Raw genomic sequence first — 57,671 nt, 5'->3', positions numbered from 1 at the left:
AAGATGATGGATGAAACGCGACTTACAAGGAAGACGATTGTAGCCATCCTGAAAAGCATTAAACCGTCTACCTTCCTGTTATTCCGGAAGAATCCCGAGGAATTTATTATCCGGGCGTCCAGGCTTATTAACGAACAGAAGGCGACCACGATCATTGAATCCATTACTTACGATGTGATCAATGATACGTTCCATACAGATGTGTTTACGAAGAATAACTTGAAAGGACAACTGGGCCAAAACGCCATTTCCGTTGAAAAGCATATTTATGATTACGTCGTAACGGATTCCAAGATTGAGCGTGCATTTGCGAAAGATCTAGATACGAGCAAAGAAGTACAGGTTTATGCGAAGCTGCCACGCGGATTTTACATCCCTACTCCGGTAGGCGACTACAATCCGGACTGGGCGATTGTATTCAAAGAAGGCGACGTGAAGCACATTTACTTTATTGCCGAGACGAAAGGCTCATTGGATTCGATGGAGCTGCGTGAAGTCGAGAAGGCGAAGATTGAGTGTGCACGGAGGCATTTTGCTAAGCTGAATTCGGACCAGTTCAAGTATGATGTGGTTAACAGCTATGAGAAGCTATTGGAAATTGTAAAGGGGTAATAATTTAGCATTGAGCCGGGGTTCAATCGTTGCTGAACACCGGCTTTTCTTTTGGGTTATCAATCTAAGATGGCAGGAATTTAAGGGATAATGTGGAATGTGTAATATAACAAATGGCCGGAGGGGGGGCTTATATGTACTTCCAAAATACATTTGCTCATATTGAGGGAAATCCTAATCTACGAGAGCCACAAGTGCAGGGATACTTGAGAGTGAAGGAATATTTTGAATCACCAGATCACAAGCCGGCGTTAGTTACCCTACCAACAGGAGTTGGTAAAACGGGTTTAATGGCCATCCTGCCATACGGCATAGCACAAAAAAGGGTGCTAATCGTTACTCCAAATCGGACAATCCGCAATACTGTTACTGATAGTCTTGACCCAAGATATGAACATAATTTTTGGTGGAATCGTAAGGTCATTAATGTTCCATCGAATTTACCTGAAGTTATTGAATACGAAGGTGATCCTCGAACGCTGGAACAAGCAAAAATTGTGATTACCAATATTCATCGACTTCAGTCCCACAATGCAAGTTCATTGTTGCAGAAGGTGCCGCGGGATTTCTTCGATATGATTATTATCGACGAGGCACATCATTCTCCAGCAGCATCATGGGTAGAGATGGAAGAGTACTTCAATTCGGCAAAAATCGTTAAAATAACTGGCACTCCTTTTAGATCGGATAAGAAGGAAATCTATGCTGAGGACGTTTACTCATATCCGCTAAGTCGAGCGATGATAAAAGGTTATGTGAAGCAGCTTGTTAAAAAAGAGTACATTCCAGATCAATTGACTTTCAAAGTACAAGGTTACGAAGAAGAAGTTACATTGGAAGAAGTATTAAAATTAAAAGACAGTGACTGGGTGGAGAGAACGGTAGCGTATTCGACTCAGTGCAGCGAAGCGGTTGTAAGAAGAAGCCTTCAAATTATGATGGAGAAGAGGGAGGCGACAGGAGTACCTCACAAGATTATCGCTGTAGCTTGTTCCATTGAACATGCTAGGGAGATTAAGCAGCTATACGAAGCTGTTGGATGTCCCGCATCCATTGTACACAGTGACATGGAACCTTCAGAGCAGGACCAGGAAAGAATTGATTTTCACAATGATCGCACACAAGTGATTGTAAACGTAGGTATGCTTGGTGAAGGATATGACCACCCGTATATCTCGGTTGCTGCGATATTCCGCCCGTTTAAGAGCTTATCAGCGTATGCACAATTTGCAGGAAGAGCACTACGCTCAATTCCGGATGCGAAGGAACCCGCGATAGATAACGTTGCTCATCTCGTATATCACAATGCACTTGGTCTAGATGAGCTTTGGGAATACTACAGTAAAGAACAACAAAAAGCAGAGATCATTGACCGGTTGGAAAAAATATTTGAGGAAAATGAAGGTGGAGGGTCTGAAAGTGACGGTCATTCAGAACCTGACGTTGGGGAAGCTAGGCAGTCGGGAACCTTCAGAGAAGAACTTAAGACATTTATAGGCGATGAAACCATATTGGAAGCATATGAAGAGGCTATTCGTCAGAGCAGAAATAAAACGGAAGAAGCATTAGACGCGTTAAGGTCAAAGGGCATTCCGATTACTGACGAAATGATCAAGCTTATTGAAGGGTCTACGTTTGAAGATATTGCGAAGTCAAAGAGACCTGACCTTGAATTAAAAGAGCGGCGACAAGAGTTAAAAACATACATTGAAAACGGGATTGCGGAAATATTAACTGCAAAGGGTCTAAATCCTAAAGGGAAAGCAGAAGAGATTGCTATCAAGTTGGGATACTATCGCGATACGAATCTGGCTTTAGACGGCCTATGCGTCAAAATAATTAATGACCAGTTGCTAAAAGCAATTGGGTATCCAAGAAAACAATGGTCTATCGCCGACTTCAAGCAAGCAAGGCCACTGGCAGAAAAATATGTGGCGTATTTAGCGGAAAGACTTTAGAATGAGTTTATTAACCGAAAGGAGGGTAACAATTGCTTAATGTGCAGGAATTAAAAGTGAAGTTAGCACATGTTCTTGCCAATAAGGGGGTTCCTCCTTTTGTGTTGGCGAACAATATTAGCGAAGCAAATTATGATGAGATTTCCCTGTACAAACGAGATCAAATGATCATCGTTGATATGTACTGCAAAGATGAAGAAACAGGTGAACCGCTGCAATTCAGGTATATGTATAACAAAGATGAGGTATTGTTAAAATCAGAAATGATAATAGCAGGACGTTCAAGTGTAATGTGGGACAGAGAAGCAGAGATAGCTAGTTTGACCAAACAAATTCAGCAAGTTGAAGCTGTGGTTAAATTATAAGCATGAGGGGCCTGGGAGAGGATCTAGGCCCTTTTGCTTGCAATCAGTAGATGTGCTGCCATTCATTGTAATAGGAGTGGTGACATAATTCTAAAAAACCAATGGAGATAGGGGGTTATACTATGATAGCAAAGGTTATTTACTTTGACGAAGGTTCTGCGACAGATTTTCTTCATATTATTGATGGTGGCAAGGTCGATCAGAAGGCGGAAAAAATTACGGAAGTAACGACAGAACTGGCTGCTAAAGCGGCGGCAAGTTTAGCAGCAAAATTTAAGTGGCTCCCATTTTTAGGGGCTAATGTTGATATGGAGACAAATGTAGGAGCAAATAGATCTGGAAACACAATAATAAATAAAGCTATTACGAACACGATATTAACGGACTATATAGATCTAGTACAAGCTCAAACAGAGGGAAGTGAGGTGATTAAAACCTTTAAGAACTACAAGTTAAAACCCTATCCTGAATCCTTTGCTTATTATAAAATGATGACCCCCTATTTGATAATGGCGGAGGGAAATTTCGAAGCCGAGGGTATGGCATTTAATGTGTCGAGAATGGATGAAGCACTTGAAAGTGGAAGGGGATATTATGAATTAATCGCAGAAGGTTCTACTGAAAAGAGTATACTTCGATTCAACATACAGGCATTTAGAAATAATTATGGAATTGCAGATTTAGTGAAAATGAGATTAACTTATCATGCTATTGAAGTAGGAGTTTTTCCAGAAGATAAGTTATCTATGAAGGAGGAATTTTCTAATTCATCTGTGACGTTAACTGGGGCGGATATATTAAATGATGAAGAAGGAGTGACAGAGGAATCGGCTTATCTTAAAGTATATGACGTCATATTGGCGGGTGTCGAGGTTTGAAGAACATAAATGTTTACTATGGCCCAAAGGTGAGTTTTGAGCAGATTTTACCAAAAAGAATACCGATTACAACACTTACTCAATTAGTGGTTAAACATGATGCCAAAAGAAAAGAGTATGTGCATATCCATAAAATTGAAGGACAGGATCAAGGTGAGCTTGTTGAAGAAGATCAAGAAGAAATAAAATGTTTGGTTGCATATTCTGAAGAATATGCTGGAATTAGTGAGCATGCAATTCAATCTTTTGTAACTTTTATTTCTCAATACAAGATAGGAAAGTTGTATTTACAAAATCCCCCACTTAACATTGTGCAGCAGTTTGAAAAAATAAATGCAAAGATAATCACACAACGACATCAATATGAATGTATCAATCCTGCCGTCCTAAAAAAGATAAGTAGTACGTATTCGTCAGTCATTATTGGTCAGGAAAGAGTAAAAGAACTACTTTTGGGAGCACTCTATCCTTTGACGAAGCCTGAAAATAAGAAGCCTATTGTTCTCCTGTTTTATGGACCGACAGGTGTCGGTAAGACTGAAACAGCAAAATACTTAAGTGAGCTGTTAGGAGAGACTCTGTTTCGCAAACAATTTTCAATGTTTCATAGTTCGGACTTTTCTTCTTATTTATTTGGTGGCAACCACGCTCAAAACTGCTTTGCAAAAGAATTGCTGGAGAGAGAATCGAATATTATCCTCTTAGATGAATTCGATAAGTCACATCCAGTATTTCATAGTGCATTCTACCAATTATTTGACGAAGGTGTATTTGAGGATAAAAACTACAATGTAGTTCTTGAAAAGGCAATAATAATATGCACTTCGAATTATAGATCTGAAGATGATATTAAGCGGAATTTAGGTGCTCCTCTGTATTCCAGATTTGATGCAGTTATACAATTTACTTCACTAAAGAACGAAGCAATTATAAAAATTATAAATAATCAGTTCAACGCACAGTATGAACGTCTGACAGAACATGAGAAGAAACTTATCGATGCGACCGATTTGAAAAGTAAAATCCTTTCTAAGGCAGCCAGTATGGACAATGTTAGACAGATACGTAAATTAATCAAAGAATCCATGTCTATTATTCTAGTAAAGCACTTAATAGAATGTCATAGTGATATCTAAAAGAACCGATGATTAGATGGAACAAGGTATCATCGGTTCATGGTTATTTAATATTGAATTTTTAGTTTACCATATCAAGTGATACGGTGAACCGTACCACAAGTGATGGTACACACGATCACCATTAGGAAAGAAATTGTTTTGGATAGTTCATTTATTGATAAACTAGGTAGGCAAGCTGAAATCATGGTATTGTTGCGGCTCAAACATAATGTCCAGTTGCTGACGGAATTGCCTGTCCAATCGTTGCTGAATATAATGACCTTATCATTGAAAAGGAAAAAGGATGCCTCCCAAGAAGTGGGCCTGCGGTAACAGGTCCACTTCTTGGGAGGCATCCCCAAAAAACACCATGATCATTGTATCAAATTATGAGCTGATTGAGAAGGTACCCGGCGTTTTTCGTTAGATGTGCAGAGGTGGTTCCCTCTCCTTGCTGTGGAGAAGAGATGAATGTTATTGGTAGCCGGAGGAGGAAGATCGTGAGTGAGGGTGGGGAAGACCGCCTGCTCATCCGACGGTTGCGTTGTTCGCACTGCCAGAAAATTCACCATGAGCTTCCAGATTGTATCGTGCCATACAAACGGTATGAATCATCATGTATCGAGCAAGTGATTTCAGAACCGGATACGCTATCTTCCGTAGCGTCTGACGACGCTACCCTGTTGCGTTGGAAGAACTGGTTTCATGAGCAGTGCTCATACTGTGTTTATGGCATGATTTAAATGTACTAAATGGCAGCTAATTTATGATCATATTAAAAAGAGCCACTTGCCAACATCTATTAAAAAACATACACTCCCCGTTGGGCATAACGTTCATGGGAGGTATATAGGAGATGTTAGCAATGGCTGAAGTCAATTATATCAGACATGAAACAAACACAAAAGGTCGCTCCTACTCTTCTGTTGCAAGACAGATGAATATGGATCGCAGGACAATCAAGAAGTATTCGGAGATGGAGGATTTCAATCAGGAGGTGAAGTCTGTACAGACAAGGAAAGCCAATGTAATGGATCCGGTTAAACCAATCGTTGATCAATGGCTACTTGAAGATATGGGGAAGAAAAAGAAGTTCAGAAGAACCGCAAAGCGAATCTATACTCTTCTCGTTTCGGAACATGGATTCCAAGGCTCTGACCGTACGATTCGTGCCTATGTGGCGAAAAGGAAAGCCGCCTTATTGGACGAGAGCAATGACACTGCCTTACCGTTAGAGGCGAAGACCGGCACAGCACAGGTAGATTTTGGGGAAGCTCCTTTTAAGCACAGGGGAAAAGAGATCATCTTGCCCTTCCTCGTCCTCTCATTCCCTTACAGCAATTCATTCCTGTTTCAAGTGTTCCCTTCCCAAAACCGGGAGTGTTTTCTACAAGAGTTGGAGGAAGCGCTCCTTGTCTTCCAAATATAGTTCGGCAATCAGGGTATCCTTTTCATAGTGGCAACGTTTCCGATCCCCCAGGCTCCAATTCAGGGTCTTCTCATTCAAGACCGACAGGTCGTCATAGTGGATTTCCGGCAACAGATAGTTGTTTCGTATGTATTTGACCATCGCTTCCACGTGCCCTTTCTCGTTTCCGCTTCCCGGATTGCAGAATTCATATTTGGAAGCCATAATGGGCAACAAAACGAGCGAATTCCTCTGTTACTTGCCGTTCCCCGTTTGGCAGCACTTTCTTCACCGCAGGTGACAGGTTATCGAAACGGTTGCCCGGTAAAGCGTACGAATGCGTTCGGTTCGAGCAGGTCAAAGCGGATAAATACGGAATCGTCCGTATTGACCAAAAGCAATATTCCACTTCGCCACGCTTTGCGGGACAAGCGGTCTTGGCGAAGATCTCATTTGATACGATCTCGCTTCTGAACGAGGAAAATGAAGTGATCGTACGCCACCCCAGATTATATGGGGAGACAAAGAAGTCGATGGACTGGCAACCTTATCTGACCTTGATGGCAAAGAGGCCAACCGCTTTGAAATACAGCTCATTCTACGATCAATTGCCGGAGGAATGGAAAGCCTTTTTCGGTGAATGTACAGTCGAGGAGAAACGGAATGCTCTCCAACTTTTATCCGTCATATTAAAGGAACAGGATTTCGACATATCTCTACAAGCCCTACGGATTGCATCCGAACATGGACATCCTACCACGGAATCCATCAAGCACGTCTATTATCAGCTTGTGAATGGACGAGGCATTCGAGAAACACTGTCGCTTCCGCCTTCAGTGCCATCAACTAGAAATTCAAGCAGAGGCCTCTCTCATTATGATCGGTTGATGATTATGCCAGGAGGTGAGCAGCGGTGAGAAGCCTCATTGAAGAGCATGCCAAGCGTTTGAAATTAAGTTGGATACGGGAGAATTGCCGGATATATCTGGCAAGCAGCTAGAATGGCACGGTATTCATATGAATGGAAACATTACAAAGGAAGAAATCTTGCTATTCGCATTTGATTGTTTTTAATCGTGATAGTTTTCGTCATAAGGATTCACTGATGAATCGATGATACCCTGGTTGGCAAGTGTGCATTTTTAATTGCCAAACGGTACATTTTCTACTTGCCAAATACACAAGGAGGGTACATTTAGACGTTTTTTACCATATAAAATTGACCGTCCGACCCGTTACGGAGAAGATTTTCACACGTAACATGTTAAACGGTCATATATTATTTGAGGAGAAATTTGGTCGTTAAAGCTGTTGCGCTGAAAATTAGAAGAAACCACAAAAAGCCATCTATAAAATGGCTTTTTGTGGTTTACTAACGGATTTTTTTCAAACCAAAGTGAAGGGACTAATATTAATTCATAAGGGTTCATAACTAGTGAAAATTATTGTTCGGATATTTCCCTAGATAAAAATACTTTCATTCCATCATGATGTAAGTTAGGCCAGGATTGAACGCACATTAGTAACAACATGCTTGTAGAAGCTAGATGTAGCATCGACATTACCTATAACTACGGCATTTCTTGCACTTAGGTCGAGTGATTTGGCTTGATCAGTTAGTACGACGCCGCTTAGCTCCGTGAACGGGACTCTAGGGTGGGTCGTATCAATCCCAGAGGGGACTGTGACTTCGAAAGGATAATTCTTTACTTGTGTGGTGACCGGAACTATCATAGCAAATGATGAATTCTCTGGATCAATAAGTCCGTCTGAAAGTACAATTGCGGCGCGCCAGCCGTTTTGTTCATGTCCTCGTGTAGGGTGCATATTCAGCCAAATGACGCTCCCACGTTCCACATTTCCTGTAATCGGCATTAGATAATTTCATCCCCCATAGGCTCTGCAAAAGTTTCTTCATGAGTAGCCATACCCGGTTTGCATCTAGAACGAAGTAATAGAAAATGTTTGCGGAGGGCTTCTTGATCATCAGCGACCGGATATGCTGGGCGCAAAAGGATCTCCTTGTTTTTAGAGACAGACATTTCAACCTCAACTCCCTCCGCGAATTTTACTAACTCGGAGACCTCTTGAGGAATACGGACGGCTAGACTATTACCCCACTTACGTACGGTTGCAGTTGTCATATAGATCAAGCCTTTCTTATGTTCTTGATTCAATATTAACACAACCCTTCGGAAACGTATATACAAAGTATATACAGAAAACAAAATTTTGATACTCCAATAACCGAAAAACAGTTAAAAAATTTAAGAAGTAATTTAACCGCATAATTAAATTATTGTTTTAGGTAAATAAGTACTGTATTGAAGATGTAATTGTTAAAGATGAAGATAGGGCAGGAAGTGTCATACAACGTTCTTTACGCAGAAGATTTTCACGAGTAACATGTTAAACGTCATTTTTTTTTAGAAAAAAATTGACCGTCCGACCCGTTACGGTGAAAAATACCATAAATGATGATGTGGACGGTCAACGTTATAAAAAACCAATAAAATGTAAAACAAGGACAGCTCTCGAGTGTTAATGCTAATCTATCCAGTCCAAAGGTTGATGGTACAAGATGTCCTCATTTAGACGGTGAACACGTCCAAATGCTGCGATTAAGCCAATAAAGATGAAAAATTTGATGAGCTGAATTGTCCAATTCTTCACGTTTTTTACCGCAAAATAGCGTTGATGAGATATATCGGCCAAATGGCATAGTGATCTGGACATTGATGACCGACTTTCCGAGGGAAATTTTTACAGTCACAGCAATCTCCCCCTTCCGTCCCCCATGAGGGGGAAAAGCAGGGAACTCGTCCCCTGCACCCCATCGCTTGCCGCGTGAGCAGGCCCAGCAAGGGATTGCTGGGCGGTGTAATAGCGTCGGGAAAAAGGGGACACCAGTCAAGGCTATATAAACGCTTCGCGGCCTTGACTGGTTCACCGCTCTGGTCACTTTAGCAATCAGTTTCTGGTCATCCAACCTCATCAACTTTTGGACATTATGTGGTAGCTAAAACACTCGAGGCTGCCCGTGTTTGGTCACCTTGTTGTTTCTTTTAACCATTGAAGTAATTTACCCTCACGATGCCAAATATGATAGTTAGCATTTACATACATGATGGCCTCGTTTGTATCGCCGTAACCATAATAATCTGGCGTCTGGCTAGGCAATTTCTTTCGACCTAAGAGAAAATCAATGACGTGAGGGTTTTGCTGAATTGCCTTATCAAGTAAGCGATTCAATTTTGAAGACAAACCAAAAATACCATATTCCACCAAAACACGACTGTAATTCATGTAGGCACTATCTTCATTATATTTTTCTAATAATCGCGATGCTTTTTCAAACTGGTTCAACTCAATGTAGATTGAAAGCAAAGGGTAGCGAACTCCTTGGTTATCGTTAGGATTAAGATCAAGCATTTCTACAAATTCTTTTTCAGCTTGTTCCATTTGTCCTGCCATCAAAAGGCAGTTGGCATAACCTTCCTTTGATCGCATATACGGTCGCGTATGGATTAATCCCCAAAAATGCCCTCGATCTTCATGAAAACATCTCAAGCCAAGATCGCGCTCTCCGGCTTCTTTTCCTTGTTTGTAAAGCCGTAATAATTCCTCCAGATCATCACTTGATTCAGCGAGGATGTTATAGGCGTCCGGACTATCTGGATACAATTGAAGAGCTTGTTTAGCCAGTTGAATTCGTTTTGGAACAGAAGGCTCTTCCCAAGCATCATACAGGATATGCTGTGCCATCTCTTTGGGATCGAGGGAGGAGTTTTTTGTCATACGAGTTTGGTTAGATAGATGCGAGTTTATAAACTCATTGAGTTGTTCCATTGATTCGAACTCTTTTCCCTTAACCAGGCTTGTCATCTCGTACAGAGCTCTTTCTGCAGAGAGACGAGCTGTATCGGTATGTGTCTGCTGGCCGCTGTTTTCTTGAAAAATGGTAGCAAACAACCATTCCTCACCGAAGATTTCCTGTGCACGTTTGGAGATCGTTCCTACTGAGACACCGTATTTTCCCGATAACTCAGATTGCGTCACGGGAAGATCCAGCAGTTTAGCAACACAGTATTCAATAGCAGCTTCCATGACACCAGTTTTCCTAACTATTGGTTGAGCCGCGTTTGCGTACAGATTCCAAATTCGAAGGGCAGCAGCAATAATCTTGGGTTCATATTGGGGATACATGGAATTGACAATGTTTCTAGCTACCAACTCATATAAATAATGATCCCAAACAAATTCCTGTTCGATAGATGAAAAAAGAAGGGCTTTGGCATCTTGTGGCGCTAATGGCGAGAAACCTCTGAGTTCGTCTTGGGATAAACAGCATTTTTTGTACTTTTTTCCACTCCCGCACGGGCAGGGAGCGTTTCTACCGATTTTCAAGATGGTCACTTCCCTCGTGCTACATATTAGTTGCTACTAGTATATCATAGATCTATGATGTTCCTTTGAGTCGCCATCTCCATGGAGAAAGAGCATGAAAAAAGATAAAGAAAGTGAATAGAAATACAAATGTGGCTGGACAGGAAATGAGGATGGCTATTCATGTCTAGAAAAAAGGTAAAGACTTCCACACCAAGACATAAACGATTAAACAGGTCGGGACGTCTGCAGGCCGCAAAGCATTGGCTTCACACATATAAGGGAAGTAATGTTGTCCAAGGGTATAGGAAGCACTTCGGCATAGATTTGCTTTGTGCGATAGAGGAGCTGCAGATTCTGGGTGTGCGGCTTCATGCTGATTACGTTAATCAAGTAAAACAGAGCGTCGAATGTCAAAGAAAGGCAAGAGAAAAACGGAAACAAGAACTTAGAAAAGAGGAACACCTCTCAATATATCCTGACATCGATGAAGCGATTCTTTTTATCGACAACTGCACGCGGTCAAACATCCACTTAGGAAAGAATTAGATGGAAGGGGGGAGCATTACAACGGAAAGGTCATTTATTTCTCATCTGATTAGGGAATAATAATATAGTTTTTTCTGTATGGATTTCATATATCCAGAGAAGGACGCAGGATACCTAGCGCTTTGGAATGAATTATAACAAGTAAAAGCTAGGTATATGTCTAGAGTCAACTCCTGAGATTGCTGTTAATGAGTCGTGCTCATTAAGTTATAAAATAAATCACAATAAGGGGTAACATGAGAAAGGAGGTCTACTATTGTATCAACCAAGATTCCAGTATACCCACACCATTGTAAAATCTTTGATGGCGATTGAAAAATACAAGATTACAGTTGAAATGCTCCCCCTCCCTAAAGATATTGAAAAAGAGTTGCGTAACGAAGCAAAACTAAAAATGACACATTACTCTACAAGAATAGAAGGGAACCCATTGGATTTGGAAGAGGTTTCTCAAGCTATTATCAAACACCGAGATAGGCAAGGTCTGAAAGCAGAACAAGAGGTCAGAAATTATTGGAACGCTCTTTCCTTTTTAAGCGCATCCAAAAGACTAAAGATCCAAATCAGCGAAAACTTTATCAAGAGGCTGCATTCAATCATTGAAGTAAGGGGTTCCGGGAGAAGGAATGAAGAAAGTGAATATAGAGGACCTATGAGACCTGGAGTATTATTTGCTGTTTATGACAGTATTACAGGTGAGCCTGAGTATATTCCACCAGAAGCAAACGATGTGCCTCAATTAATGAAAGATTTTGTAACTTGGATCAATAGTGACTACGCAAGAGAATTGCCGACACCAGTAAGAGCTGGTATTGCTGCCTATCAACTGTTAACCATACATCCATTTTATGATGGAAATGGAAGAACGGCTCGGGCTCTTGCAACCTATATTCTTAGCATCGATGGCTATGATCTGAAAGGGTTTAACTCGATGGAAGAGTATTATGTGTCAGACTTGCAGGGATATTATACGAAATTACAAATGGGTCTGCCGGTACTTTATTATAATGGCAGGAATAATCCTTCTGACTTGGCACCTTGGCTTGAGTACTTTGTCTTGACGATGGAGAGGGCTTTCCGTAAAGTAGCACGAATTGCTGAGAGTAAGTACAAACAGCAAATTGATCCGAGGGTAAAGAGGTTAGAGCCCCGAGAGCTTATCGTGATTAAACTTTTGCTCGGAAAAAGTGGAGATATCACTCCTAAAGAAATTGCAGAGGAATTTAAAGTTGTACCGAGAACAGTTACAGAATGGGCTAAAGAATGGATGGAAAAAGGTATTATCGAGCCAGCTAGTGGGACCGAACGGATACGAGCGTACAAGCTAGGTAGACAGTTCAGTGATCTCACTTTGAGCGATCTTGGTTACGCTGATACAGATCAGCAATAAAAAGCTTACAATAGCGAACAGATGACGAGCAAATAGAGAATGAATAGGGAATGAATAGCGAATAAATAAGGAGCCAATAACGAAGACATAGCGAATGAATAAAGTATTATAAATGGAAAAGTGGTTAGAGAATCCTTCGACCACTTTTTTTATGAAAAATTGACCGGCAGACCCGTTATGGTGAGCCATTTTTCATGTTTTTTGTAAATTGTTGGGTGTTGTATAGGGGTGTAAGATTCGTTAGTTATAGACCAGAAGAATAAATAAATTGGATGCACAAAAACCAACAAGGACAACCCCAATGGCTGTCCTTGTCTACATTTAACCCCGCTAAGCATACGATGTCATTTTCCAATAGGCACCTTTATCAGTGGAATTAATAGGAGGAAACACCTCGTCTCTCTCTAGTTTTATCTTCATTTCCTCCGCAGTAGGTCTCGGTGAATAAGTCCCATCGGTGTAACCATCCCACGCATAATAAGCATTTGCCGGAGATCTTTGTCCGGTTTTGTACCGATCGCCAATTGCCATAATAGTCACCTCCAAAAGTATAGAACGTATGTTCCTATATAATTATATCCTCTTAATCAATGTTTACAAGCCCCCTTAAAAAGCTATCCGGTAGGTTTGGGAGAGATGGTATGATAATAATGAGCAATGCAACGAAACAGACATCTACTTTTGTAACAAAAACGATTGCCAAAGAGAACATGCCAACTTTATAAGTCAGGGTCACTTCATGTGGAAAATCGGGGGAGGTAATTTTTTGTCTAATAATCGTTCCCTTATCAACTACAAAGCCATAAATGAAGCCAAATACCTGTCAGTAGAAAACGCATATCGCTATAGGCCAATTTTGCGCTATTTCTATGAGCAACAACAGCGGCTTCGTTACTGGCTAAGACCGGAAGAAATATTGCAAGCGGTAAAAGAACGTATGGAGCCCAGTGAGGCATCCGCGTACACCGAAGACCTGCTTCAGCTGGATTTGCAGCAGTTATACGATTGGGGAAACCTGCAGCGAAAACAATCAGGCAAGGTGAACAAAATAGAAGATTTCAAGAAAAAAAGGTATCGCTATCAAGCTAGCCCATACACCATCAAGTTTGAGCGGTTAATCGAAGATCTGGAGGAGATGGGTGATACATACGGTGGCTCGCTGGAGGCTACCCAGTTTGACAAACTGGTAGAAACATTGAGATTTTTGACACGGCTGGGTCGTGTCTCCTTTCCTAAGCCAGGAGAGCGTCCGCGTTTTGAGATGGAAGATTGGACGGACGAGAAACTGTATCACTGGTGGTCCGAATTGTATGAATTGTTTCGTAAGGTAACCAATAACGCCCGGGATTATATGGCAAACCTTGATAGCGTGCAGATAGAAGACGTGATGATGACGGAGCAGTTTCTCCTCTACAAAGATAAAGTGACCGACTACCTAAGACGCTTCATGATGGGATTGCAGCGTAGCTCTTACCAGATAGAAGGCTTGCTCGCACAGGTAAATCGCGACCTATTGGATGACATTCTCCAGCGGGTAGCAAGTTACGAGGTCTCAATTCCCCGTTTTGATACGGCAGCGCTTGTCAAGGAAGATCTAGTAAAGCGCTATTACGATCAGTGGGAAGGGATTTGGCAATGGTTTCTGGGAGACGGAAGCGGCCGGGGTAGTGACCTGGAAGACTTGCAGCGGGAGACAAACGAAGCGATACGCCGCATTGCCCGTTATGCGCAGCGAATGGGGGAACGGCAATCCAGCATGCGGAGTCGCAGGGCCGATTACCTCTATCTGGCAAAATGGTTTGCCTCAACGGAAAGTGTGAAAGAGGCTCATTGCTTATCGGCAGCGGTATTCGGCATCTCCCGTATGAGGCACATGTGGGTGGAATCACCGAAGACGACAGAAGACATTTACTCCACCATCTGGGATATGAAGCCAGCTGAATATGTGGTGAAACCGCGCATCCACGAGTATCGAGAGAGGACGAGACCAAGCAAAATCGACTCGAAAGATGAAGAGAAAAAAGCGATGCTGGCTGAGCATTTGAAGCTGAAGGCGGAGCGGCAGGCCCGATTGAATCAGATATTTGCAGGGAATCGGGTAAGTGTGCGGGAACTTCCGGTCATCGAGCCTTTTGTGCGGCAAACCTTGCTTGGATGGATCGGCAAAAGCATGGCGTCACCAGCAGGTGAAGGAAAGACAGACAATGGCAGACGCTTTAAAGTGGTCGATTCTGGTACAGGAGAACGGGTGCGTTTGCAGTGCACGGACGGCGTTCTGGAAATGCCCGATTATGTGCTTTACTTTATGGATGAAAGCAAGGTGAAGAGATGAGCGAGATTGAACGTATCCACAACAAGTATACGCCTCGTTTTGATGAATTGGCTCAGCAAGCCGCATGGGAATTGCTAGAGAGATTCTGGATTCCGCGTAGCGACATGGTCTGGTATCAGGCGGTTCGTGAACGAGAGCACGTACTTAGACCCTTTTTTAATGAAAAACTGGGTTTTCGTCTGCTGATCCATTACGAATTTGTCAAACTGGAGAAGTTCGTGAGCAGACAAATACAACCGTGGATGGGGTTGCCTGGGTTTGCGGAAGTCCGGGATTATGTGTTTTTTTCTCTGTTAATGGCGTTTCTGGAGGCAAAAAGCATCGACGATCAATTCCTGCTTTCTGATATATGCGAAGAAATAAAAGTCACCTATCCAGGGCCCGGTGCGGTGGATTGGACCAATTACGATCATCGCAAGTCACTGGTTCGTGTTCTGCAGCTTGCCCGTGAATGGGAGCTGCTGCTTGTTGTGGATGGCGACGATCAGGGGTTTGCTGCTTCTGATCAAACGGATGCCTTGTATGAACCCACCCCTTTGGTTAAATATTTTCTGCGAGCGTATCCGCGCGATTTGATGCAATTTGAGACGACAGAGGATCTATTGAAAATCGTTGACACTGAAAATGAAACATTGGCACGTAGACATCGCGTATACCGTCAATTATTGCTAACGCCCGGAATACGGGAGGAAGAGATGGCGGATGGGGATTGGACGTATCTTCGCAACCAGCGAAACGTAATAGCGCGGGATTTTGAAGAGACAGTGGGACTGGATTTGGAGATCTATGGACAAGATGCGATGCTGGTTCATCATGGGAGAAGCATGGGAAGCACACTTTATCCAGACACCAGAGCGATTAGCGATGTGGTTTTCTTTTTTGCCGGTACGGTTCGAGCAGCGATTGAAGCGGGTACTTTTCCCTTGCAGAATGACGGTCGGCTACTTTTGACACAAGTGGATTACGAATTGCTGCTGGAGCAATGCCATGCGGAACATGGACATGGATGGGGGAAAACGTTGCGCGAGATGCAAACCAAACCGTTGGCGCATCAGTTGCTGGAAGAGATGGAGGCAGGGGGAATGGCTTGTCGGGATGAAAATGAACAACTGATCGTTATCATGCCACGATTGGGGAGAATCACATCCCATTATCCAAATGATTACGTAAAGAAGCGAAAGGAAGGGGACGAGAAGCCAGATGGAATCGAATAGATGGCAGCTGTCCAGAGCGGGGTTGGTCAATTTCTGGTATTACGACGACGAGTGTTTTGAATTTGCCGATGGCAAGCTGTTGCTACGTGGGACCAATGGCTCCGGTAAGTCGGTAACGATGCAAAGCTTGCTGCCAGTTGTGCTAGATGGCAAAAAAAGCCCGGATCGACTCGACCCCTTTGGCTCCAAGGCAAGGCGGATGGAAGATTACCTGCTGGGTGAAAAGGAAGTAACCGGTCGTGATGAGAGAACCGGCTATCTGTATCTCGAATTTTGCAAACCGTACACCAATCAGTTTTTAACGATCGGGATCGGTTTGAGGGCCAAGCGCAACGCGCAGATGGACTTCTGGGGCTTTTCCATTCAAGACAACAGAAGAATCGGGCATGACCTGTTTTTGTACCGGCTGGTATACAATGCAGAAAAGCAGGAGCAAGAGCGCATTCCGCTGGGAAAAAGGGAGCTGGAGAAGGAGATCGGACCCGGGGGCAGGGTAGTTTTCTCACAAAGTGAATACGCGGAGATGGTGAACAAACTTCTTTTTGGGTTCCCGTCATTGGAGGCCTATGAAGATTTGATCAAGCTGCTGATTCATTTGCGGAGTCCGAAACTGTCCAAAGACTTTAAACCGACTGTAATCTACAATATCCTGGAAAATTCCCTGCCTGGCCTCTCTGACGAAGAGCTGCGGCCTTTGTCCGAGGCGATTGAATCCATGGACCGTACAAAACTGCAACTGGAACAATTGGAGCGGGACCAGAAGGCATTGTCACGAATTTCCAAGGAGTATACCGAATACAACAGGTTTATCTGGTACGATAAAGCGAAGGGCTTGACCGATGCCGTCAACGCGGCTCGAGCTGCACAAAAAAAAGTGGAGGAGTATCGGCGCCTGCTTGTCCAAAAGGAAGAGGAACGGGCTCGTCTACAGTCCCAATTGGACGCCTTCAGAATCGAGCAGCAAACCCTTGCGGAAGAGCATGAGCGATTGAAGGATCACGATATCGCCAAGGCGGAAGCAGAGCGGATCATAGTCGAGCAGCAGTTGCAACAGGAACAACGGCGATTTGAGGAAAAGCAGAAGGAAAGTGATGCCAAGCGGGGAAAGATAATTCAGTTGCGACGAACTATTGAAGAAATAGGCATGAATATCAAAGAGGCCGGGGATCAGATGACCGATCTGCTCGAAGATCTGGAGCTGGCGGTGGTGGAAAACGAATTTCCCGCGCATGATATGGCCCGTAGGGAGTTTGAAAAGGCGCAGCAAGGATATTCGATGGAACTGTGGCAAAAGGAGGCAAGAGAGTATCGAAACCGGCTGCAGACGACTCATCATCAGGCTGTAAAGACAGCAGAAGCGGAACGGATACGCATGGAAGCGGAGCGTACGCTGGGAGCCGCTCAAAAACAGGTGGATGCCTACCAACAGGAAAAAGAAAAGTGGGAGCTTATAGTAGAGGAAGAAAAAGAGAAATTGATCGGATTGTTGCATCAATGGCAGGGAGAGGTGAGTGAGCTTCGGCTTTCTCCCGAAACAGTAAGAGAAACGATTCGGCGGATAGCTCATTTTGAAGCGTCAGACCGCTATGAAACGGTTAGAGAACCGATCGTTCACGCCTATCAGCTATTGCGCCAGGATTTGCGCGATCTCTACGGAGATGTGCAAATGCTGCTCCAGACAAGGCAACGGGAACGTGAGCTAGCTGAGGCAGAATACCGCCTGTGGCAAACCAGAAAAGATCCGGAACCACCCCGCCACGAACAAGCCGCCAAAGCCAGAGAGTGGCTGAGTGAGCAGGGAATTCCCCATGTGCCGCTCTATGCAGCAGTGGAATTTCGCCAGGAAGTGCCGGAGATGGCACGTGCCGCGATAGAATCCGCTTTGACGGAAGCGGGACTGCTGGATGCATTGATTATCCCCAGATCTTATCTGGAGCACGTAGACGTATGGGCTGATTATGTAAAAGACAAGGTAATCGTGCCAGACCCTCAACTGTTTGCCCATACAATCAGCGAATGGCTGATGCCAACCCCTTTGGAAGGGACAGGAATTGGTCAGGAGGAGATTGAAGCGGTCCTTCAGACGATTTTGGCGGAAAGAACCGCAGGGCTGTCCTTACCTGCTTTTGTAACGGCAAGCGGAAGCTTTGGAATGGGCGTCTTGAGCGGACACGCACCCATCGTTGAGAAGTCAATGTATGTGGGGCAGGAAGCGAGACGCAGGCATCGTGAAGAGCAGTTGGCGACTTGGAAACAGCGTCTGGAGCAATTGGATCAGGAACTGGATAGTCTGCATCAAAAAATGAGCGATATAGAAAAACGTATCCAGACCCTTACCGAAGAGCTTCAGGGCTTTCCTTCCGAAAAAGATTTGCTGGACGCTTTGCAAACGGTGGAACAATGCAAACAGCGGTTGACCGTGTGGCAGGAGGAAGTAATACGACGCAACCAAAGTGTGCGGGAAGCGATCGAAACGCTATATAAGGAACGTGATCTGCTGAAACAAACAGCGGAGGGGCTGACGATCCCACTGGAAGTAGAAACGCTTCGCCACGCCCTTTTATCCATGCAGGATTACATGGACAATCTGCGCAAGCTGGAAAACATTTTTCGAGACAAGTGTAACTTGCTGCAACGACAAAGAGAGACCGAGGAGATGCTGGAAGAAGCGAACGATGAATGGGATCGGCTGCGTGGAGAAGAAAATGTCGCCCAGGGAGAAGTGGACAAGCAGAAACAACGGTTGCAGGCGATTGAACGCATGCTGGCTAGCCAGGGAGCGGAAGAGATCCGGGAAAGAATCCGCTATTGCACAGAAAGATTGCACAAACTGCCCGACGACTTGCAAGCTGCATCGCGTGCAATCGGGGAAGCAGATATCAGACGCAATCAATTTCAAGACATGTTGCACGAAGCGGAAAAAGTTGCGGAAGTACGTCATCAACTGCGGACCGCCTGGTGGAAGGTATTCTCTGATGAATATGCGCTTGGACTTTGGAGTTATATTGACGATGATAAGGAAAATATTGATCCAGTCGAAGGTGAATTGCACAGACTGGATGACGTAGCGTTTCGTGTGGTGAAAAAGCTGCAAGCGGTCATGGCAGGTCGTGAGCGAGAAACCTATAACAATCAATTGCAGAAGATCTTTGAAACGGAACGGCAAATCAACTTGCTAGAGTATCAGCCATCGCTCGATTACGTCTTGGAGTTCAAGGTGGAGGCGGCGTGGGAGGAACAAGCGGAAGCGCTTGCGCTGTCCCATCATTGGAACGAACTGAAAACAAGAGCAAGACGTCGCACGGTTCTGTTGGAGCATGAAGGGAAGCGATGCCATCCCTACATGTTGCTGGAAAAACTGAATCATGAGATTGAGTTGCATCGCCTGTATCTGACCGCAGAGGATCGGAAAATCTTTGAAGAGGTTATCTTGCAGAGTGTTGGACGGGTGATCAAACACCGTATCCACCGCGCGGAAAAATGGGTAGTAAGGATGAATGAACTGATGGCGCAGCGGGACAGTTCCAGCGGACTGACCTTCTCCCTGAAGTGGATACCTCGCACGGCGGAAGACGAGTCTCAGATCGGCACGGCTGAGCTGGTCGAGTATTTGCGAAAAGACCCCGCTCTAATGAGGGAGCAAGATATCGAGCGAATCACCAACCATTTCCGTTCCCGTATCGAACGGGCCAAGCGAGAGCTAGCCGACTCTGCAGAAGGCGGTGGAGAAACTTTGCACCAAATCATGCGGAGGATTCTGGACTATCGCCACTGGTTTACCTTTAAGCTGTTCCACAAGCGGGAAGGAGAAGCGAATAAAGAGCTGACAGATCGCATCTTTTTCACATTTAGCGGCGGTGAAAAAGCGATGGCCATGTATATCCCGCTTTTCTCGGCAGCCTATTCCCGCTACATGGAAGCTAACCCGCAGGCACCCAGAGTGATTTCTCTCGACGAAGCCTTTGCGGGAGTGGATGAAAACAACATTCGTGACATGTTCATGCTGGTTGAGCAACTGGGCTTTAATTACATCATGAACTCACAAGCGTTGTGGGGGGATTATGACACGGTCTCTCGCCTGTCTATCTGTGAACTGATACGGCCGAAAAATGCCGCCTTTGTATCTGTAGCACGATACTTGTGGGATGGTGGAACCTGGCATGTATTGAATGAAGAGTGGGAGAAGTTGGGCGATTCTGAGGCGGCTGTCAGCCTGGAAGAGGAGAGCATGGATGATGACCACAGATAATCACCGCAAACTTCTGCAGCAGGCGGTCGCCTATTTTCGGACGCAATCCCAAGGTTACGACCGACTTTTTCGGGAATGTAAGCGAAAATATAGAAGTATGGGGTACCTGGGTGGAAAGGTCACATTGCGAAGTATTACCCCGGCAGAAGCGGAGGCACTGGCAGGCTTGCTGAACCATCCGTATGATCCGGGCACAGATGGAATCATCCGTGTAACAGATATTGTACAAGGATTAACCAAAACCAAGTATTCCGAAGTACCGCTGATGGACATTTTGGAGGGGTATTTCGGCGAATCACTGATCAGTAAAAAAGAGCAACAACGTCAGAATCAGTTGGCATGGGATACATTCTGGGAGGAAGTGACGGTTGAAACGAGCGATTGCAGCCATCTAGTTGTGAACGAGTGGCTACAGGCGCTGTCGCATCTCGAAGGAGCAGGTGCGATGGCGGTTCGGCAATGGTGGAATACGTCTCCCCAAGATGTCAAGCAATGGTTGCTGATTGTAGTAAAGGCATTGAACTATCTTGATGGCTCGGAGCGGTCAGCGTATATCCGCCTCGCTGTTCTGTCTACTCATATTACAGGGAATCCACATGCTTTTGATATGGATGCTCCTTTGGGAAGATTGTTGCTCTATGCCCTTTGTTACATGAAAGGGAGAAACGCTCCAGCCAATTCAGAAGATGTCATGCAAATTCTTTACGAAAATCGTATATTGCGTGATGATTTATCGTCACAGGTTGTGGTAAGCGGGATCTATGGTACAAACACAGCAGGTAGCTGTGAAATCGGGAGCAAAAAAGAAGTGCTTGGCCTCCCGCTTCGCACCGTGGTTAGATATACGGATTTTGAACCGTTCTTACGGGAAGGACCCTTCAGGCGTGTTTGGATAGTGGAGAATCCTGCTGTCTTTTCATCAATATTGGATCGATGGGAAGATGAGTATGGCTTGGTGTCTTTACCTCCCTTGGTCTGTTCTGCCGGTCAGTTCTCTCTGGCGGTTCTTGCCTTGTGTGATCGTCTGGTATCAGCAGGTTGTGATCTTTATTACTCTGGAGATTTCGATCCAGAAGGGTTTCAGATGGCATTTCGGTTATGGCGTCGCTATGCAGCAGGGAGAATTATTTTTTGGCGATACACGCCGGAGGACTACATTTCCGGGATCCATGATATTCACATAGAAGAATCGAGGTGGAGCAGCCTTCAGAAGCTAGTGGATGAAGTGGATAACGAAGGACTTCCAGCCACATTCGTCCAGACCATGAAAACTGCGCTTCAACAGCGCAAACCTGTGTATCAGGAATCATTGGTGGATGAACTTTATAACGATATCAAATCAACGTTGAAGCCTATAAACGATTGAATAACTTGGAATTATACCAAGATGAATAATTTAGTAGATAAGGATTTTACGATGAAAAAGCTCAAGGTTTTGTAATGAAACGACCGGTGTCATACAGAGATTTTCTTTCCGCGCTCGGCAAGGATATGTGGGGGAGTTTAGGTGGACGAGTAGCTTCCGTGAGAAGAGCAACTCATGGAATGATTAGTTGTTCTCGGCATAGAGTTGTTAGCGTTAGCGACTAAATCCCTCCCCCGCAAAGCACTAAAAATTGTTTGAACATAAGCACAAAACTGCCTCCCTCTACCAAATCAAGCATGCTATATTTAGTTAAGGGGAGGAGACAGCCTATGATAGGATTCAACACCGTACTTCCACTTTCAACGGATACCACGGTTGAGCACTTTCTACATATTTGCCGGATCTGGCAACAACGCAGTCCACATACCACGTTAACGTTCGATGACCAGCCTATTCAGAATGGTCTGAAGTATGAGAGCGATCAAGAAGTAATGGAGTTCGTCCATGTGACGAGGAGCGGAGGCGTTCACTGCGGAGTGCGTCATATCCGGAAAGACGAAGACGGCGAATGGCGCACAGATGTGGTCGGGCATAAAAGAGCTGAGGATTTCAAGGTAGCCATCGTATCGTCGCGTTCGCATTTCAATATTACGACGTATTCCCAAATCCCGCTTACCCCGTACATTGTCAGCTTGCTCATACGGGAAACAGGCCCGATGTATGACGATGGCATCCGTATCGAAGCGGAGCCAAAAGAGGTAACGGAAGAAAATGCCGCGGAGCTTGCCTCCTTAATCAACTGCCAGAAGTATAATTTTATGCCGGTCATCTATGTGAGCAAGCAGTTTTTTGGCGGTACGTATCTGACGGATCCGCGAAGGCTGGCTCAGAAACTGGCCGGGCTGGCCCATGTCTATTTCGAGACCGATACGAAAGTTTCTACGATACTGCGGGCCTTGACCGACGGGAAAAACGCCTACAACGGCTCTATCGGCATCTATTGGCAAAATCACAATTACAAAAGATTTTTGTTAAATGACACGGATGAAAATATTAGTCTAAAAATCCAAAACTACGTCAAGACCATATTAAATACGCGGAAAACCGCTGACGAGTGCCGCTGGTCCTATGTTCAACACTTGAAATATCAACGGGCAATTGATCGGTACCGCGAAGGCGAAGCCGAAAACACCGTACTGATCGATTACGCGTTACAGGAAAACCAGGAACTACAGGAACAGGTCAAAAGCCTGGAGGCCGAAAACTATTATTTGCGGGAACGGCAGCAGATGTTTTTTTCCAATGAGTTGGACGAGCAGAGACCGTTGATCTTCAAAGGCGCCGAAGCAGAACTGTTCGCCAGCGAGCAGGCAGAACTCATCCTGGAGATCATCGAGGAGAAACTCAGAAGCGGAAGCTGTTCCGTACGCATCCGCAATATGCTGGAATCGATTTTGGAAGCCAACGAAAGAACCAATAACAAGGAAACGTTTTTGGCTCAGGTGAAAACCGTGCTGACGGAGCCAGGCGGCCTGTCGAGTCAGGGAAAACGGGAACTCGTTAAACTCGGGTTCGAATTGACCGAAGAAGGGAAACATTACAAGCTAAAAATTAAGGGTGACGATCGCTATCCGCATCCCATTGCCAAAACGCCAAGCGACGTCCGCTCCTCGGAAAACAACTTTTCCCAGTTCAAAAAACGGTTTTTTTGAAGCGTTGTCCGCGGTATTCGGCATCCCCCGAATGAGGCATATGTAGGTGGAAACACCGAAGAAGGGGAAAAAAATAAAAGTAGCCGGCCTTCCACTTCGTACTGTTGTTAGCTATACGATTTTGAACCGTTTATGCGGGAAGGGCCCTTCAGGCGTGTTTGGATAGTCAAAATAAAAAGATTGTCTGTGAAGGATGGGGGGCGCTGGCCCCCTTAAATTTTTAAGTCACACCGGCAAATAGACGCTATGCCAATATTGGGCAAGATGCCGTACCACATCGTTTTAAACTCGTAGGTCTTGAACTGCCTATCGTTCCGTCCGATTACGGTAAGCCCGTCGCAAACGACGTCACAGCAGCGAACGAATTCGATCGGGAATTCCAAATGATTCTCGGAAACGAAATGGGATTTTACAACGGCAAGTTTCATTTTCTATGGACGATCAATGGAGATGTGTATCCCCGGGTTCCGACTTTCGTCGTCAAAGAAGGAGATATCGTCAAAACGACGTTTGTGAATAAGAGTTTGGCCGAGCATCCGATGCACCTGCACGGACATCATATGACAGTTTTGAAGAGAAACGGCGAGAAGGTGAAAACGCCGTGGCTTACCGATACGTTAAACGTCATGCCGGGCGAGTCATATGAGGTCGCATTTATCGCGGATAACCCGGGCATGTGGATGGACCACTGCCATAATCTGGATCATGCGGCGACAGGCATGATTTTGCATCTCATGTACGATCACGTGCGTCCTTCTTATGAAGTAGGGACACGGTCTGGAAACTTGCCTGATTAGAAAATGGGAAGCAAAAGGAGGACGAAGGAGCTGCCGGGCATGCTCCTTTGAATTTTTCGCCAGTAAGAACAAAAAAGCATCCCTTCTCCTATTAATAGGGAAGAAGGAATGCTTGAGTCACAAAAGTCAAAAGAAAGGAATATCCCCTTTACAAATCAACCTCTGGGGTCGTCCGTGTAAGGTTTTATGATTGTAGGCTTTGACGAAGACGTATGATCATGGGTTCCGACTTGCGGTGCAACGAGCAAAGAGCAGACTAGGGACAAAGAAACCGTTGTGAGAAGAGCCAACTTTTTCTTCATTTGATTTCACTCCTTAAAATTTACTTTGTTTACATTATTATACACTTCTTTTATTCTTCCTAGAAGATCTAATTTAATATCTTTCCCTTGTTCGTGGTACAAAGTTAGAATTTCTTCGGAACATTCCATAATATCTTTTCGGGAATTGATTTTAGCGAAATAATGCATGCTTTGCAGATATGCTTCAACACCATCATCAAACGACCCTTGGTTTATATAGAAAGCCGCTTTTTGCCTGAAGTATCTTCCTAATTCGGAAAAATTATAGGGAGTGGTGAAATCATATACGAAATTATTTTCCTCGTGCTCAATAAGTTCTCGGATCGCATCAGTGGCATTTATTTTGAGAAGTGTCTCCATAAGGATGTTCACCCGATGCAATCGATTGATTTTCGTTGCTTCGCTCACACACTCTCTTAATAAGGGGATCGCTTCATCATACTGTTCTTTGTTAGAGAGTATGATTGCTTTGTAATACTTTAATCTCTCAATTACAAAGCGATACCCCAATTCTTCGTACATTCGAAGATGTTCTTCCAATCCAAGAATGTTATTCATCCTAAAATAAGAATTGCAGATTGCCCAAGCAACCCTCTCCTTTGTTTCATTGTTTGTGGTATCTTCGGCATGTCCCATCTTTCCAAACTCGATGCACTTCTCATATTTTTTCAAGTCATGTGCTTGGAAAGCCATCTGATAGTATAAGTTGACTCTTTCTTCCTGATCCAAGAAATCCGTGTAATGAAGTGCTTCTTCTCCAAGGCGAAAGGATTCCTCCAGCTTCTCCAAATCATGCATTTGAAGGAGGAATTTTTGCATCAACCCTCTCGCAAGGAAACGCTGCATTCCACGTTCCCTCGCATATTTGATGATGACATCATACAAGGGCAGCTGATAACTTTTGTCTGTCAGAGAAACGACGAAGTTATACAGTCGCTCTATCAAAACATGGCTCTCTTCATAAGAGGTCTGGAGGAACCGTAAAGCAACTTTCGTGACCAATGGAATGTTGGTCAACTGAATAGCCTCATGGATGAGCTCGAGTAGGACATCTGGCCGCTCATCAATTTCTATGTAGTGTTCGATGATTTCGGCAATGGGAATACCGAGGGTTTTCGCAATAGGCATAATCGTTTTTAACTCTGGACGTTTGGTCTCCCCGCTTTCGACCTTTGAAATAACCCCTTTGGATACCCCTGACACCTTTGCCAGTAGTGAAATACTCTGATTCGATTGTTCTCTATATTTCTTTATGACATCACCGATGGTTGTAAATTGAAGAGTACTAACACTTTCCCCCATGGTTTTCACCTTCCAATCAAGACCATCCCTTTATTTTCCTTTAGCTTGTTTATACAAATATTAACATTTCGCATGTTTTTTGTAAATTGTTGGAATGTTGTATAGGGATGTTGAATGGTCCATTCTGCTACAAGCAGATTGAGAGTCCAGCATAACCAGACGGCGATGGTGTATGCATTGCCATAGGAAACATTCATCACATGATGTGTAATGGCTACGATGATATAAATCGTCATATTGGCAAAGGAAAGAAAGAAGCTGCGAATCATCCATTGACGATCCAAGATGATCCTTTGCTTTTTGATAGACAAATAACCCAGAATCGTCGTTCCCAGCCATAAGGTATTTAAAATCAGAAACCCGATTGTACTTGGCCATCCCCCCGTCGCAAAGAAAGAGACGAAGACGCCGGGAATGAAATTGTAAAGGATCGACAAGACGTACACTCGGCCGTTCCAACGGTGAAACTTGATCGATTTGGCCCGCACTCTTTTCAACAAGCCGAACGGGCCGGTGAGAAGCGAGAGGATCGCCAACAAAATATGGATGCGAATCATGAACAGCCAGAGGGATGTATCTGTGAGCATTTTGCATAATTCCGATTTTAGTTACAGAAAGTCAAAATCTGAAGGCTCTTTGGTTATGAAATAGGTTCATTTCCAAAAATGGGCATACCTGCAGAATTTTCGTTTTTCCGTTTTTAAGCAGCTATTTGCTTTTGCTTGCAAGCGGCGGCAAGGGCGGATATAAGTAGTACGATAGCGTTCAAATACTGATGTGTCGTCACTTTCTGGATGCCCCAGACATGCAGGTCATTCGCTGTGAGATACGATTTTAATCTGGAGTTGCAACGTTCCACACTTGTCCGTTCGTTGTATAGCTCCTTCCAGCGCTTCGTATCCCGATGCGGGCTGCTAAATCGCCGTAGGTCATCCTTTATGTCAATTTTGACCACCATGCCATAGTTGGAAGACGAGCATGCAGCCATGCCTAGCGGGCATTCGACTTTGCCTGTTGCGTGCGGGCAACGAAACTTCAAATCATCTCCGTCGGCTCCCCAATAGGTCATCGCGAATCCCATCGAGCAGCAAGGCGTTCCGTTCGATGTGAACCCGGCAGGCGGTTCCTTCTCGCCGCGTGGGTTAAGCGGAATGATCGCTTGCGCTCTCACATTGCGGGCAGCTTCGTACACTTTCAGTTGATCATAGCCCGCATCAAGCATGAAAAATCGCGTATTGGCTTTGGAGGCGATTTTTCGAATCAAACCAGGTGCCTTTTCGCCGTCGTTTACATGCGCCGGCGTGATCTCCAGCGCTAACGGCAGCTCGCTTTTCGTATCGACAGCAAGATGGAGCTTATAGCCGAACCAGGTGATCTTGTTGCCAAAAGAATCGAACTTCGCGCCCCAATTTGCATTGCCGGTTTGCTCGCTTTTGCGTTTGGGCTGCTTCTTTTCGTAAGCATGGATGGCGGCGCTGTCGATCGCCACGTGACTGCCGTCGATGACTCCGTCTTCCTGGCAGCGTTTGACCAAATCCTCAAACAGTTGCTGAGCTAAGTTTTTCTTTGTAAGTTCGGCAAACACTCGGCTTAATGTGGAGACAGACGGTGCTTCACGATCAAGCGAAAGTCCGCATTGGTAGCGAAAACGAAGGTCGGTTTCCAAGCGATGATGCAGGGCGGTAAACGTATGAATGTGCTCAATTGGTGCCGCCAAAAGCGCCCGCAAAATACCTTCCCTGCAATGACCGTCAGCGCCTCGGGGTGAACGACTTCTTAGTTCCTTGGCGTAAGGACGAAGATCCAGCACACCAAAAAAGATCGGCAATCGCTCTTTGGATTGCATTTTTAGTAGTTCTTCGAAGGAAAACAGACTTTCTTGGAGAATATACAAGGTGACTTCCCCCCCTTGGGTTTTCTGGTTTGATCACTTGAAAACTTCTCCAAGTCGGGGTGAAGTCCCTTTTTTATGTTTGAAAATCCTTGCCTATCAAGGGCTTAGATTTATGCAAAATGCTCATCTGTAAGAAGTTGATCCTTTCTGGCAAGAAACTTTTCGAAAGCAGGATCCACCATAAAATTCTTTGAGAATGTATGAAAGACCCACAAGATCGAGATGATGCACATGATTATGCCGATTGTCTTTTTCATATAAAAACTCCCCACCCGTGTTTTCCTCAATCCAGGCCTATTTGCCGCTGGTTGCACAAGAAAAGCCTAACAGTTTCATGTCTCAAAGGGCGGGGCAAAAAAATCACAAAACAATCAACAAGCGGTCCCAATACAGATGATCGGGTTTGTCGCTAGTTGCAGCAGTGATAAACTAAACAGTAGCTTGGAATGGAACGACTCCTTTCTCGGAAGAGTCGTAGGAGTGATAGAGAGAAAGACGGAGGAGAGGGTGGAGGGCTTTCGTGAAGGAATTCCATACGATTTTGGTCGTGGATGATGACAAAAGCATTGTCGAGCTATTGCAGGATTTTCTGGAGAACGAGGGTTTCCGTGTAAAAACCGCATATGACACCACGCAGGCCCTGGCTGTGTTTCAACAGGAGCACATTCATGGCATCGTCCTGGACATCATGATGCCGGGACAAAACGGTTTTGAGTTCTGTCGGCAGATTCGGTCGGAAAGCAACGTTCCCCTCCTCTTCTTGAGTGCCCGCAGCGATGATGTGGACAAGATTCGGGGTAAACGATGAATCGACTGCGTTTTACATCTTTGCGACCCAAATTTTTATTGATTTGTTCCATCTTGCTTCTGATACCTTCGCTGGTGATAGGGATCGTCGCCTATCAAATATCCAAGCATCAGTTGGACCAAGCGGGACGGGAGCAGATGAAAACAAGCGTCCGGCTGGCGATCGGCATGATTTCATTGCTGGACCGGGAAGTCAAGGCAGGGCATATGACATTGGAGGAAGCCCAGGAGACCTTTCGCGAGGAGATATTCGGCCCCAAAGATGCGGACAACAAGCGGCCGATCAATCCCAAATACGTGGTGGGAGAGACGGGCTACCTGTACGCTGTCAATAAAGACGGCGTCTCCGTGATGAATCCCAAAAACGAAGGGAAATTGCTGCATGGGATCGTGACACCGGACGGAGTGGAGATGGGACAGACGATTGTCGGCCTGGGCACCAGCGGCGGCGGCTATTATACATACATCTGGAACAACCCTGTGTCCGGCCGCGACGAGACAAAGGTCTCCTATGTGGAAATGGATGAAAACTGGGGCTGGATTATCGGGTCCGGGGCTTATTTGGACGAGTTTAACCAGGGATCGGGTCTGGTTCTCCGCACCCTTCTGGTCACGCTGGTCCTCTCACTCATGGTCGGTGCGGTGGTCGTGTGGCTGTTTATCAACTCCATCGTCAAGCCGATTGCCGCCATCGCCAAGCAAGCGGAACGGGTGTCGCATGGAGATTTGACGATCGAAGCCTTGCCTGAGAAAAACAGCGACGAAATTGGGCTGCTTACCCGTGATTTCAATATCATGACGGGCAACTTGCGAGAATTGATCGGTCATGTATCCGCCAGCTCCGAGCATGTCGCCTCCATGTCCGAGCAGTTGTCTGCAGGTGCCCAGCAAACGTCCAAGGCCATCGAGCAAATCGCCGCCGCCTCCCAGGAAGTGGCGATCGGGGCCGAGAACCAGGCGAGAACGACGGGCAAAACCACGGAGGTGGTCGATGATATTTCGAAGGGCATGGATCATGTGGCCGTCTCCATCCAAGCGGTCGCGGACGCTGCCCTGGATGCCAACCTGGAAGCTGCGAGAGGGAACGACGTCGTGCAGCAGACTGTCGAGCAAATGAACGCGGCCATTGAGGCTGCCCGGGCGGGAGAGCATGGCAAGGGCTTCGCTGTCGTAGCGGATGAGGTGCGCAAACTGGCGGCGCAATCCGGCCAAGCGACGGAAAAGATCAGAAGCATCATCCAAGACATCCAGAAAGACACGCAACATGCCGTGCTGGCGATTCAAGAAGGGACCAGCGCAGTGGATACCGGCAGACAACAAGTGCACCAGACCGGGGAAAGCTTCCGGAGCATTGCCAAGATGATTGAGGGCGTCTCGTCGCAGTCCCAGGAAGTATCGGCGATCGTGGAAGAGGTAGGCTCCACTACGCAAAGCATGGTGGGCATGATTGCCTCGATCTCACAAGTATCCGAGCAAGCAGCGGAAAACTCGCAAAATATGGCCGCGGCCTCGGAAGAACAGCTGGCCTCGATGGAGGAGATTGCGACCTCGGCCGCCACATTGGCCAAAATGGCGGAAGAATTGCAAAACCTGATCGGAACGTTCAAGATAGAAGAGAGCGGGTTTGTCAAACAATAGAATGGCACGGGAGTTGATAGGCAAGATGTCGATTGAAACGGTAAAAGCCCATTTTCGCCAGTGGAATCGGGAGCACGATGTGATGGAGTTTGCGACGCCGAGCGCGACTGTTGAACAGGCGGCGGAGACCATCGGCGTGATTCCGGCCCGGATCGCCAAGACGCTCTCTTTTCGCGGAGAGGGGGAGAAGGCCATGCTGATCGTCGCGGCTGGCGACGCCAAGGTCGACAACAAGAAGTTCCGGCACACATTTGGCTTCAAAGCGCGCATGCTGACGCCGGATGAAGTGCTGGAACAGACGGGGCATGTGATCGGCGGGGTCTGCCCGTTTGGGTTGAAGACGGAGCTGGACGTGTTTCTCGACGACTCTCTGAAACGTTTCGAGACGGTCTATCCCGCATGCGGAAGCGTCAACTCCGCGATCGAATTGACGCTGGACGAGCTGGTTCGCTTTTCGTCCGCAAAAGAGTGGGTGGATGTGTGCAAAGGGTGGGACGGAGCTGAGCCGGATTCGCAGGAGACGGTGTTCTAAGATGACGGAATCCTGAAGTGGCTGAATGTGACGTCACCGGACGCACCTCTCCACTTTCCAGACAGAAAAAGGGACCTTGCCATTGCAAGGGTCCCTTTTTTGCTTAAAGCCCGCTGTTTCCTCGTCTCAAATCTCATCAGGACCGGGAATATCCGCGCAGATGCTCCGGCCAATCGCGATGGATGCCGTCGCAGCGGGAGAGGGGGCATTTAAAATATGGGTGGAACGCTGATTGGTCACGATGAAAAAGTCATCCACCAATTTGCCGTCCCTGGTCAGTGCTTGCGCGCGAACGCCGTTTTCCGATTGGACCAGATCCTCTTCCCGCACTTCGGGAATCAACCGTTGCAGGCTTTTCACAAATACTTTTTTGCTCAGCGAACGAATGATCTCTTTCATTCCCTCCCCGAGGTTCTGGGAGGCAATTTTCCAAAAGGCCGGATAGGTCATTACTTCGGCAAAATCTCGCAGAACAAAATCGGTTTTATGGTAGCCTTCCCTCTTCAAACTGAGCACCGCGTTGGGGCCGGCATGGACGTGGCCGTCAATCATGCGCGTAAAATGAACGCCCAAAAACGGGAAGTTGGGGTTCGGCACAGGATAGATCAAATGCTTCACCAGGTGGTGCTTTTCCGGCTTCAGCTCGTAGTATTCGCCGCGAAACGGGACGATCTTCATCCCGGTTTGCAAGCCTTGCGCAGCGGCAATCCGATCGCAGTGCAGCCCGGCGCAATTGATCAGATAACGGCTATGGAACGTATGGTGGGTGCAATCAATCTGAAGCCCCTCGTTGTTTTCCGCAATCGCTTCTACTTTGGTGCCGAGAAATACCTCGCCCCCGCGCTCCTGGATCTCTCTCGCAAGCACGTTGGCCACTTGTTTGTAATTGACGATCCCCGCCGCTTTGACATGGATGGCTCCGATGCCATAGGCATGCGGCTCGATCTCCTTCAGTTGATCCGGCCCGATCAGCGAAACGTCCAATCCATTTTCCAACCCCCGCTTGTACAAATTGTCGAGCAGCGGCAATTCTTCCTGTTCGGTAGCCACGATCACTTTTCCGCACATTTCATAGGAGATCTCATGTGTATCGCAAAAATCCCGCAGCAACTGGCCGCCTTCTCGGGACAGCTTTGCTTTCAGGCTGCCGGGTTTATAGTAAATGCCGGAATGAATAACGCCGCTGTTATGTCCAGTTTGGTGAAAAGCGAGCGTGTTTTCTTTTTCGAGGATGGCCAGTTTGGCGCCCGGGTATTTTTGCATCAGGGCATAGCCGGTGGAGAGTCCGACGATCCCGCCGCCGATGATCACGTAGTCGTACATGGTACCACCTTTCTTTCAAACGAGTATATCTTTCAAGACAAACGCAAAACTTGTAATACAATTATAAGACAAATGTATGACAAATCAATTGAAAATGTAAAATAATTTGAATGTAGACAAAGCGATTTACTTATTGTATTCTAGTAATCATCCTATTTACCTAATCGTCCGACGATTTGAAACAGTTAAATCAAGGTGGTGATGATTGATTCTTGTAGTACAAGTTGTTATTACAAGTTTTCGATCTTGTATGGCAACAATCCGGTTTGGTCCGGAATGGCAAGAGGCGTGTTTGTGTATCCTCGTCTTGTGGGGAAGGGTGTGAAGAGATGGACATTACTGTGTTATTCGATGGCTTTCCGGGGAGGTCCAGCCGCGGTTTTCTCGGGTGGTCGAGCTGCGTGCTGATTCGCCGCGAGGGAGAACGGCCGATCCTGTTTGACACGTTGGGCTTTAATGAGCGGTATACCCTGTTGGAGAGGTTGAATCAGGCAGGGGTGAGCCCCGACGAGATCGGAACGGTTCTCTTGAGCCACTTTCACTTTGATCACGCCGTCAATTATCCGCTTTTTCCAAACGCAACGTTTTACCTCCATGAAAAAGAAGTGGCGCACATCGCAGAAAACGGAAAAAAAGATCTGGCCGTCCCGGTTGAGATGTTTCCGGCCTTGCGCGACTGTGGCCGATTGGAGATTCTGTCCGGCACATCCGGCATCGTCGAAGGGTTGAACTGGCTGCACACTCCTGGGCATACACCCGGACTTTATTCCATTCTGGTCGATTATCAGGGGGAAAAGTGGGCCATCGTCTCCGATACGATCAAAAACAGGCAGGAACTGAGCACCGGAGAAGTGTCGATGACATGGGACGACGCGAAAAGCAAGGAGAGCATCGAAGCGATCAAAGAGTGGGCGGATATTGTCGTTCCCGGCCATGATCAATTGCTCCGGGTACATCGAAGCGGGAAAAACGCCGAGATTGTTCCTGTAAATGAAAGCGTTTTAAACGTAATCGTCCCCTGGTTGGACAAGACTTTTACGATAAAGGCATAGAAGAAGGTGAGACTAGCATGAATTATTTAAAAGGGGCCATCGACATTCACGTGCATTCCAGTCCCAGCATTTTTCCCCGCTCTGTCGATGACCTGGAGTTGGCCGAGCAAGCCAAACGGGCAGGCATGCGGGCGATTGTACTGAAGGCGCATGAGGAATCGACGGTTTCGCGGGCCAAGCTGGTCAGCAAGGTCGTCGAAGGGATTGAGGTGTACGGTTCACTGGTGCTGAACGAATATGTGGGCGGCCTCAATCCGTACGCGGTCGACATGGCCATCCAGCAGGGCGCCAAACTGATCTGGATGCCTACCGGCTCAGCCAAGCACCATATCGACCACTACGGGGGAAAGAGCGACTACAAGGAACAGAAGTCTACCATTCGCCTGCTCCCGCAGAAAGGCATCACTGTCCTGTCTGAGGATGGCCGCCTGCTGCCGGTTGTCTATGACATTCTGGATCTGGTCAAAGGGAGCGGCGCGGTGCTGGCGACAGGTCACTTGTCCCCGCTGGAAACAAAAGTTCTCGTGGAAGCAGCCGTCTCGCGCGGTGTGGAAAAGGTCCTGGTCGCCCATCCCGACCTCAAAATCAACAAGATGGACCTCTCCCTCCAGTGTGAATTGGTGAAGATGGGCGCCTACGTGGAAAAATCGATGCTGACCCTGATGCCGCAGTGGAAGTCGATCGAGCCTGATGAATTGGTCCGGGGCATTCGCCAGCTCGGGACGGAAAACTGTATTCTCCAGACCGATTTTGGACAAGCCAATCACCCGGTCCCCACGGAAGGGTACAACCAGTTCATCCAGATTCTCCTCGACCATGGCATCACAGAGACAGAGATTGAACAAATGGCTTGTTCGAACCCGGCAGAGCTGCTCGGGCTGCAGGCAAAATAGAGAGGGGAAGTGAAGGCGATGAGTAATCAACAAGTGGTGCCCTGGTACAAAGAGATTACCAAAAGGCAGTGGAAAGCACTGATTGCCGCCGGTTCGGGCTGGGCTTTGGATGCGATGGACGTCATGCTGTACTCGATGATCCTGGTGCACGTGATGAATGACCTGCAGATGGGCCAGACGACAGCCGGTTTCCTGGCGACGCTGACCTTGCTCAGCTCCGCGGTGGGGGGCATCTTGTTCGGAATGGTAGCCGACCGTTATGGCCGGACGAAGTCGTTGATGATTAGCATTTTTGTGTACTCATTATTTACGTTCTTATGCGGGTTTTCCCAAACCGTGACGCAGCTGGCTGTATTCCGTTTGCTGCTCGGTCTCGGGATGGGCGGCGAGTGGGTAGCGGGAGCCGCCTTGATCACGGAAACATGGGACGCGAAACACCGCGGGAAAGCCATGGGTCTGGTGCAGAGCGCCTGGGCGATCGGCTACGCGCTGGCAGCCATCGTGGCGGGCGTCATCTCGCCGCTGTGGGGTTGGCGCGGCGTGTTCTTCTTCGGCATCGTACCGGCTCTGGTCGCGATCTGGATTCGAAAAGGGACAGAAGAACCGGAAATTTGGGAAAAAATGAAGAAGGACGCTGCTGCCAAGGAAAAGGGCAAACCGAAGCTGATGGAGCTCTTCTCCAGCAAGGTATTCCGTTGGACGCTGCTGGGGGCCGTGCTTAGCGTATGTGCGCAGTTTGGTTATTGGGGATTGTTTACCTGGATTCCGACGTACCTCGGCTCGCCGATTGAAAAAGGCGGTGCGGGACTCGACATCATGAAGTCGACCACATGGATTGTCATCATGCAGTCGGGTGCTTGGCTCGGTTACGTTTCCTTCGGATTTTTGGCGGACAAAATCGGCCGAAGAAAAACCTTTATCCTGTTCTTTGCGCTGGCCGCCCTCCTGGTGCCGTTCTACGGCATGAGCGGAGATCCGACCTGGCTGTTGATTCTCGGGCCGTTTGTCGCTTTCTTTGGCTCCGGGTATTTCAGCGGATTCGGTGCGGTTTTGGCGGAATTGTTCCCGACCGAGATTCGCGCGACCGGGCAAGGCTTCTGCTATAACTTTGGGCGCGGGATTGCCGCGACTGCACCGACGGTGGTCGGATTTATGGCCTCCAGCATCGGATTGGGTGCCGCATTTGGTTTCCTCTCCATTTCATTTGCCTTGGCGGCCCTGCTGGTATTCTTCTTCCTGCCGGAAACGCTGGGCAAACAATTGAATTGAGATGTGAACAAAAGAGAGAAAAAAGTTCATGTGGGGGATCTTCCCAACATGAACTTTTTTTCCTCATGCTTCCCGGTCAGCCGACTCCACATTTTTTATTTGTAATACAATAATTATTGATTTGCCTATCGGAAAAGTGAGGGAACTCTAATGAAACCGAGGTTTTACGTTGACTCTTTTCCAAACATGTTTTACAATTTGTATTACAAATAAGAAAATAGAACGGAGATCGATCGCATGTCAAAGGAAAAACTCTCCCAAATCATATCGCGGCAATTGCTGCAGGACATCGAGTCCGGGAAATACCCCGCCGGTTCCAAGCTGCCGACAGAGATGGAGCTGGCGGCTCAGTTCGGGGTGAGCCGCATCCCGATCCGGGAAGCATTAAGCGTGCTGCGGGCAGCCGGTGTGATCACCTCCCGCCAAGGTGGCGGCAGCTTCGTGGAAGAGCGCGCCGACAATGGCATCCTGAACAAACTGACGATCGAAAACGAAGATGCGGAACTGATCAAGCACTTGTTTGAGATGCGCAAGGTGCTGGAGCCCGAAGCGGCCTACCTCGCTGCGCAGCGGCGAACGAATGAGCATCTGGAGCGCATGTGGAATGCGCTGCACTGGCTGGAGGAAGAGTTGGCCGATGCCAACAAAATAAGCCTGGAAGCGGACCTGGAGTTCCACCGGACGATGTTTTTGGCGACCCAAAATCCGGTGATGATCCAAGCGATGGAGAATTTGTCGTCTTTGTACGAGCGGGCCTTGAACATTACGCTGAAGCCGAATCTCGGCATGAAAGAAAAAAGAAAGGCCGTCTACAAAGAGCATCACGATATATTGCTGGCGATCGAGATGGAGGAGCCGGAGCTGGCGAAGATCCAATGCGCGATCCATCTCCGAAACGTCGAGAAAAAGCTGAGCTTGTTTATGTAGCTGGCAGACAAAAAGGTGACGATGATGAAAACCATGACGGAAGCACAGATCGCTGCCATACGGGCGATCGTCAAGACAGGCAGGGTACTGACAGAAGAATACGATCGGTTTAGCTACGCTTTTGACGCCTCGTTCGGGACCTACCTTCCGGATGTCGTGATTCAGACCAAAGATGTGGCGGAGCTGGCAGAGCTGGTCAAGCTGGCCAATCGCGAAAAGATCCCGGTGTATCCCCGGGGACAGGCAACGAGCCTGAGCGGAGGGCCGCTGCCCGTCCATGGCGGGATGGTCATCGATCTATCGGTCATGGACGATCTGCTGGAAATCGATGAAGAAGATTTGGTCGCCATCGTATCTCCCGGTGTGTTGACTGCCGCGATTCACAAGGCGGCAGAGGAGAAAGGCTTGATGTACCCGCCCGATCCCAGCAGCTCGCATGTCTCTACGATCGGCGGCAATCTGGCCGAGAACTCGGGCGGTCCGCGCGGTCTGAAGTACGGCGTGACCAAGGATTACGTCATCGGCTTGGAAGTGATTACGCCCCAGGGGGAAATTATCCGCACCGGGGGCCGGACAGTTAAAAATGTGACGGGCTACGATCTGACCAAATTGATCGTCGGTTCAGAGGGAACACTGGGCATCATTACCAAAGCGATTCTCCGATTGATTCCCAAGCCGCCCGCCTCCGAGACCGTCATGGCGATTTTCGACGATTTGGTCGATGCCGGAAGAGCGATTTCACGGATTTTGACATCGGGGATTCTCCCTTCCAAGATGGAGCTGATGGACCAGGCGTCTATGGTGGCGGTGGAAAATTATCAGCCGTCCGGTTTGCCCAAGGATGCCGAAGCGCTGATCCTGATCGAGCTGGATGGACACCCGATGGCCGTGCGAGATGAAGCCGAGCAGGTATCCCGGGTATGCCGGGAGATCGGGGCGCGGGAAGTGCGTGTGCCGCAGACCGCGAAGGAAAAAGAAGATATGTGGAAGGCGCGCAAATTGGTGTCCCCCGCCATCGTGCGGGTGAAGCCGACCAAAATTTCGGAGGATGCGACCGTGCCGCGGAGCAAAATACCGGAGATGTGCCGCCGCCTGCAGGCGATCAAAGAAAAGTACGGCATCCATCTCGTCGTATTCGGACACGTCGGGGACGGGAATCTGCACCCCAATATTATCGCCGACAAATCGGATCGCGAAGAAATGCAGCGGGTCGAAAAGGCGGTCGCGGAAATTTTCGAGGCGGCGGTCGAGCTGGGCGGCACCTTGTCCGGCGAACATGGCATCGGTCTGATGAAGGCGCCCTTTATGGAGATGGAGCTGGGAGCCGCCGGTCTCGACATGATGAAGCGGATCAAACAGGCGTGGGATCCCCATAACATTATGAATCCTGGCAAAATTTTTCCCGAACCGGGACAAAAGTTGGTGTTGAGCGAATGAACGAGCAGCTCGAACAGTTGCGTGCCGAACTGAATTACGACAAGACAAACAAGTGTGTGCAGTGCGGCTACTGTCTGCCTGCTTGTCCTACCTACCTGACGATGGGCAAAGAAACCCACTCCCCGCGCGGCCGCATCAATCTGGTCAAGATGGCGGGAGAGGGCAAAATCAAAGATCTCTCCGTGCTGGAGGAGCCGCTGGATTTATGTCTGGGTTGCCGCGCCTGCGAAACGGTATGTCCGACAGGCGTGGAGTACGGAGCGATCCTGGAGTCGGCGCGGGCGTCGATCACGCGGCGCAAAGCCTACTCCGTTCCGCAAAAGGCGCTGCGCAGCTTGCTTTTCAAAAAGGTGTTCCCCAGCCGCAAAGCGATGAAGCTGCTCGGAGACGCGATGTGGGTGTACGAGAAGACCGGCGTCCAAAAGCTGGCGCGAAAAAGCGGCCTGATGAAAAAGCTGCCGGCCCATCTGGGAGAGTTCGAAGCGATTGTCCCGCCAGCCGTCTCTCCCCGCGAGCGGGCCAGCCTCCCGCGAGTAACCAAGGCGAAGGGGCAGAGAAAGTACACCGTCGCTTTTTTCGTCGGCTGCGTGATGGACGCCATGTTCCGCAAGATAAACCAGCTCTCTGTCCAACTCTTGGCCGAAGTCGGCTGCGACGTCATCGTGATCGAGAATCAGATCTGCTGCGGCGCTCTTCATGCCCATGCCGGCGAGATGGATGAGAGCAAGCAGCTGGCGAAGCGGAATATCGAGGCATTCGCCGCAGTAGATGCTGATTTTATCGTGAACAACGCAGGTGGCTGCGGCGCCATGCTGGTGGAATACGACCATCTGCTGGCGGATGATGCCCAGTGGGCGGAGCGGGCTCGCGCTTTTGCGGCGAAAACCAGAGACATCTCGCAAGTGCTTGCCCTGTGCGGGGGCATCGCGGGAAAAGAAGGGCCGACCGAGAGAGTGACGTATCAGCGGTCATGCCATATGACTAATGTGCAAAAAGTAACCGCGGAACCTGTGCAACTGTTAGCAGGCCTGCCAAACGTGGAACTGGTGGAAATGGCGGAGGCCAATATGTGCTGCGGTTCGGCGGGAATCTACAATCTGGTACAATACGACGCTTCGATGGAAATCCTGGATTTGAAGATGCAGCATGTAATAGATACCGGGGCGGTCACGATTGTCACGACGAACCCGGGCTGCCTCCTCCAAATGAAGCTGGGGATTGAGCGCGAACATCTGGGGGAACGTGTAAGAGCGGTTCATCTGGTCGAATACCTGGCTCAGAGGGCCGGGATTCTCGACGGAAATCCCTCGGCTCAACCGAAAGCCTGACGTCTCCTCATTCAACCGGGAACCAAACGCTTTCGCTTCCGCTGCTCATTCAGCAGCTCCATCATCTGCGCCTGTACCCTACGCGTATATTCCGTCGCATGGGCCGGGCTCGCCAGGTTGCACACCTCCAACGGGTCATTCGTCAGACAATACAGTTCATATTCCTCAGGCTCAGGCCGGGTTTTGACCCGAGTCACCCAACACGTCTCTTGTCCGAGCGCCGTACCTGGCACGGGCAGAGACGTTTCGTCTTTTATCCCCGGATGACGCCAGAACTGCGGGTGATCGAAATAGCGGGAGAACTTCCACCATTCCTCTTTTCCCTGATGATGCAACACAGCGATGACAGATTCGATGTGATTCGGTTGAATGACGGACGGATAGGGCACCCCCAACGGATTGAGTTGATGCTGGCCGCGGGTCGGATCATCGTCGGTCATGAAAAAAATCGGCTCATTGGGCATCTCACGCTGCCTCTCTTCGCGAAGATAGGGTGTCAGATCGCGCCCGACAAAGGGGCGGACGTCGCTATGCGCGCCTCGCAAACGGTCCTGGAGCAAATCGGGATCCACATGGGCCAGTCCGAGCATGGTAGGCAGGAGATCGACATGGCTGGTCAGGGCGTGGACATGCCTGTGCCTGGGAAAGAGCTGCCGATTATGGATCAGAAGGGGGACGCGCAGCACCTCTTCATAGGCGCAGTACCATTTTTGATGCAGGCCGCCATGGGCGCCAAGCAGCTCCCCGTGGTCGGAGGTAAAGATCACGATGGTATTGTCATAAAACGAGGAGCGGGTGAGCGCTTCAAATACCTTGTACATTTCCCGGTCGGCGTTCTTTTGCAGCTGATAGTACAGCTGGCGGTAAAACTCTTGACGGATGATCGGCTGCAAAGCGAGCGGATAAAGGTCCCGATAGCTAGCCTGACAGCGCGGTTTGGTCCGCAGCGATTCGGTGATCGTCGGTGGAGGGGGGACATCCGGCATCGGCTCCAGCTCAAACCGATACAGGGGCAGCTGGGCCGTAAGCGCACCATAGAGGACAATATCATGCGGGTTCACGAAGGAAGCGACAATCAGCCAAGGCGGGGCATCGGGATTATGGCGCTTCTGCCGATCCAGCGCTTCAATCAGCGAGACGGCCTCTGCCGCATACACTTCATCTCGTCCACGCAGTCCGATAGCCGCAGAAGAACCGGAGTTGCGCGGGTTTCCGCCGTGCGGTTCCGGACCGACCCAGCCGGAAAAACCGAAGTTATCCAAACGATTGGCGAAGAGATAGAGGTCTTCCTTTTGGGGATCCGGCACGCCTGTCGCGGGATCGTAGCTGGGGATGCTTTGATGGGTGCCCGGGATGAGGATATCTTCATAAGAGATATGCCATTTTCCCTTGTAGTAGGTCTGATAGCCGGCTGCGCGAAAGTAATCGCCCATCGTGGGCACTGTGCTATGATCCAGCCAAAACACATCGGAGTCAAACGGTTCTTTGGCAATTCCGGTCGTCTGGGTGACGCCATGGAGCGAAGGGTATTGGCCGGTCAATAGCGTCGCCCGGCTCGGGCTGCAAGCGGAGCTCCCGATGTAATGCCTGTGGAATTCCACGCCATGGGTTCTCAGCAGCTGCTGCGTGAGGAGGTTTTCTCTGCACCAGGCGCGAATCTCCGGACTTTCGTATACGGGCGGATAGCGCTGTTCATCCACCAGGAGCACGAGAAAATTGGGTTTTTCCAGGGGAAAGGCAGAGGTTTGAGCATGATTCATAAATCACACATCCCAGGTTAGATAATATACCCTAGATGTATGTGGCCGACAGTCGAAAAAGTAACGCAACCAAGGCATCAGGGCTCTCATTTTGCCGGTAGCGCATGAAATGAGCAGCGTTCGCTTGAGATTATCGGATAAAAGCCTCAAAATAAAGATATTCTCCGTTCAATGAAATCCGCTTTCATATGAAACAATAAGATTCGACGGGACGGAACGCAATCGAGGAGGAAGAGCCAATGGAAATCGGAATCAGCACATTTGTGGAAACCACCCCTGACGTCAAAACCGGAGAGGTCATCAGCCATGCACAGCGCTTGCGAGAGGTAGTCGAGGAAATTATTCTCGCCGATCAGGTAGGGCTGGATGTCTTCGGCGTCGGGGAGCATCATCGAAAGGATTTTGCAGCCTCCTCTCCAGCGCTCGTGCTGGCCGCAGCCGCCCCGCAGACGAAACGGATACGCCTGACCAGCGCCGTCACGGTGCTCTCCTCCGATGATCCGGTCCGTGTCTTTCAGGACTTTGCGACGCTGGACGGCATATCCAATGGACGGGCCGAAATCATGGCAGGGCGGGGGTCGTTTATCGAATCCTTTCCGCTGTTTGGCTACGACCTGCAGGACTACGATGAATTGTTTAACGAGAAGCTGGAGCTGCTTTTGAAGCTGCGCGAGTCGGAAAAGGTCACCTGGAGAGGGGGACATCGGCCAGCCATCCATAATCTCGGTGTCTATCCGCGTCCGGTGCAGAATCCGTTGCCTGTGTGGATCGGCAGCGGGGGCAATCCGGAGTCGGTGATTCGCGCTGGGGTCTTGGGACTGCCATTGGTTCTGGCGATTATCGGGGGCAGGCCGGTACAGTTTGCGCCGCTGGTGAAACTCTACAAAAGAGCGGCGGCCGAGGCTGGCCACGACGTCTCCAAGCTGCCGGTGGCGTCTCATTCGCACGGCTTTATCGCGGAGGATACCGAGACAGCGGCTGACAAATTCTTTCCTTCTACCCAATACGTGATGAACGTGCTGGGGCGCGAGCGGGGGTGGGGCCATTACGACCGGTCCAGCTTCGATGCGGCGCGCAGCTTTGAAGGAGCGCTGTATGTCGGCGACCCGGAAACAGTGGCGCAGAAAATCATCTACCTGCGCAAGGAAGTGGGCATTACGCGTTTCATGCTGCATGTACCTGTAGGCAGCATGCCGCATGAGGATGTCATGAAGGCGATTGAGCTGCTGGGCACGGAGGTGGCGCCACGGGTTCGCGAGGAAATCGCAAAGTGGGAGAAGGGCCAGTAAAGCTCGTTCACATCAACACAACGAAGGCTTCGCCAAATACCTGGCGGAGCCAAATTTTTTAAGATGGGGACCATGACATTGATTGCAAGATTGATGGCTTTGGCGCGATGAAGCTGAAATCGGAGTTCGTCAAGAAAGTATAATCCCGACCATAACCATGAAGGAATCTGCGGTGATCACCATCCCTTTGAAAGAAGTGAGACAAGTCAGACATTTCTCTCCTCCGCTTACAGACAAAACGCCAATGGTCGGTGTACAATGGCAAAAATGACGGAGAGGAAACAGAAGGCGTCCATCCTTGGCAGAAATGGCAGGCTTCTGGCCTCTGCATAACAGGTACAGGAGGGAAAACGACGTGGAAAAACGGCTGCCTATCGATTTGGGAGACGGCATTTCGCTCATTGACGGTTTTGACTTGGGTATGGAGGGCCGGACGGGCACTTATGTCATACGGGAGGAGGAACTGACGCTGATCGAGACGAGCGCCAGTCCCTCTGTACCGCATATCATCGCCGGCCTGTCCGCTCTGGGACTGGATCCGGCTGATGTCAAATACGTGGTCGTGACGCACATCCATCTGGATCACGCGGGAGGGGCCGGACTGCTGCTGCGGGATCACTGTCCGCAGGCACAGGTCGTGGTTCATCCCAAAGGAGCCCGCCATCTGGTAGACCCCTCACGGCTGATCATGGGAGCGCGCGCGGTGTACGGGGAGAGCTTTGACCAGTTTTTCGAGCCGATCATTCCCGTGCCGGCGGAGCGGGTTTTGGTCAAAGGGCATGAGGAAACGCTTCAGATTGGCCCGTCGCGCGCGCTTACATTTTACGATTCACCGGGACATGCCTACCATCACAGCAGCATCTACGACCCGGTCAGCAACGGCATGTTTACCGGAGATACGCTGGGCGTGCTGTACTCCCAGCTGCAGGAGGACGGCGTCTCCCTGTATCTCCCCTCGACCTCGCCCAACCAGTTTGACCCGGAAGCGATGCTGCGCTCGCTGGCGATGGTCAGAGAGCTGGGGGTGACCCGCATCTTTTTCGGCCATTTTGGCATGAGCAGCGAGGTGGACGAGGTCTATCGCCAGCTGGAGATGTGGATTCCCCGCTTTGTGCAGGCAGCGGAAGCGGCACAGGCGAGCGGACAGCTGGAGACGGCCGTCGTCAGCCAAAAACTGCTGGCGATGGTGGCCGCGCATCTGGAGACGCAGGGCATCGCCGCTGATCATCCGGCCTACGGTATCCTGCGCGCCGATCTGGAAATTTGCGCCATGGGGCTCGTCGATTATTTGCAGAAAAAGCAATAATACAGCGCTTTGGGAAAAACCTCTGCTGTCCGGCAGGGGTTTTTTGCTCGTTGAAAAAGACTTGCACCAATTCTGAAAACTTTATATAATAAAAACCACGACATGCGTTAAAATAACGTTATATTAATTAATCGTCACATATGTAGAAAAAACCATAGGAAAGCGGGGATATGGAATGGTGAAATTGGTGGCTATTTATCGCGTCCCGGAGGATGTTGAAGCTTTTGACAAGCATTACTTTGAAGTGCATGGCCCGCTGGCGGAAAAGATGCCTGGCCTCATCAAAATGGAGGTAGGCAAAGTATACGGGACCCCGGCTGGCGATAGCGACCTGCATCTGATCGCAGAGATGTACTTCGAGACAAAAGAAGCGTTGATGGAAGCGTTGTCATCTGCGGAAGGGCGTGCGGCCGGAAAAGACCTGCGCGGTTTTGCCGGCAACGTCGTATCCATGCATTTTGTCGAAGTGGTTGAAAAATGAGCAAACGGATCGTAGACGAGCGTGAGATCCATCACAAGCATTACGAGGAAATTCGCGCCAAGCTGCTGCAGGATCAGTTCGCGCAGTTTCTCGGCATCAACCTCCTGGAGCTGGGAGAGGGGACGGCGACCGCAGAGTTGATCGTCCAGGAGAACATGCTCAACGCCCACGGAACTGCTCATGGCGCGCTGATTTTTGCCCTGGCCGATTTCGTCTTCGCCGCTGCCTGCAATTCGTACGGCAAGACAGCAGTGGCCCTTTCCGTAAATATCGGCTTTTTGGCCGCTGCGATGAAAGGCAACCGCCTGGTGGCGACCGCGACGGAGGAGAAGAAAAACAACCGCACGGCCTGGTACCGCATCCGGGTAGAGACGGAGCACGGCCTGGTGGCGACGCTGGACGCTCTGGCGTACCGGAAAAACGAGTATTTCGTCGCCCTCGATGAAGAGGCCTAAACGTCAATTGAACAAAAACCAAGAAGAAAGGATGCCTGATGCCAAACATCGGGCTCCTTTCACCCGTTTCAACGCAAAACGAGAAAAAGGGGACGCTTTGATGACAGAGGAACTCCGAAATCGATTCAATCACTATCTGGGCATCGAGGTGTTGCACCGTGATGATCAGGGCTGCAGGGTAGCGTTGAAAATCCGCCCCGAGCTGTTCAACAGTATCGAAGGAGTCGTGCATGGCGGGGTAACCGCTACATTGGCGGATGTGGCGATGGGACATGGCGCCGCACCTTATGTAGATGGCGTGCAGCAGTGCGTCACGGTGGAGAGCAAGATCCAATACCTCAGTCCGGCGCGCGGTGAACGGCTGGAGGCGGAATCCCGTGTGCTGAAAAGCGGGCGAAGCCTGATCATCATGGAGGCGCGCGTCACCTGTGACGGCAAGCTGGTCGCCTTTGCAACCGGCACGTACGCACGGGTCGGCGGCCCCTCATCCTAATCCCGCCCGAGGAGGACAGACATGAGCCAGGAGACGGTACGATTTGAACGGGACGGGCATCTGGGCATCATCACCCTGAACCGTCCGGACGAACTGAATGCATTGAACTACGAGACGCTGGAGCGTTTGGGCGACCTGATCGAACAGGTGCGGCTCGATTCGAAAGAAATTCGCGTCGTGATCGTCAAGGCGGAGGGCCGCGCTTTCTGCGCCGGAGCCGACTTGAAGGAGCGCCGCACGCTGACGGAGCAGCAGGTGCGCCGCAATGTGCGCAAGATCAGGGATGTCTTTACAGCGCTGGAGCGGCTCCCCCAGCCGACGATCGCGATGATCAACGGCTTTGCGTTTGGCGGCGGATTTGAGCTGGCGCTCGCCTGTGACTTCCGCTATGCGGTGGCCGATGCCAAGATGGGGCTGACCGAGGTCAGTCTGGGAATCATCCCGGGCGCAGGCGGCACGCAGCGCTTATCCCGCCTGATCGGCCCGTCCAAGGCCAAGGAGCTGATATTGACCGCTCGCCGCATCACTGCGGAGGAAGCCTGTCAGTTCGGCTTCGTAAGCGCGGTAGCAGCCGACCTCGCGGAGCTGGAAAAGTTGGCCCGGGGACTGGCCGAGGAGATCCTCGCCAATGCGCCGCTGGCCGTCTATCAGGCGAAAGCCGCGATTGACCGGGGGTCGAGCGTCGACTTGCAAACCGGACTCGATCTGGAAACGATGTGCTACGAAGTCATTATTCCGACCAAAGACCGTCTGGAAGCACTCGAAGCCTTCCGCGAGAAGCGCAAACCGGTGTTTACGGGCGAATAACGGCGAATAAGAGCCATTAGAGGAGCAGACGATAAAAGAAACGGAATGAGGGGAAAACGGCATGATTTTTAATGTGGAAATGGAAACGCTGCCAAGGGAAAAGATGGCCGAAATCCAGCTGGAGCGACTGAAAGAAACGGTCAAACGAGCGTATGAGCGCGTACCGTTTCATCAGCAAGCCTTTCACGAAGCGGGCGTAAAGCCCGAAGACATCCAATCCCTGGAAGACATTCAGAAGCTACCGTTTATGAAAAAAACGCATTTGCGTGAAAACTATCCGTTTAATCTGTTTGCTGTCGATATGAAAGAAGTCGCTCGTATCCATGGCTCCTCCGGGACCAAAGGAAAACCGACCGTCGTCGGCTACACCAAAAAGGACCTGGAAAACTGGGCGGAAATCGTGGCCCGCGCAATCTGCTGTGCAGGCGGCGAGCCGGGAGACGTTTTCCACAATGCGTATGGCTACGGCTTGTTCACAGGCGGTCTGGGCCTGCATAACGGGATCGAGCGTATGGGAGCGGTCGCGGTGCCGGTATCCGGCGGCAATACGCCTCGCCAGATTACTTTGATCCAGGACTTCAAGCCGCGCGGACTCGCAGCGACGCCGTCCTATGTGCTCAATATTGTAGAGGAAATGAAGAAGATGGGCCTCAATCCGCGCGAAACCAGCCTCAAATACGGCATTTTCGGCGCGGAGCCATGGTCGGAGGAAATGCGTGTCCAGCTCGAAGAGTCGCTCGGCATCAAGGCGGTCGATATCTACGGTTTGAGCGAAGTCATGGGGCCAGGGGTTTCGATCGAGTGCCATGAAGCACAAGACGGCCTGCATATCGCAGAAGACCACTTTTACGCGGAAATTGTGGACCCGCAGACAGGGGAAGTGCTGCCGTACGGCCAGGAAGGGGAGCTGGTCTTCACCTCGCTGACGAAGGAAGCGTTCCCGGTCATCCGTTACCGCACGGGCGATATCGCCTCGCTGAATCCGGAGCCTTGCAAATGCGGCCGCACCACCATGCGCATGTCCCGCATCAAAGGCCGGGTCGACGACATGCTGATCATCCGCGGCGTAAACGTATTCCCGACGGAAATCGAGTCTGTCCTCTTGACCTTCAAACAGCTCGCTCCTCACTACCAGGTCGTGATCGAGCGCGATGGCGCCCTGGACCGCTTCGAGGTGCATTGCGAAGTGACGCCCGAGCATGCGGGATTGGTCAATGGCAGCGACAGTGGGGCTCTCGCTGCGCTGATCAAACAGATCAGCCACGATATCAAAAACACACTGGGCGTATCGGTCGTCATGCGCATTTTGCCGCCAAACTCGCTGATGCGGAGTGAAAGCAAAGCGATCCGTATCGTAGATAATCGGAACAAGTCCCAGGCAGTGATCTAGCATCTGGTCCTGCCCCGGTGAAAGGTGTGAAAAGCCCGTGTCTTATGCCTGTATCACGGTTGCGATAGAAGAATCTGTCGGTCTGATTACCCTCAATCGACCGAAGATTCTCAATGCGTTGAATTTGCAGTTAATGGATGAGCTGGTAGCCGAACTGGAGCGGATGGACCGCGATCCAGAGGTGCGCGCGATCGTCATCACCGGAAATGAAAAGGCGTTTGCGGCTGGTGCCGACATCAATGAGATGGCCGAGGCGTCCGCGATCGAGATCATGAAGAGAGACCAGTTCGCTGTTTGGGACCGCATCTCGCTGATTTCCAAGCCGATCATCGCGGCGGTCAGCGGCTTTGCTCTCGGCGGCGGCTGCGAGCTGATGATGAGCTGTGACATCGTGATCGCTTCGGAGACCGCGAGAATCGGACAGCCGGAGATCAATCTGGGTGTGATGCCGGGGGCTGGCGGCACCCAGCGGCTGACCCGCGCGGTCGGTCCGCGCAAGGCGATGGAGATGCTGCTCACCGGCGAGCCCATCTCGGCCAGAGAAGCATGGCAGTACGGCTTGGTCAACCGGGTCGTGCCGGTGGAGGCCTACCTGACGGAAGCAGTGAAGCTAGCGAAAAAAATCGCGCAGCAGCCGCCGCTCGCCGTGCAGATGATCAAGAAAGCCGTGCAAAAGGCAGAGGATCTGCCGCTGATCGAAGGCATGCACTACGAGCGTAACGGCTTTTACCTGCTGCTCGCCAGCGAAGATCGAAAGGAAGGCATGCAGGCCTTCCTGGAAAAGCGCAAACCCCGGTTTACGGGAAACTAGGAGGCGGCCATGTACGAAACGATTCTCTATGAGTTGTCAGACGGCGTAGCCGTAATCACGATGAACCGCCCGGAAAAGTTCAATGCTTTTACCGAGAAGATGAACAAAGAGATCACCGATGCGCTCAAGCAGGCGCAAAAGGACCCGGAAGTCCGCTGCATCCTGTTTACAGGGGCGGGACGCGCCTTTAATGCCGGACAGGATCTCGGCGATGTCCAGGGCGGCGCGGTAGACTTCGGCGGCTTTCTGCGCAACCGCTACAATCCGATGATTCTGCAATTCCAGAAGACGGAGAAGCCGATCGTCGCCGCTGTCAACGGCGTGGCGGCGGGGGCCGGAATGAGTGTGGCGCTGGCCTGCGACATCCGGCTGGCCTCCGACAAGGCATCCTTCGTCAATGCCTTTGTCAACATCGGGCTGGTGCCGGATTCGGGCGGGTGCTGGTTCCTGCCGCGCATCGTCGGCATCGGCAAAGCGCTGGAGCTGGCGATGACGGGGGAAAAGGTCTCGGCCGAAGAAGCGCTGCGCATCGGGCTGGTAAATCAGGTGTATCCGGCGGAGCGCTTTCAGGAGGAGGCGCTGGCCTATGCCCGCAAGCTGGCGGCACTTCCGACTCGCGCGATCGGACTGATCAAGCGGACGATGAGCAGGGGACTGGAGATGGGTCTGGAAGAGACCCTCGAATACGAAGCATTCGCGCAGGAAGCGGCCGGCAGTACGGAGGACCACCGGGAAGGAGTCGCGGCTTTCATGGAAAAACGCGCTCCCCGGTTTCAGGGCCGCTAGCGGAAAAGGGAGGCTCGGCAAGTGGCAACACATACAGAAACAGTAGGCGTGATTGGCGCGGGCACGATGGGGGCAGGGATTGCCCTGGTCTGCGCCCGCAACGGACATCAGGTCAAGCTCTTGGATACCAATCAGGCTGTCTTGGACAAGGCGCTCGCCTACCTTCAGGCGACGCTGTCGCGGGATGTGGAGAAGGGCAAGATCACAGAGGAGAAAAAAACAGAGACGCTGGCCCTGGTGGACCGGATCTCCGACATGGAGCTCCTCGCCGATTGCGACATCGTCATCGAAGCGGTGCCGGAGCGGCTTGATCTGAAAAAGAACATATTCAGCGGACTTGCCCGGATCTGTCGGAGCGACGCGCTGCTGCTCAGCAACACCTCCTCCATCTCCATCACGGAAATTGCCGGCGGACTGCCTCATCCCGAGCGTATTCTCGGGTTTCATTTTTTCAATCCGGCGCCGGTTATGCCGCTGGTGGAGGTCATCCGGGGGACGAAATCGAGCGAAGAGAACGTGCAGCGCGCCTATCGCTTCGCGGAAGAGCTGGGCAAGGTGCCCGTGCTGGTAACGGACTCGCCCGGCTTTATCGTCAATCGGATCGCACGTCCGTACTACAACGAAGCCCTGCGCATCCTCGGCGACAATCTGGCCGATGTGGAGAAAATCGACCGGATCATGAAGAAGGCCGGCGGATTCAAGATGGGGCCGTTCGAGTTGCAGGACATGATCGGCATCGACATTAATTTTGCCACCACCCAATCCGTGTACACCGATTTCTTCCACGAAGGACGATTCAAGCCCAGCCGGATTCAGCAGCGGATGGTACAGGCCGGCAGCCTGGGCAGAAAGACGGGGGAAGGTTTCTATGACTACGACAAGTAAAGCCGTGTTGCTGGCAGGCGAAAGTCCGCTGTATGCGGAGCTGCAACAGCTGATGACGGAGCGCGGCTGCCGCGTGCTGACGCTGGAAGAGGCGGCGGCTCAGCCGGAGTCTGTCAACCTGGCGATCGAGGTCACCAGCGTAGATTTGAAGGCCAAGGAGGAGCTGATCCGCAAGCTGGATCGATTGCTGGCTCCCACCGTGCCGATCATCGCGACCTCACTCGCCGTCACTGCGACCGAAGCAGCCTCCTGGGCCCGGCACCCCGAGCGCATCTGCGGCTTCGGCAGCTTGGTGCCGCTGGCGGAGCGAGAGCTGATCGAGATCGCCCCCGCGCTGCAGACGTCGGAAGCGGCGGTGCAGGCGGCGGAGGCATTCTTTCAGTCGCTCGGAAAAGAGACGGAGCGGGTGGAGGACGAGGTGGGCCTCGTATTTCCGCGCATCCTCTCGCTGATCATCAATGAAGCGGCTTTTGCCCTGATGGAGAAGGCGGCGACTCCCCGCGACATCGACATCGCGATGAAAAAAGGAACCAATTACCCCTATGGACCGCTGGAGTGGGCGGATCGGATCGGCTTGGACGAAATCTACGCCATTACCCGCGGTTTGCAGCGCGATCTCGCGGAAGAACGCTACCGGCCCGCACCGCTCTTGCGCAAGCTGGTACTGGCAGGCAGAGTGGGCGTCCGAAGCGGGCAGGGCTTCTACAGCTACGGGGACAAAGCGGGGTGTGAAGGATGAAGCAAGGGCTCACAGATGCCTATGTCGTCTCGGCGGTTCGCACGCCCATCGGCAAGCTGGGCGGCAGCCTGAAAAATACGCCGATCGACGATTTGACGGCCATCGTCTTGAACGGAGCTTTGGAGCGGGCAGGGCAGCGCGGTGAAGCTGTCGATGGCGTGATCATGGGAAACGTGATTTCCGCCGGTCCTTTCATTAATATAGCCCGCGTGGGATTGCTCAAGGCCGGACTGCCCGAATCGGTGCCGGGTCTGACCGTCAACCGCGTGTGCGCATCCGGACTGGAAGCGGTCAATCTGGCGGCACAGTCCATCCAGGCGGGACACAGCAGCGTCATGCTGGCGGGCGGCGTGGAGAATCTGACCCGCTCCCCCTATATCATGGAGAAGTTCGAACAGCCCTACCAACGCGGCGGCATGACGCTGATGGAATCCTTTGGCGGGCCCCGTTCGGCACCGGTGTCGCTGTACGGCGATCTGACCATGGGAGATACGGCGGAAAATGTGGCCGAACAATTCGGCATCAGCCGCGAGGATCAGGACCGCTTTGCGCTGGAGAGCCAGCGGCGGGCCATTGCGGCCATCGATGCGGGCCGATTTCGGGAAGAGATCGTTCCCGTCACTCTGGTCGGCAAAAAGGGAGAAGAGACGCTGTTTGATACGGACGAATTTCCGCGCCGGGACACGAGCCTGGAATCGCTCGCGGGACTCCGTCCGGCTTTCCGCAAGGGCGGCAGCGTGACGGCCGGCAATTCGTCGGGCATCAACGATGGTGCGGCCGCTGTGCTGCTCATGAACGAAGCCAAGCTGAAGGAATCCGGCCTTGCGCCGCTGGGACGCATCGTTCATTTCGCCAGCGCCGGCGTGGACCCGCGCATTATGGGCATCGGACCGGTCGCAGCCATACGCAAGCTGCTTTCGGAAGTGAATATGACCATCGATGAGATCGACTTGTTTGAATTGAATGAAGCGTTCGCCTCGCAGGCACTCGCCTGCATGCGCGAGCTCGGACTGTCGGCAGAGAAGACCAATGTAAACGGGGGAGCGATCGCCCTCGGCCATCCGCTCGGGTGCTCCGGCGCCCGTCTGCTCGGCACGATATTGTACGAACTGCGCCGCCGCAAGCAGCGCTACGGCGTCGTCTCGCTCTGCATCGGAGGCGGTCAGGGACTGGCCACGCTGGTAGAAGCCCTGTAAAGAGAGGATCACCGAACGGACAGGATGCGAGGAGTAGGGAGAAGTCAGTACCTGATGGAGGAATCGGAGATGAACACACCTGTAATTGTAGACGCGATCAGGACGCCGATCGGCCGCTTTGGCGGCGGTCTGAAGGATGTGCGCCCGGATGATCTGGGTGCTCATGTGATCCGCAAGCTGCTGGAGCGAAACCCGATCGACCCCAAAAGTATCGACGATGTGATCTTTGGCTGCGCCAACCAGGCGGGTGAGGATAATCGCAACGTAGCGCGGATGTCGCTTTTGCTGGCAGGGGTGCCGGTCGATGTGCCGGGTGTGACGGTAAACCGTCTGTGCGGCTCCGGACTGGAGGCCGTGAACCAGACGGCCCATGCGATCAAGGCGGGCGCCGGTCAGGTGTACATCGCCGGCGGCACCGAGAGCATGACCCGCTCTCCGCTCGTGATGATGAAGCCGGGCACGGCTTTTCAGCGCGGCAACCAGCAGCTGGTCGACACGACGCTGGGCTGGCGACTGGTGAATAAAAAAATGGAAGAGATGTACCCGCCGATCAGCTTGGGCGAGACGGCCGAGAACGTGGCGGAGCAACACGGCATCAGCCGCGAAGATCAGGACGCTTTTGCGCTGCGCAGCCAGCAGAACTACGCCCGGGCGCTGGCCGAAGGAAAATGGGAGGCGGAGATCGTGCCTGTGGAGATTCGCGGACGCAAAGGGGAGGTCACTTTGTTTGACCGCGATGAGCATCCCCGTCCGGAGACGACCATCGAACAGCTCCAGAAGCTGAAGCCAGCCTTCAAAGCGGGAGGCACGGTGACCGCGGGCAACTCGAGCGGGCTGAATGACGGGGCCTGCGCCCTGCTGGTCATGGAGCAGAAAGCAGCCGAAGCAGCGGGACTCAGACCGCGCGCCCGAATTGTGGCTTCTGCCGTGGCCGGTGTCGATCCGTCGGTCATGGGGATCGGGCCGGTTCCGGCGACGCACAAGGCTTTGAAAATGGCAGGTCTGACGATTGACCAAATCGACCTGTTTGAATTTAATGAGGCCTTTGCGGCCCAGGCCGTCGCCTCTGTGCGTGAGCTGGGGGCGGATCCCGACCGGGTGAATGTAAACGGCGGAGCCATCGCGCTGGGCCATCCGCTTGGATGCAGCGGCGCACGGATTCTGACGACGCTGCTGTACGAGATGGAGCGCCGCGAGGCTCGTTACGGTCTGGCCGCCATGTGCATTGGCGTAGGACAGGGTATTGCCACGATTATTGAGCGGGTGTAAGCCATGAGGAGGCGGAAGCCTTGAAAAGCGGACTTGTGCCAGGTACGAAAGTAGAATTTTCCGTGACGGTAACAGAAGAGATGCTGCCCGCCTTTGACGGGGAGGTCGTCCATCAGGTGATGTCGACGGTCAGCATGATCTACTACATGGAAAAAGCGGGACGCTATGTCATCCTCCCCTATCTGGAGGAACATGAGGAAGGCTCCGGCTTCGGCATCAACATCAAGCATGTGGGTCCGGCTGTAGTCGGCCAGGAGGTCACATTTCGAGCGGTATGCACGGAAGTGACGGAAAAGCGGGTGGTTTGCGAGGTTAGCGCGCAGACCGCCCGCAACCTGGTCGGGCTGGGGACGTTCACGCAGGCGATCTTCAACAAGCAGGAGATTCAGCAGAGATTTCGCCAGCTGCGGGAAGAGATCGAAGCCGAAAATAATTCGGCAAGAAGTGACAGAAAAAATTGACTCTTGTGAAACGTTTTAATATAATAACGTTATAAATACGTAATACCTATTTTGTGACATATAAACTAGGTCGATTCACGTGCTTGCCGAGAATATGGTACAATTTCACCGCGATGGGATGAATCGATCTGGGGGTAGAAAATAAGTGAAGCCACAATCTATGCTTTTTACCATTTACGGTGAATATGTCCGCCATTACGGCAGTGAGATCTGGATTGGCAGTTTGACCAAGCTGATGGGAGAGTTCGGTTTATCGGAGCCTGCCGTTCGCGCTGCCATATCCCGGATGCTTCGTCAGGGCTGGCTGGAGTCGCGCAAAGTGGGGAACCGCAGCTACTATTCGGTTTCCGAGAGGGGCAAAAAGCGCCTGGAAGAAGCCGCTGCGCGCATATACAAGGTCGAGACTGGCGTCTGGGACGGAAAATGGTGCATTGCCAGCTACAATATTCCGGAAGAACGCCGGGCTCTGCGGGATCAGCTGCGAAAGGAACTGGGCTGGATGGGCTTCGGCATGTTGACCACCAGCACGTGGATCAGCCCCAATAATCTCGCCGACCATGTGAAGGAACTGACGGAGGCCTACGAGATCACAGAGCATGTGGAGATTTTTATGGCGGAGCACTTCGGTTGGAGCGATCCCAAACAGCTGGTGCAGAAGTGCTGGAACATCGAAGAGATCAACGAGAAGTACAAAGGGTTTATCGAAGCCTATCGTCCGCAGTACGAGGAGATGGCCGAAAGCCTCCGGCAAAACCGGGAAGTGGCCGACAGCTATTGCTTTGTAGAAAAGACCAAGCTGGTTCACGAGTACCGCAAATTCTTGTTTATCGACCCTGATCTGCCGCAGGAGCTGCTGCCCGAGGTCTGGCTGGGCAAGGAGGCGGATCAGCTTTTCCAAGATTACTACACGATGCTAAATCCAGGGGCAGTTCGGTTCTTCGAAACCGTCTATGAGGCAGCGCCGCAAAAATAGGGGAGGCCGAGAAAGAAAGCCCTAGTCCCATCTAGGGCCTTTCTTTCCAAGAATTTTCCAAATAATATAATGTAAGCGTTTTAGATGGGAAAAGCGAAGATAAGGGGGTCCAACACAGATATGACAGAATTGCTGCAGTATGTTGCAAACGGCCTCGTCAGCGGCGGCATCTACGCGATCGTAGCAGTTGGGTTTATCACCATTTACAGCGTCAGCAAAGTGATCAATCTGGCGCAGGGCGAGTTCTTGATGCTGGGCGGGATGATGACCGTCGCCTTGATCGGCATGAATATCCCATACGGAGCGGCCGCGCTGTTGGCGGTCATCGCGGTCACGCTGATCGGCGTGCTCATGCAAAAATACGTCATCGCCTATGTGAAGAAAGCTAATCCAATAAGTTTGATAATTCTGACAATCGGTATCTCTACATTGATCCGCGGGGTGGCCAGCTTTATCTGGGGCAAGGATGCCTTTGCCCTGCCTCCCATCACGAGCAATGAACCGATTTCCGTCGCTGGCGTCAACATTGCCCAGCAAAGCATCTGGATTCTCCTGGCTGTACTGATTATTCTGCTCCTGCTCTGGTTTCTCATGGACAAAACGATTTTGGGCAAAAAGATCAACGCCTGTTCGATCAATCCGATGGCCGCACGGCTGATGGGCATCAGTCCCGCGAAAATGAGCATGCTGGCTTTTGCGATCAGCGGCGCCACAGGGGCAATCGCGGGGATCGTGATCGCTCCGCTGAGTGTCACCTCCTACGACATCGGCGTCTTGCTCGGCATCAAGGGCTTCTCCGCCGCGATTCTGGGAGGGCTGGGAAATCCGCTGGGAGCGGCAGTGGCTGCTTTCCTGCTCGGTATCGTAGAGTCCCTGGGTGCAGGCTACATCAGCTCAGGCATGAAAGACGCCATTGCCTTTCTGGTGTTGATCGCCGTGCTGTTGATCAAGCCGTCCGGCATCTTTGGTGAACGCAGCGTAGGCAAGGGAGGGTTGTAAAGATGCAATGGATCAACAAATGGGGGAAAAGCTTCGGCATCTATCTGCTATTCGTGCTCATCTTTCCCTTTATCATGCCGGATGAGTACTACCGTTCGGTCGGCATCATCATCGGTCTTCACGCCATCGTCACCATCGGTCTTTGTCTGGTGATGGGGCTTGCCGGGCAAATCTCGCTGGGGCAGGCTGCCTTTTGGGGAATCGGTGCTTACACGTCGGCCGTGCTGACGACCAAATACGGGCTGCCTCCGCTGGTGGGTTTGATCGCTTCGGCGATCCTGCCCGGGCTGTTCGCCTTTATCCTGGGCCGTGCGATCGCCGGTCTGCAGGGCTACTATCTGGCGATGGCGACGCTCGCGTTTGGCTATATCGTGCAGATCGGCATCACCGAGTGGGAGCCCGTCACAGGCGGGGCCAACGGGCTGATCAGCATTCCGTCCGTACCCGTCTTTGGCGACAGTGAGCTCTCCATGTACTACCTGATCTGGGGTGTCGTCACCTGCGTCTTGCTTTTCTCGCTCAACCTGCTGCACTCGCGGGTGGGCCGGGCTTTCCGGGCGATTCACAAAAGCGAGATCGCCGCGACTTCGATGGGGATCGATGTGCGCAAATTCAAGCTGAATGCCTTTGTCATCAGCGGCATGTTTGCCGGTATTTCGGGCGGCTTGTACGCCCACTACATGGGAATTCTCGACCCGCAGCCGTTTGGACTGCACGAGTCGATCAAATTTTTGACGATGGTGGTCATCGGCGGAATGACGAGCATCTGGGGGGCCTTGGTCGGCACCGTCCTGATCAATTCCATCAGCGAAGGGCTGATCATGCTGAGCGAAGTCATCCCCGGCCTGCAAGGCGATTTCGATACGATCGTGTTTGGCGCCATTCTCGTCTTGATCATCATGTTCATGCCGGAGGGGATCGTTCCCCGCATCCGGGCGGCCTATGAGAAGTCGGCGGCGAAAAAGGCCAAGGCCAACCAGGCGCAACAGTCGGAGCAAGTGGTGGAAAGGAAGGCGGCGACATGACAGCTCTGCTTGAGGTACAACAGCTTTCACGCGATTTTGGCGGCGTCCGGGCCGTGAATCAGGTGGATTTTGACGTGCGCCAGGGAGAGATCCTCGCGCTCATCGGCCCCAACGGCGCGGGAAAAAGCACGGTGCTCAATATGGTGTCGGGCGTCATCCCCCCGTCCGCAGGGGAGATCCGGTTTGACGGCAAGCCGATGGCAAAAGTGCCGGGCCACGAATACGCCGGGCTGGGCATTACGCGCACCTTTCAGAATTTGCAGACCTTTGATGACATGACCGTGCTGGAAAATGTCATGGTCGGCATGCATACCCGGACCCGCTCCAGCCTGCTCGCCTGCGGGATGAACCTGGGCAGCTCCCGCCGCGAGGAACAGGAGATGCGGGAGCGGGCGCAAATCTGGCTGGAGCATGTCGGTCTGGCCGAAGAGATCTCTTCGCTCGCGGGGAGTCTGCCCTATGGCAAGCTGAGGCTGATGGAAATCGCCCGGGCGATGGTGGCCGGACCCAGGCTGCTGCTCCTGGATGAGCCGGCGGCGGGCTTGAACCATACCGAGACAGCCGAGATGAGCCGAATGTTTCAGGAAATCCGCGCGAACGGAACGGCCATCCTCCTGGTCGAGCATGACATGGACATGATCATGACGATTGCCGACCGCATCGTCGTGCTGGATCAGGGAGCGAAGATCGCGGAGGGAACACCGCGCGAAATCCAGGAGAATCCGCGTGTCATCGCGGCGTATCTGGGAGATGACGAAGAGTGAGACAGGCGGGGGTGACGAGATGGAGAAAGCCATTTTGCAAGTAGAGAACGTGACGGCGCGCTACGGCCCCGTCGAAGTTCTGCACGGGATCAATCTGCAGGTAAAAGAAGGAGAGGTCGTCTCTCTGCTCGGCTCCAATGGAGCGGGCAAAACCACGCTGCTGAACTGCATCTGCGGCCTGCACAGCGCCAAGGAAGGAAAGATCCGGTTCCGCGACGAGGATATCACCGGCGTGCCTGCTGAGCTGATCGTCGGCCGGGGGATGGCCCATGTGCCGGAGCGTAGGCAGATCTTCTCTACGCTGACCGTGGAGGATAATCTCTGGCTGGGCGCATCGCACCGGATGCCCAAGACCGGCAAAAAAGAGATCGCCAAAGAAATCGATACCGTCTACCAGCGCTTTCCCATCCTGGCTGAACGCAAATGGCAGCTGGGCGGGACGCTCTCCGGCGGACAGCAGCAGATGCTGGCCATCGGACGAGCGCTGTTATCGCGGCCGAAGCTGCTGCTCCTGGATGAGCCTTCACTGGGACTGGCGCCGCTGATCGCCAAAGAAATCCTGCAAATTGTGCAGGAGATCCGCTCCGAGTGGGGGACGACCGTTCTCCTCGTGGAACAAAATGCGCGGGCGGCACTGGCGATCTCCGACAGAGCCTACGTGCTCTCCACCGGAACCGTCATGCTGGAGGGAACGGCTGACGAGATCCGCAACGATTCACGTGTGCAATCCGCCTATCTGGGCCA

The 57,671-nt window shown here is 50.7% G+C and carries 50 protein-coding genes and 4 pseudogenes (2 of these 54 cut by a window edge); 44 read left to right on the top strand and 10 right to left on the bottom strand.

The window, feature by feature from the left end; genetic code table 11:
- The 7 genes from JD108_RS21845 to JD108_RS21820 all read left to right on the top strand — a co-directional run.
- Positions 1-612, top strand: the 3' end of a protein-coding gene (locus JD108_RS21845) for a type III restriction-modification system endonuclease (RefSeq protein WP_198827995.1). The gene continues 2,439 nt to the left of window position 1, outside the view; only the last 612 of its 3,051 coding nucleotides appear in the window; its start codon lies beyond the left edge, outside the window; the stop codon is at positions 610-612.
- Positions 613-746: 134 nt separating this feature from the next.
- The gene (locus tag JD108_RS21840) at positions 747-2,570 is read left to right on the top strand and encodes a DEAD/DEAH box helicase (RefSeq protein ID WP_198827994.1); all 1,824 of its coding nucleotides are present in this window, start codon (positions 747-749) and stop codon (positions 2,568-2,570) included.
- Between the two features lie 32 nt (positions 2,571-2,602).
- On the top strand, positions 2,603-2,935 hold the full coding sequence (locus JD108_RS21835) for a hypothetical protein (RefSeq protein ID WP_198827993.1): 333 nt from the start codon (positions 2,603-2,605) through the stop codon (positions 2,933-2,935).
- A 122-nt stretch (positions 2,936-3,057) separates the two neighbouring features.
- Positions 3,058-3,813 carry a DUF6414 family protein gene (locus JD108_RS21830; protein ID WP_198827992.1) on the top strand — a complete coding sequence of 252 codons (756 nt, stop codon included), beginning with the start codon at positions 3,058-3,060 and terminating at the stop codon, positions 3,811-3,813.
- The gene (locus JD108_RS21825) at positions 3,810-4,949 is read left to right on the top strand and encodes an AAA family ATPase (protein WP_198827991.1); all 1,140 of its coding nucleotides are present in this window, start codon (positions 3,810-3,812) and stop codon (positions 4,947-4,949) included. Before JD108_RS21830 ends, JD108_RS21825 begins: the two co-directional genes overlap by 4 nt.
- Before the next feature lie 419 nt (positions 4,950-5,368).
- On the top strand, positions 5,369-5,674 hold the full coding sequence (locus JD108_RS22500; RefSeq protein ID WP_228728246.1) for a DUF6431 domain-containing protein: 306 nt from the start codon (positions 5,369-5,371) through the stop codon (positions 5,672-5,674).
- A 122-nt stretch (positions 5,675-5,796) separates the two neighbouring features.
- Positions 5,797-6,360 carry a hypothetical protein gene (locus JD108_RS21820; RefSeq protein WP_407649386.1) on the top strand — a complete coding sequence of 188 codons (564 nt, stop codon included), beginning with the start codon at positions 5,797-5,799 and terminating at the stop codon, positions 6,358-6,360.
- Positions 6,361-6,464: 104 nt separating this feature from the next.
- Here the strand turns inward: JD108_RS21820 and JD108_RS22900 are convergent.
- Positions 6,465-6,652, bottom strand: a pseudogene (locus JD108_RS22900) (IS21 family transposase); the annotation flags it as partial.
- A 4-nt stretch (positions 6,653-6,656) separates the two neighbouring features.
- On the opposite strand from JD108_RS22900, the gene JD108_RS21810 reads away from it, so the two are divergent.
- Positions 6,657-7,256, top strand: a complete 600-nt coding sequence (locus JD108_RS21810) for a Mu transposase domain-containing protein (RefSeq protein WP_407649385.1) — start codon at positions 6,657-6,659, stop codon at positions 7,254-7,256.
- A 580-nt stretch (positions 7,257-7,836) separates the two neighbouring features.
- Here JD108_RS21810 and JD108_RS21805 read toward each other — a convergent pair.
- From JD108_RS21805 to JD108_RS21795, 3 genes are all read right to left on the bottom strand, one after another.
- Positions 7,837-8,214 (bottom strand): type II toxin-antitoxin system PemK/MazF family toxin, encoded by a 378-nt coding sequence (locus tag JD108_RS21805; RefSeq protein ID WP_198827990.1) that lies wholly within the window; start codon positions 8,212-8,214, stop codon positions 7,837-7,839.
- Entirely contained in the window at positions 8,214-8,516 is a 303-nt protein-coding gene (locus JD108_RS21800; RefSeq protein ID WP_198827989.1) for an AbrB/MazE/SpoVT family DNA-binding domain-containing protein, read from the bottom strand. The genes JD108_RS21805 and JD108_RS21800 overlap by 1 nt, the downstream gene beginning before the upstream one ends.
- 871 nt (positions 8,517-9,387) lie before the next feature.
- The gene (locus tag JD108_RS21795) at positions 9,388-10,746 is read right to left on the bottom strand and encodes a tetratricopeptide repeat protein (protein WP_198827988.1); all 1,359 of its coding nucleotides are present in this window, start codon (positions 10,744-10,746) and stop codon (positions 9,388-9,390) included.
- A gap of 784 nt (positions 10,747-11,530) precedes the next feature.
- Here JD108_RS21795 and JD108_RS21790 point away from each other — a divergent pair.
- Complete coding sequence (locus JD108_RS21790) at positions 11,531-12,664, top strand: Fic family protein (protein ID WP_198827987.1); 1,134 nt, start codon at positions 11,531-11,533, stop codon at positions 12,662-12,664.
- 330 nt (positions 12,665-12,994) lie between these two features.
- On the opposite strand, the gene JD108_RS21785 is transcribed toward JD108_RS21790, so the two are convergent.
- Entirely contained in the window at positions 12,995-13,195 is a 201-nt protein-coding gene (locus JD108_RS21785; RefSeq protein ID WP_228728245.1) for a YjzC family protein, read from the bottom strand.
- Positions 13,196-13,430: 235 nt separating this feature from the next.
- Between JD108_RS21785 and JD108_RS21780 the strand changes: the two genes are divergently transcribed.
- From JD108_RS21780 to JD108_RS21755, 6 genes and pseudogenes are all read left to right on the top strand, one after another.
- Positions 13,431-14,996 carry a TIGR02677 family protein gene (locus JD108_RS21780; protein ID WP_198827986.1) on the top strand — a complete coding sequence of 522 codons (1,566 nt, stop codon included), beginning with the start codon at positions 13,431-13,433 and terminating at the stop codon, positions 14,994-14,996.
- A complete protein-coding gene (locus JD108_RS21775; protein ID WP_198827985.1) occupies positions 14,993-16,210 on the top strand; it encodes a TIGR02678 family protein in 1,218 nt (405 codons plus the stop codon). Before JD108_RS21780 ends, JD108_RS21775 begins: the two co-directional genes overlap by 4 nt.
- Positions 16,197-20,459 (top strand): TIGR02680 family protein, encoded by a 4,263-nt coding sequence (locus tag JD108_RS21770; protein ID WP_198827984.1) that lies wholly within the window; start codon positions 16,197-16,199, stop codon positions 20,457-20,459. The genes JD108_RS21775 and JD108_RS21770 overlap by 14 nt, the downstream gene beginning before the upstream one ends.
- Positions 20,443-21,825: a TIGR02679 domain-containing protein gene (locus JD108_RS21765; protein WP_198827983.1), complete on the top strand. Its 1,383-nt coding sequence runs from the start codon at positions 20,443-20,445 to the stop codon at positions 21,823-21,825. Before JD108_RS21770 ends, JD108_RS21765 begins: the two co-directional genes overlap by 17 nt.
- A 506-nt stretch (positions 21,826-22,331) precedes the next feature.
- Positions 22,332-23,537: a hypothetical protein gene (locus tag JD108_RS21760; RefSeq protein ID WP_228728244.1), complete on the top strand. Its 1,206-nt coding sequence runs from the start codon at positions 22,332-22,334 to the stop codon at positions 23,535-23,537.
- A gap of 314 nt (positions 23,538-23,851) precedes the next feature.
- Positions 23,852-24,334: pseudogene (locus tag JD108_RS21755) on the top strand (multicopper oxidase domain-containing protein); the annotation flags it as partial.
- Between the two features lie 308 nt (positions 24,335-24,642).
- On the opposite strand, the gene JD108_RS21750 reads toward JD108_RS21755, so the two are convergent.
- From JD108_RS21750 to JD108_RS21740, 3 genes are all read right to left on the bottom strand, one after another.
- A complete protein-coding gene (locus JD108_RS21750) occupies positions 24,643-25,938 on the bottom strand; it encodes a helix-turn-helix domain-containing protein (protein WP_198827981.1) in 1,296 nt (431 codons plus the stop codon).
- A 5-nt stretch (positions 25,939-25,943) separates the two neighbouring features.
- Positions 25,944-26,525, bottom strand: coding sequence for a DUF2306 domain-containing protein (locus tag JD108_RS21745; RefSeq protein WP_198827980.1), 582 nt, complete (start codon positions 26,523-26,525; stop codon positions 25,944-25,946).
- 113 nt (positions 26,526-26,638) lie between these two features.
- Positions 26,639-27,832 carry a transposase gene (locus JD108_RS21740; RefSeq protein ID WP_198826671.1) on the bottom strand — a complete coding sequence of 398 codons (1,194 nt, stop codon included), beginning with the start codon at positions 27,830-27,832 and terminating at the stop codon, positions 26,639-26,641.
- A 520-nt stretch (positions 27,833-28,352) separates the two neighbouring features.
- Between JD108_RS21740 and JD108_RS21735 the strand changes: the two are divergent.
- The 3 genes and pseudogenes from JD108_RS21735 to JD108_RS21725 all read left to right on the top strand — a co-directional run.
- Positions 28,353-28,631 (top strand): annotated as a pseudogene (locus JD108_RS21735) (response regulator); the annotation flags it as partial.
- Between the two features lie 5 nt (positions 28,632-28,636).
- Entirely contained in the window at positions 28,637-30,277 is a 1,641-nt protein-coding gene (locus JD108_RS21730; protein WP_198827978.1) for a methyl-accepting chemotaxis protein, read from the top strand.
- A gap of 25 nt (positions 30,278-30,302) precedes the next feature.
- Entirely contained in the window at positions 30,303-30,809 is a 507-nt protein-coding gene (locus JD108_RS21725; protein WP_198827977.1) for a YbaK/EbsC family protein, read from the top strand.
- Positions 30,810-30,935: 126 nt separating this feature from the next.
- Here JD108_RS21725 and lhgO read toward each other — a convergent pair whose 3' ends face one another.
- Positions 30,936-32,132, bottom strand: coding sequence for an L-2-hydroxyglutarate oxidase (gene lhgO / locus JD108_RS21720; protein ID WP_198827976.1), 1,197 nt, complete (start codon positions 32,130-32,132; stop codon positions 30,936-30,938).
- Positions 32,133-32,461: 329 nt separating this feature from the next.
- On the opposite strand from lhgO, the gene JD108_RS21715 reads away from it, so the two are divergent.
- The 6 genes from JD108_RS21715 to JD108_RS21690 all read left to right on the top strand — a co-directional run bounded on the left by JD108_RS21715 (position 32,462) and on the right by JD108_RS21690 (position 39,038).
- A complete protein-coding gene (locus JD108_RS21715; RefSeq protein ID WP_198827975.1) occupies positions 32,462-33,184 on the top strand; it encodes an MBL fold metallo-hydrolase in 723 nt (240 codons plus the stop codon).
- Positions 33,185-33,201: 17 nt separating this feature from the next.
- Positions 33,202-34,077 carry a DUF6282 family protein gene (locus tag JD108_RS21710; RefSeq protein WP_198827974.1) on the top strand — a complete coding sequence of 292 codons (876 nt, stop codon included), beginning with the start codon at positions 33,202-33,204 and terminating at the stop codon, positions 34,075-34,077.
- 18 nt (positions 34,078-34,095) lie between these two features.
- On the top strand, positions 34,096-35,346 hold the full coding sequence (locus tag JD108_RS21705) for an MFS transporter (protein WP_198827973.1): 1,251 nt from the start codon (positions 34,096-34,098) through the stop codon (positions 35,344-35,346).
- Positions 35,347-35,583: 237 nt separating this feature from the next.
- Positions 35,584-36,273 (top strand): FadR/GntR family transcriptional regulator, encoded by a 690-nt coding sequence (locus JD108_RS21700; RefSeq protein ID WP_198827972.1) that lies wholly within the window; start codon positions 35,584-35,586, stop codon positions 36,271-36,273.
- 33 nt (positions 36,274-36,306) lie between these two features.
- Complete coding sequence (locus tag JD108_RS21695) at positions 36,307-37,710, top strand: FAD-binding oxidoreductase (protein WP_198830228.1); 1,404 nt, start codon at positions 36,307-36,309, stop codon at positions 37,708-37,710.
- Positions 37,707-39,038 carry a (Fe-S)-binding protein gene (locus JD108_RS21690; protein ID WP_198827971.1) on the top strand — a complete coding sequence of 444 codons (1,332 nt, stop codon included), beginning with the start codon at positions 37,707-37,709 and terminating at the stop codon, positions 39,036-39,038. The genes JD108_RS21695 and JD108_RS21690 overlap by 4 nt, the downstream gene beginning before the upstream one ends.
- Positions 39,039-39,049: 11 nt before the next feature.
- On the opposite strand, the gene JD108_RS21685 is transcribed toward JD108_RS21690, so the two are convergent.
- Complete coding sequence (locus JD108_RS21685) at positions 39,050-40,798, bottom strand: sulfatase family protein (RefSeq protein ID WP_198827970.1); 1,749 nt, start codon at positions 40,796-40,798, stop codon at positions 39,050-39,052.
- 239 nt (positions 40,799-41,037) lie between these two features.
- Here JD108_RS21685 and JD108_RS21680 point away from each other — a divergent pair, with 239 nt between their 5' ends.
- The 20 genes and pseudogenes from JD108_RS21680 to JD108_RS21585 all read left to right on the top strand — a co-directional run.
- Entirely contained in the window at positions 41,038-42,087 is a 1,050-nt protein-coding gene (locus JD108_RS21680) for an LLM class flavin-dependent oxidoreductase (RefSeq protein WP_198827969.1), read from the top strand.
- Positions 42,088-42,149: 62 nt separating this feature from the next.
- A pseudogene (locus tag JD108_RS21675) lies at positions 42,150-42,230 on the top strand (PhnA domain-containing protein); the annotation flags it as partial.
- A 212-nt stretch (positions 42,231-42,442) separates the two neighbouring features.
- The gene (locus JD108_RS21670; RefSeq protein WP_228728243.1) at positions 42,443-43,393 is read left to right on the top strand and encodes an MBL fold metallo-hydrolase; all 951 of its coding nucleotides are present in this window, start codon (positions 42,443-42,445) and stop codon (positions 43,391-43,393) included.
- Positions 43,394-43,568: 175 nt separating this feature from the next.
- Positions 43,569-43,874: an EthD family reductase gene (locus JD108_RS21665; protein WP_198827968.1), complete on the top strand. Its 306-nt coding sequence runs from the start codon at positions 43,569-43,571 to the stop codon at positions 43,872-43,874.
- Positions 43,871-44,329, top strand: a complete 459-nt coding sequence (locus JD108_RS21660) for a hotdog fold thioesterase (protein WP_198827967.1) — start codon at positions 43,871-43,873, stop codon at positions 44,327-44,329. The genes JD108_RS21665 and JD108_RS21660 overlap by 4 nt, the downstream gene beginning before the upstream one ends.
- Positions 44,330-44,429: 100 nt before the next feature.
- Entirely contained in the window at positions 44,430-44,822 is a 393-nt protein-coding gene (locus JD108_RS21655; protein WP_198827966.1) for a PaaI family thioesterase, read from the top strand.
- 21 nt (positions 44,823-44,843) lie between these two features.
- Positions 44,844-45,629, top strand: coding sequence for an enoyl-CoA hydratase-related protein (locus tag JD108_RS21650; protein WP_198827965.1), 786 nt, complete (start codon positions 44,844-44,846; stop codon positions 45,627-45,629).
- 61 nt (positions 45,630-45,690) lie between these two features.
- A complete protein-coding gene (gene paaK / locus JD108_RS21645) occupies positions 45,691-47,019 on the top strand; it encodes a phenylacetate--CoA ligase PaaK (RefSeq protein ID WP_198827964.1) in 1,329 nt (442 codons plus the stop codon).
- A 37-nt stretch (positions 47,020-47,056) separates the two neighbouring features.
- Positions 47,057-47,830 (top strand): enoyl-CoA hydratase-related protein, encoded by a 774-nt coding sequence (locus JD108_RS21640; protein ID WP_198827963.1) that lies wholly within the window; start codon positions 47,057-47,059, stop codon positions 47,828-47,830.
- Between the two features lie 9 nt (positions 47,831-47,839).
- Positions 47,840-48,616, top strand: coding sequence for an enoyl-CoA hydratase-related protein (locus tag JD108_RS21635; RefSeq protein ID WP_198827962.1), 777 nt, complete (start codon positions 47,840-47,842; stop codon positions 48,614-48,616).
- A gap of 21 nt (positions 48,617-48,637) precedes the next feature.
- A complete protein-coding gene (locus JD108_RS21630) occupies positions 48,638-49,501 on the top strand; it encodes a 3-hydroxyacyl-CoA dehydrogenase family protein (RefSeq protein WP_198827961.1) in 864 nt (287 codons plus the stop codon).
- Positions 49,485-50,240: a 3-hydroxyacyl-CoA dehydrogenase family protein gene (locus tag JD108_RS21625; protein ID WP_198827960.1), complete on the top strand. Its 756-nt coding sequence runs from the start codon at positions 49,485-49,487 to the stop codon at positions 50,238-50,240. Before JD108_RS21630 ends, JD108_RS21625 begins: the two co-directional genes overlap by 17 nt.
- Positions 50,237-51,436 (top strand): thiolase family protein, encoded by a 1,200-nt coding sequence (locus JD108_RS21620; protein WP_198827959.1) that lies wholly within the window; start codon positions 50,237-50,239, stop codon positions 51,434-51,436. The genes JD108_RS21625 and JD108_RS21620 overlap by 4 nt, the downstream gene beginning before the upstream one ends.
- A 69-nt stretch (positions 51,437-51,505) precedes the next feature.
- Positions 51,506-52,705 (top strand): thiolase family protein, encoded by a 1,200-nt coding sequence (locus JD108_RS21615; protein ID WP_198827958.1) that lies wholly within the window; start codon positions 51,506-51,508, stop codon positions 52,703-52,705.
- A 20-nt stretch (positions 52,706-52,725) separates the two neighbouring features.
- Positions 52,726-53,166, top strand: a complete 441-nt coding sequence (locus JD108_RS21610; RefSeq protein WP_198827957.1) for a thioesterase family protein — start codon at positions 52,726-52,728, stop codon at positions 53,164-53,166.
- 145 nt (positions 53,167-53,311) lie between these two features.
- Positions 53,312-54,139 carry a phenylacetic acid degradation operon negative regulatory protein PaaX gene (gene paaX / locus JD108_RS21605; protein ID WP_198827956.1) on the top strand — a complete coding sequence of 276 codons (828 nt, stop codon included), beginning with the start codon at positions 53,312-53,314 and terminating at the stop codon, positions 54,137-54,139.
- 120 nt (positions 54,140-54,259) lie between these two features.
- On the top strand, positions 54,260-55,138 hold the full coding sequence (locus JD108_RS21600) for a branched-chain amino acid ABC transporter permease (RefSeq protein ID WP_198827955.1): 879 nt from the start codon (positions 54,260-54,262) through the stop codon (positions 55,136-55,138).
- Positions 55,139-55,140: 2 nt separating this feature from the next.
- The gene (locus JD108_RS21595) at positions 55,141-56,163 is read left to right on the top strand and encodes a branched-chain amino acid ABC transporter permease (protein ID WP_198827954.1); all 1,023 of its coding nucleotides are present in this window, start codon (positions 55,141-55,143) and stop codon (positions 56,161-56,163) included.
- The gene (locus JD108_RS21590) at positions 56,160-56,927 is read left to right on the top strand and encodes an ABC transporter ATP-binding protein (protein ID WP_198827953.1); all 768 of its coding nucleotides are present in this window, start codon (positions 56,160-56,162) and stop codon (positions 56,925-56,927) included. The genes JD108_RS21595 and JD108_RS21590 overlap by 4 nt, the downstream gene beginning before the upstream one ends.
- Positions 56,928-56,946: 19 nt before the next feature.
- On the top strand, positions 56,947-57,671 hold the 5' portion of the coding sequence (locus JD108_RS21585) for an ABC transporter ATP-binding protein (RefSeq protein WP_198830226.1). Its footprint extends 19 nt past the window's final position; only the first 725 of its 744 coding nucleotides appear in the window; its start codon is at positions 56,947-56,949; the stop codon falls past the right edge of the window.

Source organism: Brevibacillus composti, from assembly GCF_016406105.1.
Taxonomy (GTDB): Bacteria; Bacillota; Bacilli; order Brevibacillales; family Brevibacillaceae; genus Brevibacillus; species Brevibacillus composti.
This window is presented reverse-complemented; position numbering and strand designations above follow the sequence as displayed.

Bases quoted from the DNA above. Each gene is read 5' to 3' on its own strand.
- JD108_RS21710 (WP_198827974.1), top strand. From the start codon at position 33,202: ATGAATTATTTAAAAGGGGCCATCGACATTCACGTGCATTCCAGTCCC.
- JD108_RS21685 (WP_198827970.1), bottom strand. From the start codon at position 40,798: ATGAATCATGCTCAAACCTCTGCCTTTCCCCTGGAAAAACCCAATTTT.
- lhgO (WP_198827976.1), bottom strand. From the start codon at position 32,132: ATGTACGACTACGTGATCATCGGCGGCGGGATCGTCGGACTCTCCACC.
- JD108_RS21635 (WP_198827962.1), top strand. From the start codon at position 47,840: ATGTACGAAACGATTCTCTATGAGTTGTCAGACGGCGTAGCCGTAATC.
- JD108_RS21650 (WP_198827965.1), top strand. From the start codon at position 44,844: ATGAGCCAGGAGACGGTACGATTTGAACGGGACGGGCATCTGGGCATC.
- JD108_RS21700 (WP_198827972.1), top strand. From the start codon at position 35,584: ATGTCAAAGGAAAAACTCTCCCAAATCATATCGCGGCAATTGCTGCAG.
- JD108_RS21625 (WP_198827960.1), top strand. From the start codon at position 49,485: ATGACTACGACAAGTAAAGCCGTGTTGCTGGCAGGCGAAAGTCCGCTG.
- JD108_RS21695 (WP_198830228.1), top strand. From the start codon at position 36,307: ATGACGGAAGCACAGATCGCTGCCATACGGGCGATCGTCAAGACAGGC.
- JD108_RS21830 (WP_198827992.1), top strand. From the start codon at position 3,058: ATGATAGCAAAGGTTATTTACTTTGACGAAGGTTCTGCGACAGATTTT.
- JD108_RS21820 (WP_407649386.1), top strand. From the start codon at position 5,797: ATGGCTGAAGTCAATTATATCAGACATGAAACAAACACAAAAGGTCGC.
- JD108_RS21600 (WP_198827955.1), top strand. From the start codon at position 54,260: ATGACAGAATTGCTGCAGTATGTTGCAAACGGCCTCGTCAGCGGCGGC.
- JD108_RS21765 (WP_198827983.1), top strand. From the start codon at position 20,443: ATGATGACCACAGATAATCACCGCAAACTTCTGCAGCAGGCGGTCGCC.
- JD108_RS21590 (WP_198827953.1), top strand. From the start codon at position 56,160: ATGACAGCTCTGCTTGAGGTACAACAGCTTTCACGCGATTTTGGCGGC.
- JD108_RS21660 (WP_198827967.1), top strand. From the start codon at position 43,871: ATGAGCAAACGGATCGTAGACGAGCGTGAGATCCATCACAAGCATTAC.
- JD108_RS21655 (WP_198827966.1), top strand. From the start codon at position 44,430: ATGACAGAGGAACTCCGAAATCGATTCAATCACTATCTGGGCATCGAG.
- JD108_RS21785 (WP_228728245.1), bottom strand. From the start codon at position 13,195: ATGGCAATTGGCGATCGGTACAAAACCGGACAAAGATCTCCGGCAAAT.
- paaK (WP_198827964.1), top strand. From the start codon at position 45,691: ATGATTTTTAATGTGGAAATGGAAACGCTGCCAAGGGAAAAGATGGCC.
- JD108_RS21665 (WP_198827968.1), top strand. From the start codon at position 43,569: ATGGTGAAATTGGTGGCTATTTATCGCGTCCCGGAGGATGTTGAAGCT.
- JD108_RS21745 (WP_198827980.1), bottom strand. From the start codon at position 26,525: ATGCTCACAGATACATCCCTCTGGCTGTTCATGATTCGCATCCATATT.
- JD108_RS21620 (WP_198827959.1), top strand. From the start codon at position 50,237: ATGAAGCAAGGGCTCACAGATGCCTATGTCGTCTCGGCGGTTCGCACG.
- JD108_RS21715 (WP_198827975.1), top strand. From the start codon at position 32,462: ATGGACATTACTGTGTTATTCGATGGCTTTCCGGGGAGGTCCAGCCGC.
- JD108_RS21730 (WP_198827978.1), top strand. From the start codon at position 28,637: ATGAATCGACTGCGTTTTACATCTTTGCGACCCAAATTTTTATTGATT.
- JD108_RS21750 (WP_198827981.1), bottom strand. From the start codon at position 25,938: ATGGGGGAAAGTGTTAGTACTCTTCAATTTACAACCATCGGTGATGTC.
- JD108_RS21805 (WP_198827990.1), bottom strand. From the start codon at position 8,214: ATGCCGATTACAGGAAATGTGGAACGTGGGAGCGTCATTTGGCTGAAT.
- JD108_RS21725 (WP_198827977.1), top strand. From the start codon at position 30,303: ATGTCGATTGAAACGGTAAAAGCCCATTTTCGCCAGTGGAATCGGGAG.
- JD108_RS21690 (WP_198827971.1), top strand. From the start codon at position 37,707: ATGAACGAGCAGCTCGAACAGTTGCGTGCCGAACTGAATTACGACAAG.
- JD108_RS21705 (WP_198827973.1), top strand. From the start codon at position 34,096: ATGAGTAATCAACAAGTGGTGCCCTGGTACAAAGAGATTACCAAAAGG.
- JD108_RS21840 (WP_198827994.1), top strand. From the start codon at position 747: ATGTACTTCCAAAATACATTTGCTCATATTGAGGGAAATCCTAATCTA.
- JD108_RS21775 (WP_198827985.1), top strand. From the start codon at position 14,993: ATGAGCGAGATTGAACGTATCCACAACAAGTATACGCCTCGTTTTGAT.
- JD108_RS21680 (WP_198827969.1), top strand. From the start codon at position 41,038: ATGGAAATCGGAATCAGCACATTTGTGGAAACCACCCCTGACGTCAAA.
- JD108_RS21770 (WP_198827984.1), top strand. From the start codon at position 16,197: ATGGAATCGAATAGATGGCAGCTGTCCAGAGCGGGGTTGGTCAATTTC.
- JD108_RS21595 (WP_198827954.1), top strand. From the start codon at position 55,141: ATGCAATGGATCAACAAATGGGGGAAAAGCTTCGGCATCTATCTGCTA.
- JD108_RS21615 (WP_198827958.1), top strand. From the start codon at position 51,506: ATGAACACACCTGTAATTGTAGACGCGATCAGGACGCCGATCGGCCGC.